Consider the following 50,488-nt stretch of genomic DNA (forward strand, 5'->3'; position numbering starts at 1 on the left):
CCCCACCTTCCCCCACCACCCGCCGTGGGTGTACTGACGTGCAGTTTTGTTGACCGCGGCGCGGTCGATAGCGCGACGCTCGATGCGTCGCGCGTCCCCTTAACCAGCCCGAAGTGGCAAATGACCCGCGAAACACTCCGACGACACGGCATTTATGGAGAGAAGTGGGGGATTGTGGGGTATGGTGGCTGAAGTGTTTGGGCGAGGAGACGGCCTCGACAGGAGGTGAGCTGGTGTTTCTCGGCACCTACACGCCCAAACTCGACGACAAGGGGCGACTGACGTTGCCCGCCAAGTTCCGCGACGCGCTGGCAGGGGGGTTGATGGTCACCAAGAGCCAAGACCACAGCCTCGCCGTCTACCCGCGGGCGGAGTTCGAGCAGCTGGCCCGCCGGGCGAGCAAAACGTCTCGAAGCAACCCGGAAGCCAGGGCGTTCCTGCGCAATCTGGCCGCCGGCACCGATGAGCAGCATCCCGATGCCCAGGGGCGTATCACCTTGTCGGCCGACCACCGCCGCTATGCGAACCTCTCCAAGGACTGCGTGGTGATCGGGGCCGTCGATTACCTCGAAATTTGGGATGCCCAAGCCTGGCAGGACTACCAGCAAACACACGAAGAGAACTTCTCCGCGGCCAGCGATGAAGCACTCGGCGACATCATCTGAGGCGCATGCCCGTGCATCGTGGCCTCTGCCCGAACCGACCCCGGCGTACTTCCCCAACGCCTGGTTCGTAGTTTCGGACAGGGACCCCGGTGCAGGGGCGCGTCCTTCTCCCGTGTGGCGGGCCGGGTCGCTTTCCGACGAGTTCCAGCACAGGCGGGAAGGTGTTGCGGTGGCCGACGAGCCAAATGCCCTGGGGCCGAGCCGGTTCGGGCATGTCCCCGTGTTGCTGCAACGCTGCGTCGAGCTACTCACCCCGGCGCTGACCCGCCGGCACCCCGACGGAACCGGTGCGGTGCTCGTCGACGCCACCCTCGGCGCGGGCGGGCACGCGGAGCGCTTCCTGACTGAACTGCCGGGCCTGCGCGTGATCGGACTAGACCGCGACCCCAGCGCGCTGCAGATCGCCCGCGACCGGCTGGCACCGTTCGTCGATCGCATCACGCTGGTGCACACGCGGTATGACCGTCTTGCCGAGGATCTGGCCGAATCAGGTTACGCCGCAACGGAATCTATCGATGGAGCACTGTTCGATCTGGGTGTGTCCTCGATGCAGCTGGACCGCGTCGAGCGGGGTTTCGCCTACGCCCAGGATGCTCCGTTGGACATGCGGATGGATCCGTCCTCCGCGTTGACCGCCGCAGACATCGTCAACACTTACGACGAGGCCGAACTGGCCAACATCTTGCACCGCTACGGCGAGGAGCGGTTCGCCCGCCGCATCGCAGCCCGGATCGTCCGCCGGCGGGCCGACACCCTGTTCACCTCCACCGCCGAGTTGGTGGCCTTGCTTTATGACGCCATCCCCGCCGCGGCCCGCCGCACCGGGGGGCATCCGGCCAAGCGCACGTTCCAGGCGCTGCGCATCGCGGTCAACGACGATCTGGACACGCTGCGCCGCGCGGTGCCGGCCGCGCTGGACGCGCTGATGGTCGGTGGGCGGATCGCGGTAATGGCCTACCAGTCGCTGGAAGACCGCATCGTCAAACACGCATTCGCTGACGCGACCGCCTCGCGCACGCCGGTGGATCTCCCGGTCGAGCTGCCCGGCTGTGGGCCGCGCTTCGCCGCGCTGACCCGCGGCGCCGAACGCGTCGATGCCGACGAAAGCGAACGGAACCCTCGCAGTGCGGCCGTGCGACTACGGGCCCTGCAGCGGCTGGAACACGAGGGACAACCACCGCAGCGGGCGACCGAGAAGGGCGACTCATGAGAGCGAAAGCCAAGCGCGAGGCGCCGAAACGCCGGGGCGGTAGCGACCGTCGCAGCGCACGCGACGGCGCGGTCCGCAAGGCCAGGCGCAGCGCGGCGGAGGCGACGGCACGTCGTACCCGCCCGGCGCAAGGATCGACGGTCGGGCGCGAGACTCGCTCGGCAAAATCCAGCCCGCACGCCCGGCCCGTCCAGCGGTCGGCCCGGCCGATCAGCACCCGGCAGGCCAAGGCGCGGGCCAAAGCCAGAAAATCCAAGGCGCCCAAGGTTATTCGTATCAGCCTGACGGAGCGGCTGGCTCTGCGGCTGGCCTCGATCGACCTGCGGCCGCGGGCACTGCTCGCCAAGGTCCCCTTTGTGGTGCTGGTCATCGGTACGCTCGGTCTCGGGTTGGCGTTGACGTTGTGGTTGTCCACCGACTCCACTGAGCGGTCCTATCAACTGAGTGCCGCCCGCGAGAAGACCCGGCTGCTGCAGCAGCAGAAGGAGGCGCTGGAGCGCGATGTCCGTGAGGCCGAGGCCGCACCGGCGCTAGCCGAGGCTGCGCGTAAGCAGGGCATGATCCCGACGCGCGACACCGCCCACCTGGTCCAGGACCCCGAGGGCAACTGGGTCGTGGTCGGCACGCCCAAACCGGCCGACGGCGTTCCGCCGGCGCCGCTGAACACGAAACTGCCCGAGGAAAGGCCGCCGTCGCCGAAACCGGCAGCGCCGCCGGAGGTTCCGGTGCGGGTGCAACCGGATCCGGGTGCGGACCTGGTACCCGGCCGCAGCAACGGGCCGGAGGCGTTGTTGCGTGCCCCGGACGGGTCGTCGACGGTGGGCGGGCAGCATCTGCCGCCGGCCGCGCCGCAAGTGCCCGGTGCGCCGGGTGGACCGCTCAACGGACAGTTTCCGGGCATGCTCGCGTCGCCTGGTCTTCCGGTGCCGGGTGTGCCGGCGCAGGGGCTTTCGGGACAAGCCGTTCCGGCGCAAGGGCTTCCGATGCAGGGATTGCCCACACCGGGCCTGCCGATGCCGACGATGCCCGCGCCCAGCACTGCGACGGTACCCGCTGAGGTGCCGATCCCGATCGCGGGAATGCCCCAGGCGCCCGCCCCCGTGCAATTGCCCGCCGAGATTCCCGTTCCGGTTCAACCGGGCCCCGGACCGCAGGTCGGCGTCCCTGCCTTACCCGGAGCGCAGGGGCCGGCACCGGCCGTCGCGACGCTGGCCGGACCGCCCGCCGTCGCGGCGCCAGGTGTGGCCCGGTGAGTCGCGGCGAGGACAGCCGCAGCCGCCGGCCCCCCAAGGCCGGCGGTGCGCGTCGAGCGGCGGGCGTACGCAAATCGAACCGCCCGGAGAAGCCGGGTACGGCACCGAAGGACCGGAAGATGGGGCGGCCCAAGGCTGCCCGCAAGGACAAGAAGTCTCCTGCGGTGGCCAAGCCGGAGGCCGCACTCGGCCATTCGGCGCGCGCGCGGCGCACCCGGCCGGCCGTCGAGGCCGCAACGCGCAGCACCTCGTTCCTGTTCCGGCATCGCATAGGCTACGCGGTCATCCTGGTGATGATGCTGGTGGCCGAGGCGCAGCTGTTCGTCCTGCAGGTCACCAACGCGCCGAAACTGCGCGCCCAGGACGCCGGGCAGCTCAAGGTCACCGACGTCTCAAAAGCCTTCCGCGGCAGCATCGTTGACCGCAACAACCAGCAGCTGGCGTTCACCATCGAGTCGCGGGCCCTGACGTTTCAACCCAAGCGAATCCGTCGGCAGCTTGAGGACGAGCGCAAGAAGGACCCGGACGCTGCAGATCCACAGGCCCGACTGCGCGACATCGCCAGAGAGGTTGCGATGCGGCTGAACAACAAGCCGGACTACGCGACCGTGCTGAAAAAGCTACAAAGCGACGACAACTTCGTCTACCTGGCGCGTGCCGTCGATCCGGCCGTTGCCAGCGCGATCTCGGACAAGTACCCCGAGGTCGGCTCTGAGCGGCAGGATCTGCGCCAGTATCCGGGCGGCTCGCTGGCGGCCAACATCGTCGGCGGCATCGACTGGGACGGCCACGGCTTGCTCGGCCTCGAGGACAGCATGGACTCGGTGCTGTCGGGCACCGACGGCTCGATTACCTACGATCGCGGGTCCGACGGCGTGGTCATCCCCGGCAGTTACCGTAACCGGCACAAGGCGGTCAACGGGTCGACCGTCCAGCTCACCATCGACAACGACATTCAGTTCTACGTGCAGCAGCAGGTCCAGCAGGCGAAGAATCTGTCTGGGGCACATGATGTTTCGTCCGTCGTCCTGGACGCCAAGACCGGTGAAGTACTGGCCATGGCCAACGACAACACCTTCGACCCGTCCCAGGACATCGGCCGCCAGGGCGACCGGCAACTGGGCAACCTGCCGGTGTCGTCGCCGTTCGAGCCCGGCTCGGTGAACAAGATCGTCACCGCGTCGTCGGTCATCGAATACGGCCTGTCCAATCCCGATGAGGTGCTGCAGGTTCCGGGCTCGATAAACATGGGTGGCGTCAACGTGCACGACGCGTGGGACCACGGCGTGATGCCCTACACCACCACCGGCGTGTTCGGGAAGTCCTCGAACGTCGGCACCCTGATGCTGGCGCAACGCGTTGGGCCGGAACGATTTTACGACATGCTCCGCAAATTCGGTTTGGGGCAGCGCACCAACGTCGGGCTGCCCGGTGAAAGCGCCGGACTGGTGCCGCCCATCGACCAGTGGTCGGGCAGCACCTTCTCGAACTTGCCTATCGGACAAGGTCTTTCTATTACCCTGCTGCAGATGACGGACATGTACCAGGCCATCGCCAACGACGGGGTGCGCATCCCGCCGCGCATCATCAAGGCCACCATCGCCGCCGACGGCAGCCGCACCGAAGAACCGCGCCCCGAAGGTGTGCGGGTGGTCTCGTCGCAGACCGCGCAGACCGTCCGGCAGATGCTGCGCGCCGTCGTGCAGCACGACCCGATGGGCTATCAGCAGGGCACCGGGCCCGCCGCGGCGGTGCCCGGCTACCAGATGGCCGGCAAGACCGGTACCGCCCAGCAGATCAACCCAGGCTGCGGCTGCTACTTCGACGACGTCTACTGGATCACCTTCGCCGGGATGGCCACCGTCGACAATCCGCGCTACGTGATCGGAATCATGATGGACAACCCGGAGCGCAACGCCGACGGCACACCCGGGCACTCGGCGGCGCCGCTGTTCCACAACATCGCCGGCTGGCTCATGCAGCGGGAGAACGTCCCGCTATCACCCGACCCGGGGCCGCCGCTGACACTGCAGGTGACCTGAGCCCTCGCGACGGTGCTAGCGTCGGGGTCGACAGCGTCTAGGGTTCCGGCGTGAACGCGTGACTGGTCCGAGCGACGCCACCGCGGCTTCGGGAGAGCCGCGGTCATCTGAACGGACAAAAGCCTGGAGGATCTCCGGCGGCGCGCCGCGCGTCGCCGAGAAGGTCCTCCATGCTCGCGACAGTTGTCCTGTTCCTCGTTGCGTTGGCCGCCGGGGCTTTGGGTGGTCTGGTCGGCACCGGCTCGTCGTTGGTGCTGTTGCCGATCCTGGTGAGCATGTACGCACCCCGGGTGGGGCCGTGTCGGTAATGGGCGGCCGCGGCGGTGTTGGCCAACGCGGGCCGGGTGGCGGTAGATTCCGTGGCGACCCGTGTTAGTGTACGCCGTACCCGGCACCCCGGCGGCGGTGCTCGGGGCACACACGTTGCTGAAGATCTCCCCGCCGTGGTCGATGCGGCGCTCGGCGTATTCTTCCTCGCTATGGTACCGGTGCGGCGGGATCGTCGAACGCGGTTACGACGACATGACGATCGACGCAGTCGCCGTGCGTGCGGGGACCTCTCGTGCGGTGCTCTACCGCCGCTGGCCCAACAAGCAGGAGCTGGTGCTCGCCGCCCTGTCGCACGAGGCGGCCAAGGATGTCGTGGTCATGCCCGACACGGGCAGTCTTCGCGGCGACGTCGTCGAGCTGCTTCGGCAGGCCAACAAGCTCCGAGTGGAATTGGCGACGGCGTTGATGACCCGGCTGGGCGACTTCTACCAGCGGACCGGCTGCAGCCTGGCCGACTTGCGGGCGTTCGTTCTGGGCGAGCGCGACGCCGTCCTCGAGCAGGTCATACAACGCGCCATCGACCGCGGCGAAGTCGAGCCGCAACAGGTCACCGACCGGATCGTGTGCCTGCCGGTGGAGCTGTTCCGCTATGAGATCCTCATGACGCTGCAGCCGCTGTCCGACGAGGCGATCGAGGAGATCGTCGACACCATCTTGCTGCCTTTGCTCGACGCGCGTAAGGACTCAAGTTTAGGATAGGTGACGCCCCGTGCGGGCGCGGGACGACCACCGCGGTGCCTGCTCGTCCTCGGTAGGGTTTCATGGCTGATCATGGCTGACGAGGTTGGTACGGAGGGTGGTGACGAGTACGGGTGTCTACTGAGCTGCGTCCCAGCCGGGCCGCGGGCGTACGCCTGCCCGTGCTGGCGGCTCAGGTTGGCGCGATGTCCGCCGGCCCCGATGTGTCGATAAGCGGCGTGACGCAGCGCGCCCAGGACGTGCTGCCCGGTGACCTGTTCGCGGCGCTGCCCGGCTCTGCCACGCACGGCGCCCGCTACGCCGGCGACGCGATCGGGCGGGGTGCCGTCGCGGTGCTCACCGACACGGCCGGGGCCGCCGAGCTGGCCGGCGTGCACCCCGCCGTGCCGATCCTGGTGCATCCGTCGCCGCGCGGCGTGCTGGGCGGGCTGGCTGCCACCGTGTACGGCAACCCCTCCGACCGGGTCACGGTCGGAGGGATCACCGGCACGTCCGGCAAGACCACCACGACCTATCTGGTAGAAGCGGGCCTGCGGGCCGGCGGCCGTACCGCCGGGCTAATCGGCACCATCGGCATCCGCATCGACGGCACCGACATCCCGAGCGCCCTGACCACTCCCGAGGCGCCCGCGCTGCAGGCGATGCTGGCTGCCATGGCCGAGCGCGGAGTGGACACCGTCGTGATGGAGGTCTCCAGCCATGCCCTGACCCTGGGCCGGGTCGACGGCACCGGTTTCGCGGTGGGCGCGTTCACCAACCTGTCCCGCGATCATCTCGATTTCCACCCGACCATGGCTGACTATTTCGACGCCAAAGCGCTGTTGTTCGATCCGGATTCGCTGCTGCACGCCCGTACGGCCATCGTCTGCGTCGACGACGACGCCGGCCGCGCGATGGCCGCGCTGGCCGCCGACGCGATCACGGTCAGCGCCGCCGGTCACCCCGCGCACTGGCGGGCGATCGACGCGGCGCCCACCGGCACGGCGGGGCAGGAGTTCACCGCCGTCGACCCGGCCGGCGGCTGGCACCGCATCAGCATCCGGCTGACCGGCACCTACAACGTCGCCAATTGCCTTGTGGCACTGGCGATTCTGGATGCCGTCGGGGTTTCCCCGGAGCAGGCGGCGGCGGGCCTGGCGGACACCCGTGTCCCCGGCCGACTCGAAGAGATCGACCGCGGCCAAAATTTCCTGGCCCTCGTCGACTACGCCCACAAGCCAGGTGCGCTGCGCGCGGTCTTGACCACGCTGTTGCGGCCGGGCCGACGGTTGGCGGTGGTGTTCGGCGCCGGTGGGGACCGCGACCCGGGCAAGCGGGCGCCGATGGGCGCCGTCGCCGCCGAGCTGGCCGACTTGGTCGTCGTCACCGACGACAATCCGCGCAGCGAGGACCCGGCGGCCATCCGGCGTGAAATCCTGCGCGGCGCAACCAAAGGCGCGGCCGGCGTCAAGGCCGGTGTGGTCGAGATCGGCGACCGGCGCGAAGCCATCCGGCACGCGGTCGGTTGGGCCGGCCCCGGTGATGTGGTGCTGATCGCGGGCAAGGGCCATGAAACCGGCCAGCGCGTCGGCGACGTGGTGCGCCCGTTCGACGACCGGGCGGAGTTGGTCGCCGCGCTGGACGAGCGCCGTGAGGCAGGCCGATGATTGACCTGACCGTCGCGCAGATCGCCCAGATCGTTGGCGGCACCCTGGCCGACGTCTCGCCGCAGGACGCCGCGCGGCTGCGTGTCACCGGGACCGTCGAATTCGACTCGCGCTCGGTGGGGCCCGGCGGGCTGTTCCTGGCGCTGCCCGGCGCCCGCACGGATGGGCACGATCACGCCGCCGCGGCGGTGGACGCCGGTGCGGTCGCGGTGCTGGCCGCCCGGCCGGTCGGGGTGCCGGCCATCGTGGTGCCCCCGCACGGGCCGTCCAGATCACGGGCCGGTGTGCTCGAGCACGACCCCGACGGCTCGGGCGCCGCGGTGCTGGGCGCGCTGGCCAGGATGGCCCAGGCGGTGGCCGCGGAGCTGGTGGCGGGCGGGCTGACGATCATCGGGATCACCGGATCGTCGGGCAAGACGTCGACGAAAGACCTGGTGGCCGCCGTGCTGGCGCCGCTCGGTAAAGTGGTGGCCCCGCCGGGATCGTTTAACAACGAACTCGGCCATCCCTGGACGGTGCTGCGCGCGACACGCGACACCGACTACCTCGTGCTGGAGCTGTCGGCGCGCCATCCGGGCAATATCGCCGCGCTGGCGCAGATCGCCCCGCCCGCGATCGGGGTGGTGCTCAACGTGGGCACCGCGCATCTCGGCGAGTTCGGCTCACGGGAGGCGATCGCGCAGACGAAATTCGAACTGGCCCAAGCTATTCCGTCGTCAGGTGCGGTGATCCTCAATGTCGACGACCCGGCCGTCGCCGCCATGGCCCAGCTCAGTTCGGCCGAGGTGGTGCGGATCAGTCGCGACAGCCATACCGACTCGGGCCGCAGCGACGTCTGGGCCGAAGGCGTGTTGTTGGACGAGTTGGCCAGGCCGCGCTTTACCCTGCACGCGATGGACGCGCGAGGCGCTGTGCACGCCGAGGTGCAACTCGGGGTGTCTGGCGAGCACCAGGTCACCAACGCGCTGTGTGCCGCCGCGGTGGCCCTGCGGTGCGGGGCCGGCGCCGGCGTCGAGCAGGTCGCGGCGTCGCTGGCCGCGGCTGGCCCGGTGTCGCGGCACCGGATGCACGTGACCACCCGTGCCGACGGGGTGACCGTCATCGACGACGCCTACAACGCCAACCCGGACTCGATGCGCGCGGGACTGCAGGCGCTGGCCTGGATCGCCTCCGGCGGGTCGGCGCCGGGCGGGGCGCGGCGGCGCAGCTGGGCGGTGCTCGGCGAGATGGCCGAGCTCGGCGCGGACGCGATAACCGAGCACGATCGCGTCGGCCGGCTGGCGGTGCGCTTAGATGTTTCTCGACTTGTTGTCGTCGGCACGGGGAGGTCGGTTACCGCGATGCACCATGCTGCGGTGCTCGAAGGAGCGTGGGGCTCGCGGGGCGCTTCCGGCGACAGGGGTGCCGTGAACGTGGCCGACGCCGGCGCCGCCCTGGACTTGTTGCGGGCCGAGCTGCAACCGGGTGACGTGGTTCTGGTGAAGGCCTCGAACGCCGCCCGACTCGGCGCCCTGGCCGAGGGGCTCGCCGATACCCCGGCCGATACTTCTGCTGGGGCCGACTCCGAGTACGGGGCTCGCCCGTGAGGCAGATTCTGGTCGCCGTCGCGATCGCCCTGACCGTGTCGATCCTGCTGACGCCGGAGCTGATCCGGTTGTTCACCAAACAGGGCTTCGGCCACCAGATCCGGGAGGACGGCCCGCCCAGCCATCACACCAAGCGCGGAACCCCTTCGATGGGCGGTGTCGCGATCCTGGCCGGCCTGTGGGCCGGCTACCTGGGCACCCACCTCGCCGGGATGGCCTTCGACGGTGAAGGCGTCACGGCGTCCGGGCTGTTGGTGCTCGGCCTGGCCACCATGCTGGGCGGCGTCGGATTTCTCGACGACCTGATCAAGATCCGCCGCTCGCGCAACCTGGGTCTGAACAAGACCGCCAAGACAGTCGGGCAGATCCTAGCCGCGGTGCTGTTCGGCGTGCTGGTCCTGCAGTTCCACAACCCCAACGGCCTGACACCGGCCAGCGCCGATCTGTCCTATGTGCGCGAAATCGCCACTGTCACACTGACTCCAGGTTTGTTCGTGTTGTTCTGTGCGATCGTCGTCAGCGCCTGGTCCAACGCGGTCAACTTCACCGACGGCCTGGACGGCCTGGCGGCGGGCTGCATGGCGATGGTGACTGGCGCCTACGTGCTGATCACGTTCTGGCAATATCGCAATGCGTGCGCCACGGCACCGGGGCTGGGCTGCTACAACGTCCGCGACCCGCTGGACCTGGCGATTGTGACCGCCGCCACCGCGGGCGCCTGCATCGGCTTCCTGTGGTGGAACGCCGCGCCCGCCAAGATCTTCATGGGCGACACCGGCTCCCTGGCCCTGGGCGGCATCATCGCCGGATTGTCGGTCACCAGCCGCACCGAGATCCTCGCCGTGGTGCTGGGGTCGTTGTTCGTCGCCGAGGTCACCTCGGTGGTGCTGCAGATCCTGACCTTCCGCACCACCGGGCGCCGGGTGTTCCGGATGGCGCCGTTCCATCATCATTTCGAGTTGAGCGGCTGGGCCGAGACTACGGTGATCATCCGCTTCTGGCTGCTCACCGCGATCGCCTGCGGTCTGGGCGTGGCCTTGTTCTACGGTGAGTGGCTCGCCACGATCGGCGCGTGACGTGCCCGGGCTCGAACCCTTGTCTCCGCTATCAGTGGGCGCGCCCGTCTTGATCGTCGGTGCCCGGGTGACCGGCCGGGCGATCCTGGGCGCGCTGACCCGGTTCGGCGCCGTCACGACGCTGTGCGACGACGACCCGGAGATGCTGCGCCCGTACGCCGAAAGCGGGGTCGCGACGGTGGATCCCGCGACGGCGATCGGGCGGCTCGCCGACTACGCGCTGGTCGCCACCAGTCCCGGATTTCAGCCGTCGGCGCCGGTGCTGGCGGCCGCGGCCGCCGCGGGCGTGCCGATCTGGGGCGACGTCGAGCTGGCCTGGCGGCTGGACGCCGCGGGATGTTACGGCACGCCGCGGCGCTGGCTGGTGGTCACCGGCACCAACGGCAAGACCACGACGACGTCGATGCTGCACGACATGCTGCTCGCCGGGGGCCGGCGCAGCCTGCTGTGCGGCAACATCGGCGACCCGGTTCTCGACGTGCTGGAGCAGCCGGCCGACCTGCTGGCCGTCGAACTGTCCAGCTTTCAGCTGTTCTGGGCGCCGTCGCTGCGGCCCGAGGCTGGCGTGGTGCTCAACATCGCCGAGGACCACCTGTATTGGCACTCGTCGATGGCGGACTACACCGCCGCGAAGGCCCGGGTGCTGGGCGGCCGGGTGGCGGTCGTCGGGCTCGACGATCCCCGGTCCGCCGCCCTGCTGGAGACCGCTGGGGCGCCGGTGCGGGCCGGTTTCCGGTTGGGCGAGCCGGCGGCGGGGGAGCTGGGCGTGCGGGATGGACAGCTGGTCGACCGGGCGTTCGCCGACGACCTGCCCCTGTTGCCGGCGGCCTCGATCGCGTTGCCCGGCACGGTCGGGGTGCTTGACACGCTGGCGGCGGCGGCGTTGGCCCGCAGCGTCGAGGTGCCCGCGGCGGCCATCGCGACCGCCGTCTCGACGTTCCGGCCGGGCAGGCACCGCAGCGAGGTAGTGGCGGTGGCGGACGGGATCACCTACGTCGACGACTCGAAGGCCACCAACCCGCACGCCGCCGAGGCGTCGGTGCTGGCCTACCCCCGGGTGGTGTGGGTGGCCGGCGGCCTGCTCAAGGGCGCCTCGCTGGACGCGGAGGTGGCCCGTATCGCATCTCGCCTGGTCGGGGCGGTGCTGATCGGCCGCGATCGCCAAGAGGTTGCCGAGGCGTTATCGCGACACGCGCCCGATGTCCCCGTCGTGCAGGTTGTGACAGGCGAGGATGCTGGTATGCATGCGACTGGTGATACTAGTGTGACAAAAGTTGATAGTGCGGGGGATGTTCTCGGCGTTCGCGTGATGACTGCGGCGGTGGCTGCAGCTCGGGAGTGGGCACGGCCGGGCGACACGGTGTTGCTGGCACCGGCCGGGGCATCGTTTGACCAGTTCAGCAGCTATGCCGACCGGGGTGATGCGTTCGCGGCTGCCGTTCGCGCGGCGCTGCGGTAGGTGGCGTGCATAACGGGCTGACCCGGCGCCTACGCTGGGGGAAGAAGAAAACCGAGGCCGCGCCGGCCGTCCGGGGTGTCGACTCCGTCAAAGATTCCGTCAACGACAAGGCTGACACCGGGGCCAACGGCGCGGCCGGCACCGCCGATGACCCGGGTGCCACCGATAACACCGTCGCCGAAGCCGCCGAAAACGGCAAGGATGCCGAAGCTGCGACGGATGCGATGGCCGTCGCCGGTGGCGGTGCCGGCAAGCCAGCGGGTAACCCAGCCGCCCCAGCACCGTCGGCCGCGGTCAAGACGCAGGTCAAAGACCCGCAGCGTAGCCCGCGCGCCCGGTTCGGCGCCTGGCTGGGCCGGCCGATGACCTCGTTTCATCTATTGATCGCGATCACCGGGTTGCTGACCACGCTGGGCCTGACCATGGTGCTGTCGGCCTCCGGCGTGCGGTCCTACGGCGCCGACGGATCGGCGTGGGTCATCTTCGCCAAGCAGGTGCTGTGGACGATCATCGGCGTTATCGGCGCGTACATCGCGATGCGGCTGCCGGTGCTCTTGATCCGCCGGGTGGCCTTTTCGGGATACGTGATCACCATCATCCTGCTGGTGCTAGTGCTCGTCCCGGGCATCGGGAACCTCGCGAACGGCTCCCGGAAGTGGTTCTTGGTCGCCGGGTTCTCGATGCAGCCCTCGGAGCTGGCCAAGATCGCGTTCGCGGTCTGGGGTGCCCATCTGCTGGCGTGCCGTCGCATGGAGCGGGCCTCGCTGCGGGAGATGCTGATTCCGCTGGTCCCGGCGGCGGTCATCGCGCTGGGCTTGATCGTCGCCCAGCCTGACCTCGGTCAGACCGTGTCGATGGGCATCATTCTGCTGGCTCTGCTCTGGTACGCGGGGCTGCCGCTGCGCGTCTTCGGCACGTCACTGCTCGCGGTGTTCATGGCCGGGGCGGTGCTGGCCATGTCCGCCGGTTACCGCTCCGACCGGGTGCGGTCGTGGATCAACCCCGAGAACGACCCCCAGGACACCGGCTATCAGGCCCGGCAGGCGAAATTCGCGCTGGCCCACGGCGGCATCTTCGGCGACGGTCTGGGGCAGGGCACCGCCAAGTGGAACTACCTGCCCAACGCGCACAACGACTTCATTTTCGCGATCATTGGCGAGGAGCTCGGCTTCATCGGCGCGTTCGGGCTGCTGGCGCTGTTCGCGCTGTTCGCCTACACTGGGATGCGCATTGCGCGCCGCTCCGCCGACCCGTTCCTGCGCCTGGTGACGGCCACCACGACGATGTGGATCCTCGGGCAGGCCTTTATCAACATCGGCTACGTCATCGGCGTGCTGCCGATCACCGGCCTGCAGTTGCCATTGATATCTGCCGGTGGAACATCAACGGCTGCAACACTTTTCATGATCGGCATCATGTGCAATGCGGCCCGGCACGAGCCCGAGGCGGTGGCCGCGCTGCGTGCCGGGCGGGACGACAAGATGAATCGGCTGTTGCGGCTGCCGCTGCCCGAGCCGTACGTGGCCGGCCGCATCGAAACCTTCCGCAGCCGCTGGCGGTCGCGGCCACCCGCGTCGCGACCGTCCGCCGCGGGACGCGCCCGCAAGGCGCCCGCCCGGGGCAGCGACCCGGCCGCCCGTAGGGGCAAGCGCACGGCGGAGCCGACCGGATGCCCGGCGTTCGGGCGGACACCTGCCCGCGGGGAGCCCCGGACAAGGCATCATGTATCTGGCCAGCGCCATGCCGGTCAGCCAGTCAGCCCACCAGCCGGTCAGCGTCAAGCACGGCGTGCTCGCGCATTGGGAGGTCAGTTACGGTGAACCACCAGATCAAGGAGTCGGCCGGCGGGCAGGGGGGCAGTCCCTCGCCCGCCGGTGCCGCATCACCGGCCCCGGCACCGGGTGACGGCGCCGTGTCTGTTGTGCTGGCCGGCGGCGGCACCGCCGGTCATGTGGAGCCCGCGATGGCCGTCGCCGACGCGCTCAAAGCACTGGATCCGCACGTCCGGATCACCGCGCTGGGCACGGCGCGCGGACTCGAGACGCGGCTGGTGCCCGAACGCGGCTACCACCTGGAACTGATCACACCGGTGCCCCTGCCGCGCAAACTCAGCGGTGACCTGGCCCGGCTGCCACCACGGGTGTGGCGTGCGGTGCGGGAGACCCGCGCGGTGCTCGACAGCGTCGGCGCCGACGTGGTGATCGGGTTCGGCGGCTACGTGGCCCTGCCCGCGTATCTGGCGGCTCGCTGGCTGCCGGCCGGCCGCCGGCGGCGTATCCGGGTGGTGATTCACGAGGCCAACGCCCGCGCCGGGCTGGCGAACCGGGTCGGCGCCCGCTCGGCGGATCGGGTGCTGTCCGCGGTGCCCGATTCCGGGCTGCGGGGAGCCGAGGTGGTCGGCGTGCCGGTCCGGGCGGCCATCACGACCCTGGACCGGGCGGCGCTGCGTGCCGAGGCGCGCCGGCACTTCGGGTTCGCCGACGATGCGCGGGTGCTGCTGGTGTTCGGCGGCTCGCAGGGCGCGGTCTCGCTCAACCGCGCGGTGTCGGCCGCCGCCGCGCAGCTGGCCGCCGCGGGTGTTTCGGTGCTGCACGCGCACGGCCCCAAGAACACCCTGGATCTGCCCGACCCGCAGGACGGCGACCTGCCCTACCGCGCGGTGCCCTACCTTGACCGGATGGACCTCGCCTACGCGGCCGCCGACCTGGTCATCTGCCGCTCCGGGGCGATGACGGTCGCCGAGGTGTCGGCCGTCGGACTGCCCGCGATCTATGTCCCGCTGCCGATCGGCAACGGCGAGCAGCGGCTCAACGCGCTGCCGGTGGTGCACGCCGGGGGCGGCATGGTCATCCCCGACCGCGTGCTGACGCCGGACCTGGTGGCCCGCGAGGTCACCGGGCTACTCGGCGATCCGCCCCGGCTGGCGGCGATGGCCGCGGCCACCGCGCGGCTGGGACATCGCGACGCGGCACGGCAGGTCGCCGAGGCGGCGCTGGACCTGGCCCGCCACGCACGCGATGGGGGGCCTGCCGCCAGGGGGCCGCGGTGACGATCGGCGACCCGTTGCCGCCCGAGCTGCAGCGGGTCCACATGGTCGGCATCGGGGGCTCCGGGATGTCCGGCGTCGCCCGCATCCTGCTGGACCGGGGCGTTAAGGTATCGGGGTCGGATGCCAAGGAGTCCCGCGGGGTGCACGCGCTGCGGGCCCGGGGCGCGCTGATTCGCATTGGCCACGACGCGTCCGCGCTGGACCTGCTGCCCGGCGGCGCGACCGCCGTCGTCACCACACATGCCGCCATCCCGAAGACCAACCCCGAACTGGTCGAGGCCCGGCGGCGCAGCATTCCCGTGTTGCTGCGCCCGGCCGTGCTGGCCATCCTGATGGCCGGCCGCACCACGCTGATGGTCACCGGCACGCACGGCAAGACGACGACGACGTCGATGCTGATCGTCGCGCTGCAGCACTGTGGTCGCGACCCGTCGTTCGCGGTGGGTGGCGATCTCGGCGAGGCCGGCACCAACGCGCATCACGGCAGCGGCGACTGCTTCGTCGCCGAGGCCGACGAAAGCGACGGATCGCTGCTGGAGTACACCCCCAACGTCGCGGTGGTCACCAACATCGAGGCCGATCACCTTGACTTCTACGGCAGCAACGACGCGTACGTCGCGGTGTTCGACTCCTTCGTCGAGCGGCTGGCGCCGGGCGGGGCGCTGGTGGTGTGCACCGACGATCCCGGCGCGGCCGCGCTGGCGCGGCGCAGCAGCGAATTGGGCATCCGGGTGTTGCGTTATGGCTCCGCGCCGCACGAGGACCCGGAGCTGGCGGCCACCCTGCTGTCCTGGGAGCAGCAGGGCACCGGGGCCGTCGCGACCATCCGGGTGGGTCCCGACCCGGCGCCGGCGCGTTCGATGCGGCTGTCGGTGCCGGGGCGGCACATGGCACTCAACGCACTCGGCGCCCTGCTGGCCGCGCTGGAGGCCGGCGCCCCGGTGGATCAGGTGCTCGACGGCCTGGCCGGTTTCGAGGGCGTGCGGCGCCGCTTCGAACTCGTCGGCGCGGTGGGCTCGGTGCGGGTGTTCGATGACTACGCCCATCACCCGACGGAGATCGCCGCGACGCTGTCGGCGGTCCGCGCGGTGCTCGAACAGGCCAGCGACGGCCGGGCGCTGGTCGTCTTCCAGCCCCACTTGTATTCGCGGACAAAGGCATTTGCGGCGGAATTCGGTCAAGCCCTGGATCACGCCGACGAGGTGTTCGTGCTCGACGTATACGGTGCGCGCGAACAGCCGCTGGCCGGCATGCGCGGGGCGATCGTCGCCGAGCACGTCAGCGCGCCGGTCAGCTACCTGCCGAACTTCTCCACCGTCGCCGAGCAGGTGGCCGCGGCCGCCGGACCGGGCGACGTCATCGTGACCATGGGCGCCGGCGACGTGACCATGCTGGGGCCCGAGATCGTTAGCGCGCTGCGAGCGCGAGCCACCCGCAGCACGCCCGGGCAGTCCGGGGTGTTGCGATGACCGAACCCAACGACACCAGGCCCACCGACGTGGTCGCCGACTCCGACTCCAGCGCCGACAGCGCGGTGACCGAACCGAACTTCGTCGAGCACAACCCCCCGGGGGCCGCCGCACCGGTCGACTTCGAGGGTCCACGCCGGCGCGCCCGTCGGGAACGCGCCGAGCGGCGCGCCGCCCAGGCCCGGGCCACCGCCATCGAGGAGGCGCGCCGCGAGGCTAAGCGCCAGGTCAGCGGTCGCATCGGCGCACCCTACCAGCCCAAAAAGCCTGCACGCGGCGTGGTTCGCGGCCTGAAGATGTTGCGCGCGACGGTGCTCCTGGTGGTGGTCGGGATCGGGTTGGCGCTGATCTTCTACTTCACGCCGGTGATGTCGGCACGCGAGATCGTCGTCGTCGGTACCGGCGCGGTGTCGCGTGAAGAGGTGCTAGACGCCGCCCAGGTGCGGATCGGTACGCCGCTGCTGCAGATCAACACCAACCAGGTCGCCGACCGGATCGCCGCGATCCGCCGGGTCGCCAGCGCGCGCGTGCAACGCCAATACCCGTCGGCGCTGCGGATCACGATCGTCGAGCGAGTTCCCGTGGTGGTCAAGGACTTTGCCGACGGTCCGCATCTGTTCGACCGCGACGGCGTCGACTTCGCGACCGGCCCGCCACCGCCGGCGCTGCCCTACCTCGACGTCGCCAACCCCGGGCCGGCCGACTCCACGACCAGGGCCGCGCTGCAGGTGCTGCTGGCGCTTCGTCCCGAGGTTGCCCGACAGGTGGGCCGGATCGCGGCGCCGTCGCTGGCCTCGATCACCCTCACCCTGGGCGACGGGCGAGTGGTGATCTGGGGGACGACCGACCGCACGGACGAGAAGGCCGAAAAGCTAGCCGCGCTGCTCACCCAGCCGGGCAAGACCTACGATGTGTCGAGCCCCGATCTGCCCACGGTGAAGTAGTCCCGCGCACTGCGACTGTGGTCACAGCTATGAAATTGGCGGAAAATTTGCGCACCGCTCGTCGGCGCGCCTGCAGGGATAGCGCGCGTCGTACCCATACCGTTCTGGTTGCACGGAACTACTTGACATAACTCTAACTCTATGGTTGAGGTTGAGAGTTTGCCAGGGGGACCGCATAGCCCGGAAAACCGAATCCCCACCAGGGAGGAAGACGAGATGATGACCCCCCCGCACAACTACCTGGCCGTCATCAAGGTTGTGGGTATCGGCGGTGGCGGCGTCAACGCCGTCAACCGAATGATCGAGCAGGGCCTCAAGGGCGTGGAGTTCATCGCGATCAACACCGATGCGCAGGCATTGTTGATGAGCGATGCCGACGTCAAGCTGGACGTCGGCCGCGACTCCACCCGAGGGTTGGGCGCCGGTGCCGACCCCGAGGTCGGCCGCAAGGCCGCCGAGGACGCCAAGGACGAGATCGAAGAGTTGCTGCGCGGCGCGGACATGGTGTTCGTCACGGCCGGTGAGGGCGGCGGCACGGGCACCGGCGGGGCACCCGTGGTGGCGACCATCGCCCGCAAGCTCGGCGCGCTGACCGTCGGCGTGGTCACCCGGCCGTTCTCGTTCGAGGGCAAACGGCGCAGCAATCAGGCCGAGAACGGTATCAACGCGCTGCGGGAGAGCTGCGACACGTTGATAGTCATCCCGAACGACCGCCTGCTGCAGATAGGTGACGCCGCGGTGTCGCTGATGGATGCGTTCCGCAGCGCCGACGAGGTGCTGCTCAACGGTGTCCAGGGTATCACCGACTTGATCACCACGCCGGGCCTGATCAACGTGGACTTCGCCGACGTCAAGGGTATCATGTCCGGCGCCGGCACCGCCCTGATGGGCATCGGCTCGGCGCGCGGCGAGGGCCGGTCGCTCAAGGCCGCCGAGATCGCCATCAACTCCCCGCTGCTGGAGGCGTCGATGGAGGGTGCCCAGGGCGTGCTTATGTCCATCGCCGGGGGCAGCGACCTGGGCCTGTTCGAGATCAATGAGGCGGCCTCGCTGGTGCAGGACGCCGCCCACCAGGACGCCAACATCATCTTCGGCACTGTGATCGACGACTCGCTGGGCGACGAGGTGCGGGTCACGGTGATCGCGGCGGGCTTCGACGCGGCCGGGCCCGGGCGCAAACCCGTCATCGGCAATGCCGACGCGGCAGAGAAGACCGGCGGTGCGCACCGCATCGAATCGGCGAAGGCGGGCAAGCTCACCTCGACGCTGTTCGAGCCGGTCGACGCCGTCAGCGTGCCGGCGCATACCAACGGCGCGACGCTGAGCATCGGCGGCGATGACGACGACGTCGAAGTGCCACCCTTCATGCGCCGCTGAGAACGGACATGCTCGCGACAACCGTCCCCGTCCGCACGGCGGGGACGGTTGTTCGGCAACGGAATCCGGATACTGGTCCTGTGACTGTTCGCATCCGGCGAGTGACGACCACCCGGGCGGGCGGCGTCTCCAAACCACCGTTCGACTCCTTCAATCTGGGCGACCACGTCGGTGACGACCCAGCGGCGGTGGCGGCCAACCGGGCGCGACTGGCCCGCGCCATCGGCCTGAGTGACGAGGGGGGCACCGACCGAGTGGTGTGGATGAACCAGGTGCACGGCGACCGGGTGGAGCTCGTCGAGGGGCCGCGCCGCGCGCCCTTCGACGACACCGATGCACTGGTGACCCGTACGCCCCGGCTGGCCCTGGCCGTGGTGACGGCCGATTGCGTGCCGGTGTTGCTGGCCGACGCACGGGCCGAGGTGGTCGCGGCCGTGCATGCCGGCCGCGTCGGCGCGCAGCGGGGCGTGGTGGCACGCACCGTCGAGGCGCTGCAGAAGCTGGGCGCGCAGGCCGGCGACATCTCGGTGCTGCTCGGCCCGGCGGTCAGCGGAGGAAATTACGAGGTGCCCGCGCCGATGGCCGAGGAGGTCGAAGCCGCGCTGCCGGGCAGTCGCACCAGCACCTCTCGCGGCACTCCCGGCCTCGATCTTCGGGCCGGAATTGCTTACCAGTTAAGAGAATTTGGCATCCAATCGATCGACATAGATCCACGCTGCACGGTGGCCGACCCGGCATTGTTCAGTCACCGCCGGGACGCCCCGACCGGGCGGCTGGCGTCGGTGATCTGGATGGAGTGAGTGCCATGGCTGTCGGCCCGGCGGACTCCAAGACGGGCAACCGCGAAACTGAATTGACGCATGCGTTGGCGGCGGTGCGTTCGCGATTGGCGATGGCCGCGGAAGCCGCGGACCGCAATGTCGGTGGAATTGAACTTCTGCCAGTTACCAAATTCTTTCCCTCCAGCGATGTCGCGATTTTGTCTCGATTAGGTTGTCGTTCGGTTGGTGAATCGCGCGAACAAGAAGCGTCGGCAAAGGTGGCGGAAGTCACTCGGTTGACACAGGCTTCCGGTTCTTCGCGAGAGTTGCACTGGCACATGGTCGGCCGGATTCAGCGCAAGAAGGCGCGGTCGCTGGCGCGCTGGGCACACACCGCACATTCGGTCGACAGCGCGCAGCTCGTGACGGCGCTGGACCGGGCGGTCACCGCCACGCTGGCCGAGGGGGGACGGCAGCATCCGCTTCGTGTTTACGTTCAGGTCAGCCTGGACGGTGACGCCTCGCGGGGCGGGGTGGATCCCGCAGCCCCGGGCGCCCTGGACGAGGTGTGCGCCCAGGTCGAGGATTCGCGGGGCCTGGAGTTGATCGGGCTGATGGGCATTCCGCCGCTGGACTGGGAGCCCGAAGTGGCCTTTGAGCGGCTGCAATCGGAGCACCGTCGGGTGCTCGAGGCGCACCCGAACGCGGTCGGACTGTCCGCCGGCATGTCGAACGATTTCGAAATTGCGGTTAAATACGGTTCGACGTGTGTGCGTGTCGGTACCGCGTTAATGGGCCCGCGGCAGCTACCGTCACCGTGAGTAGTCACTGTAGTCACATCTTCATCACAGACAACAGAAATCCCAGGGCTAGAAGGGGTCAACGCGATGAGCACGCTGCATAAGGTCAAGGCCTATTTCGGTATGGCCCCGATGGACGACTACGAGGATGAGTACTACGACGACCGCGCACCTTCGCGCGGATTTCCCCGTCCTCGCTTCGACGACGGGTACGGCCGCTACGAAGGCCGTTTTGAAGGTGACTACGACGACCCGCGCGCCGACACCGGCGAGTACGCACCGGCCGGTTACCGCGGCGGCTATCCCAAGGAGCCGCGCTACGGCGCGATGCGCTCCCGCGAGTGCGACCGCGACCCGGAGATGAGCCGCCCGCGGCTGGGTTCGTGGCTGCGCGGTTCGACTCGTGGCGCCCTGGCCATGGACCCGCGCCGGATGGCGATGATGTTCGAAGAGGGCCATCCGCTGTCAAAGATCACCACGCTGCGGCCCAAGGACTACAGCGAGGCCCGCACCATCGGCGAGCGCTTCCGCGACGGCACCCCGGTGATCATGGACCTGGTGTCGATGGACAACGCTGATGCGAAGCGGCTGGTCGACTTTGCGGCCGGGTTGGCGTTCGCCCTGCGTGGTTCGTTCGACAAGGTCGCGACGAAGGTGTTCCTGCTGTCCCCGGCCGACGTCGATGTCACGCCGGAAGAGCGTCGGCGGATCGCCGAAACCGGCTTCTACGCCTACCAATAGACGTACCTGACCCCCCGGCGGGGTCGGTCGTATCGGGTGCCCGGCGGTTGTCCATTGCGCTACAGGTGCGGCGCAGGTGAGATGTCCGCCCGGACCTGAGTCGGTACGCTTGCTATTGCTGCGCTATAGCGCGGCGGTTGACATCTCATCGTTAAGGTCGGGCTCTCGTTGGTGCTGTTCTTTCAGATCCTTGGGTTTGCGCTGTTCATCTTCTGGCTGCTGCTCATCGCTAGGATCGTTGTCGAGTTCATCCGCTCGTTCAGCCGGGACTGGCATCCCACCGGCGTCACCGTGGTGATCCTGGAGATCATCATGTCGATCACCGACCCGCCGGTGAAGTTGTTGCGTCGGCTCATCCCTCAGCTCACCATCGGAGCGGTTCGCTTCGACCTGTCGATCATGGTGCTGTTGCTGGTCGCGTTCATCGGCATGCAGCTCGCTTTCGGCGCCGCGGCCTGAGCCCTCCCAAGGGCGTCGCGGGGTTGTCCGAGGACCCGGGCGACGGTTCGGCCACGATTAGGCTTCGGTTTGATGGGCGCGATTTGCAAATTCTAAGGATTGAGATTTTATGTCTATCAGTGTTTGAAATTGGCTCTTATTTATTGGCCTAATCGGCGACCGCCGGGTCTGGTGTGACAGGATGGGCGGCAGTGCACAACCGCTGCCACTCCGTTCTACACTTCCGAGAACGCTTGACAGGAACTTGAGGGGACGAACAAATGCCGCTTACACCAGCCGACGTCCACAATGTGGCGTTCAGTAAGCCGCCTATTGGCAAGCGCGGTTACAACGAGGACGAGGTCGACGCATTCCTGGACCTGGTGGAAAACGAGCTGACGCGGCTGATCGAAGAAAACTCTGATCTGCGCCAACGGGTCGAGGAGCTCGACTGCGAACTGGCCGTTGCCGGCGGCGGCGCTCCCGTCGCTCACCCCGCCCCCGCAGGCCCTGTTTACGAGCTCGAGCCCGAGCCGGAACCCGTCAAGGCGGCAGCGGCGGCCACCCTGAGCGGGACGAACGAGGAGCAGGCCCTCAAGGCCGCGCGGGTGCTGAGCCTGGCCCAGGACACCGCCGACCGGCTGACCCGCACCGCCCAGGCCGAGTCCGAAAAGCTATTGGCAGACGCCCGCGCCAATGCCGATCAGATCCTCACCGAGGCCCGGCAGACGGCCGAGGCCACCGTCATCGAGGCCCGGCAGCGCGCCGACGCCATGCTCGCCGACGCCCAGACCCGTTCCGAGACGCAGCTGCGTCAGGCCCAGGAGAAGGCCGACGCGCTGCAGGCCGACGCCGAACGCAAGCACTCAGAGATCATGGGCACCATCAACCAGCAGCGCACCGTGCTGGAGGGACGCCTCGAGCAGCTCCGCACCTTTGAACGCGAATACCGCACCCGCCTCAAGACCTACCTGGAGTCCCAGCTCGAGGAGCTCGGGCAGCGCGGATCGGCAGCACCCGTCGACTCCAGCGCGGACGCCGGGGGGTTTGACCAATTCAATCGGGGTAACAATTAGTCGGAACCCGATTTGAGTTCGTGCCGGACGCCGTGTCCGGCATATCGTGTGCACTGTACCTGGCAGCCCCGCCCTTCGGCTAGAGGATGACCAATGCTGATCATTGCGCTGGTACTCGCCCTAATCGGGCTCGTAGCGCTCGTCTTTGCGGTCGTCACCAGCAACGAGCTGGTGGCCTGGGTGTGCATCGGCGTCAGCGTCCTTGGTGTGGTGCTGCTGATCGTCGACGCGCTGCGGGAACACCAACACCGTGACACGGCCGCTGCCGAGGATGACACGGATGACGCGCACGATGATCAGCCCGAGGACGACGCGACGCTCGACTACCCGGACGAAGACTCCAACCCCGATTCCGACACGGCCGATGGCTACGCCGACGACCAGGCCGTCTCGGCCGAAACCCGCGGCGACGACACGGCCAAGTAGGGTCAGCGCGTCGGCGAGCTGAGCAGCTCGCGCACTTCACGGTCGCTGACCTGATGAAAATCGTCGTAAACCTGCCCGACGGCCTCGAATGCTGGCGGTGTGACAGCGCACACGACACCGTCGGCCACCGCCGCGAGTTCACGGCAGACCGATTGCGGCCCGACGGGCACGGCGACAACGATCGATTCCGGTTCACCGGCCCGAATGGCCCACACCGCGGCCAGCATGCTGGCGCCGGTGGCGATGCCGTCATCGACCACGATCACTATCTTGCCCCGGGGGTCGGCGACGGGGCGGCCACCGCGATAGGCCTGTTCTCGGCGGGCCAGCTGGGCCGCCGCGCTGTCGACGACCTCGCGTACCTGCTCGTCGGTGATGTGCAGGCTGGACACCACGTGTTCGTTCATCACTACACCGCCGCCGCTGGCCAGCGCGCCCATCGCGAGCTCCGACCACCTCGGCACCCCGAGCTTGCGGACCAGAAACACGTCGAGCTCGGCGTGCAGCGCCTTGGCGACCTCCCAGGCCACGGGCAGCCCGCCGCGCGCCAGCCCCAGCACCAGGACATTGTCCTTGTACTGGTAAGAAGTGAGTTGTTCGGCTAACGCGCGACCGGCTTCGCGGCGGTCTGCAAACCGTCGCGCGGTTCGCGAGACCGTGCGGCGCAGGAAGCCATTCCGTGAGTTCATCGGTGCGATCCAGCTTACCCGCCCGTTGCTCGGCAATCGAATAGCTTGTGCACCAAGTGAATTTGACAATATTCGGTGGTTGCCGGGCCCGATCGGTCGGCGGCCGTCGTGGCGGGACATCGACCCGTGGCGGGCAAACTCGCGACGAAATCACCATTCATGTCGCGTTTCGTGGGAAACACTGCATCATTTCCCGTGGGTGAGCAAATCCGCGCCACCGCAGACTGTATACAGTTTCCTCACAAGGGGATAACAGTTTGGCGACGGATCGGAGAAGGCGTGACCACACCATTAAACTGCAGCATTATATCGGGGGCTTAGAGGGCCTACCGGAGCCATTACATCTCGAGAAGCAAGTCTTCGTCGGAATGGGAGAAACGCATCTTCGGGATCCATGTCGCGATGATGGCACTCTCGAAGCATCTCGGCTCGGCGCTGCCACGCTATCCAATTGCCGAGGTGCCGACGACATTCGACGATAAATGGACGTGGGCCGATCTGCGTACCAGCGCGGAGGCGATGGACCCGTTCGACTACTTCAAGTTTCGCTACTACGAGAAGTGGCTTGGCGGTGTCACCCAGTTTCTCGTGGACAAGGGTTGCCTGACTACCGACGAATTGGCCACGCGCACAGAGAATTTTCCGTCCCGACAAGAACCCGGGGCCGCCGAGGCCATCGACGCCCAGGTGTTGGCGTACCTACGGATGGGAACAGCCTTCGACGCGACGTCGCCCACCCGAAGTTCGCCGTCGGCGACACCGTGCGGATTGCCTACGTGCCGGCCGGCGCGCACCCGGTTGCCGGGATTCCTGCGGGGCCGCGTCGGCACGGTGAAACGCGTCTTCGAGAGCGACTACGCGTATTTCAATCACACCGCGGATGGGATCTGCGACCCGATGCCCAACTACCTCGTCTAGTTCACCGCCACCGAACTCTGGGATCCGGCGCCGAGGACGGTCACCAGGCCGTCTGCGCAGAACTGTTCGAGGCTACTTGGAAAGACTGGCATGACAGGGCAATGCGCCTTTCCGGGCGACCGTGAGGAAAGCAGCGCCGCGAAAGTGCACGCGCTGGAATTGCTGCTGATCGAGAAGGGCGTGATCACCAGCCAGACCGTCGACAAGGTGCTGGCCTACTTCGAATCCGGGATGACGCCGCTCAACGGCAAGAAGATCGTCGTCAAGGCATGGACGGATCCCGAATTCGCCTCTCGGCTGGTGGCGAACACACCGTCCGCGATTGCCGAGCTCGACCTGCCCGACGGCATGGCGGGCGCCGAGGCTGAGCACCTGCGTGCCGTAGCCAATACCACCCGAGGCCCAGGAAGAACTGGCGAGCCGCATTGTCGCCGAGGGGCTGTCGGTGCGCGCCACCGAGGAGGCCGTGACGCTGGCCAACCGAGGTGACGAGACGACTCCGGCGCCGCCGCTCCGCAAGCCGATACGGGTGTCCACAATCTGGTGATCTACACGCTGTGCTCGTGATTTCCCGTGGCCGGTGCTCGGGTTGCCGCCGTACTGGTACAAGGACCCGGTATTCCGGACTGCGTGCCGCACGCGAGCTGCGCAAAGGTACTCGCCGAGATCGGCCTGGAACTCGCGGCGTATGTCGAGATCAGGGTGTTGGACAGCAGCAGCCACTCACGATGGTTCGTGCTACCCGAACAACCCTCGGGCACAGAGGATTTCACCGATGACATGCTGATGGATCTGGTGACCACCGAGTCCATGATGGGCGTTTGCTTTGGCAGATCGGCCACATGAAACTGCATGAGACCTGCACCACCGATCAGGCGGACCCGCAATTCGATCACCCGTGGCAGCGCCGGGCTTTCAAGCTGGCAGTGGCGTTGGCGGACGACTGCGACCACGCCCCAACCACCAACCACCGAAATGGAGACGACCATGACGATGCGGCCCGTTGAACCCGTCAGCCGCTCGATCCCCGCTTCCCTGGCCGGGGCGGCGTGGCTGAGTCTGACGACGCTTCTGGCATTGCTGGCGTTGTACCTCGTCGGCATCGAGCAAGGCGCGGTGTCGCTGTTCGGCTCGAACCACTCATGTCCACGAATTCATGCACGATGCAAGGCATCTGCTGAGTTACCCGTGCCACTGAGCAACAGTCGACACCCGGGGGCCAGCAGGCGCCGTGACCACTATCCGTCGAATTGTGTCCGAGGGGGGACTTGAACCCCCACGCCCATTAGTAGGGCACTAGCACCTCAAGCTAGCGCGTCTGCCATTCCGCCACTCGGACTCGAGCAACCAAAGTCGGCAGCTAAGGCTAGCGGATAGGGCCGGAAGGACCCAATTTAGGCTACCGGTGGGTTGGCTCGAAGGCTTGCTCCCGAGCCGGTCAGTCCGGGCAGTGGTAGGAAGGGTTCTTGTGACAGTTGAGAACGAAGTTTCCAACAATTCCAGTGATGAGGTGGTCGAAGTCGTCAGCAGGCTGATCCGGTTCGACACCACCAATACGGGCGACCCCGAAACCACGCGAGGCGAGGCCGAGTGCGCGCAGTGGGTGGCCGCGCAGCTCGCGGAAGTGGGCTACGAGCCGCAGTATCTGGAATCTGGGGCGCCGGGGCGGGCCAACGTGTTCGCCCGGCTGGAGGGCGCGGATCGGTCGCGCGGCGCGCTGCTGATCCACGGGCATCTCGACGTGGTGCCGGCCGAACTGGCCGACTGGAGCGTGCACCCGTTTTCCGGGGCCGTCGAGGACGGTTACGTGTGGGGCCGCGGCGCGGTCGACATGAAGGACATGGTCGGCATGATGATCGTCGTCGCCCGTCAGTTGAAGCGGGCGGGCATCGTGCCGCCGCGCGACCTGGTGTTTGCGTTCGTGGCCGACGAGGAACACGGCGGCCGCTACGGGGCGCACTGGCTGGTGGACAACCGACCTGACCTGTTCGACGGCACTACCGAGGCGATCGGCGAGGTCGGCGGGTTCTCGCTGACCGTGCCGCGCCGCGACGGCGGCGAACGCCGGCTGTACTTGATCGAGACGGCCGAGAAGGGCATGCAGTGGATGCGGTTGACCGCCCGCGGCCAGACGGGGCACGGCTCGATGGCCAATGACCGCAACGCGGTCACCATCCTGTCCGAGGCGGTCGCGCGGATCGGCCGGCACGAATTCCCGGTGGTGGTGACCGAAACGGTGACGCAGTTCCTGGCCGTCATCAGCGAGGAGACCGGCCTGACCTTCGACACCGGCTCTGCCGATTTGCAAAGCGTGATCCAAAAGCTCGGCACGATGGCCCGGATGCTCACGGCGGTGCTGCGCGACACCGCCAACCCGACGATGCTCAGGGCCGGCTACAAGGCCAATGTCATTCCCGGTACCGCCGAGGCGGTGATCGACTGCCGGGTGCTGCCGGGCCGGTTGGCCGCGCTCGAGGCCGAGATGGACGAGCTGATCGGCCCGGACGTGACACGGGAGTGGATCAGGGATCTGCCGTCCTACGAGACCACATTCGACGGTGACCTGGTCGACGCGATGAACGCCGCGGTGCTCGCGGTCGACCCGGACGGACGCACCGTCCCGTACATGTTGTCCGGCGGCACCGACGCGAAAGCCTTTGCGCGGTTAGGGATTCGCTGCTTCGGCTTCGCCCCGCTGCGGCTGCCGCCGGAATTGGACTTCTCCTCGCTGTTCCACGGCGTCGACGAGCGGGTACCCGTCGAATCGCTGCGGTTTGGCACCGCGGTGTTGACCCACTTCCTGACCCATTGCTAGTGCTACAAACGAACGGAAACAAGAGGATCGCCCATGAGCTCGTCTGACCCGTATGACGCGCTGCCCAAACTGCCCGACGTTCACCTGACCTCCGAGTCGGTCACCGACGGCCAGCCGCTGGCCAAGGCCCAGGTGAGCGGCATCATGGGCGCCGGGGGAGAAGACGTCAGTCCGCAGCTGAGCTGGTCGGGGTTCCCGCCGCAGACCCGCAGCTTCGCGGTCACCGTGTACGACCCGGACGCCCCGACGCTGTCGGGTTTCTGGCACTGGGCCGTCGCCAACCTGCCGGCCGACGTCACCGAGCTGCCCGCCGACGCCGGCGACGGGCGTGAGCTGCCCGGCGGGGCGCTGCAGCTGCTCAACGACGCCGGCATGCGCCGTTACATCGGCGCCGCGCCGCCGCCCGGGCACGGGGTGCACCGCTACTACATCGCCGTGCACGCCGTCGACGTCGACAAGCTCGACCTCAGCGAGGACGCCAGCCCCGCTTTCCTGGGTTTCAACTTGTTCCAACACGCGATCGCACGGGCCTACATCCACGGAACCTACGAACAGACCTAACCGCAGGTGAACCCTCGCGCGCGTGTGTGCTCGTGCTGCCGGGCGGAACGGGTGCGCAGCGACGAGACCTCCCGATGGTGGCAGCCGGCCAACCTCCGGATGATGCTGAGTCGCGGTGGCGCTGAGGGTGCGGCTGGGCCGCGGCGTTGCGGTGCGGCGGGTGCAGTACCGGTTGCGCGGCTGCAACAGCCCGCGGCTGGACGCGGTGGCCGACGCGGCGGCGCTGGACCAGGTACGGCGCCGTTACGAACCGAAAACCATTGTGGTGGTGGCCCATTCGATGGGACGCCCGGGTCGCGGCGCGGCTGGCCGCCGACGGGCAGATCGGCGCAGTGGTCGCGCTGGCGCCGTACTGGCCGCGCGATGACGCCGACCTGATTCCGCCGTCGACCCGGCTGCTGGTCATCCACGGCACCGCCGACACCCGCACCGATCCGGACAGTTCGCGGATCCAGACGCTACGGGCCGGTGACCGCGGGCTCGACGCACAGTGGATGGGCATCGACGGCGCGCACGGCGTGGCCGGTCGCCCACGTCGCCGTGATCCGGCAGTTCTTCCATCGCTTGCCGGCCGAGGTGGACATCGAGACCCGGGACTGCGCTGAACGGCATCTGGCGACGCTCGCCACGCAGTTCCGACCCGACCAGGTCGCCAAATTGGCTGACCGGCTTGCTGATTGCTTCAACCCCGGACGGCAACTAACGCGAGGAAGACCGGGCGCGGCGGCGCGGGTTGACGTTGGGCAGGCAGGACGTCGACGGGATGTCGCGGCTGACCGGGTGGCTGACCCCGGAGACCCACGCGACGGTCGAGGCGGTGCTGGGTAAGCTGGCGACATCCGGGACGTGCAACCCCGAGGACGACGCGCCGGTTGTCTACGGCCCGGCCGGTGACGCCAAGGCGCGTCGCGACGGCCGCACCGCCGCGCAGCGCAATCACGACGCGCTCGATGCCACGTTGCGCGCCGTGCTGGCATCGGGAAAGCTGGGGCAGCACAATGGATTACCCGCTACTATCATCGTGACCACCACGCTGCGGGACCTGGAAGCCGCCGACGGTACCGCATGCACCGCCGGCGGAACCCGGCTGCCGCTGTCCGACGTGATCCGCCTGGCCCGCCACGCCCATCACTATCTGGCGATCTTCGAAAGACAACGCCGTGGGGCTCTATCACGCCGACCGGTTGGCTTCGCCAGGGCAGCGAATTGTGCTGTACGCCACGGATCGTGGGTGTATCCATCCCGGCTGCGACGTGCCGGGCTACTGGTGCGAGGTGCACCACGTCGACGACTGGGCCAGGACGCACCGACCGACGGGCTTACCTTCGCCTGCGGAACCACCACAAACTCCTCGACGCCGGCTGGGTCACGCGGAAGCGTGGGGACGGTGTCACCGAATGATTCCGCCGCCGCACCTCGACCGCGGGCAGCCGCGGGTGAACACCTTACCATCACCTGGACAAGCTGCTGGCCGGCGACGAAGACGGGGCGGCGTGAGCTAGTCGGCAACGTTCGCCGCGGACCCGACGGCGTCGCGTAGCGACGCGAACCCGCCGTCGCGGAGCCGTTGGGCGAGGCCGTCGTGAATGTGCTTGGGCCACATGCCGCCCGAATAGACGAAGCCTGTGTAGCCCTGCAGCAGCGAGGCGCCGGCGGTGATTCGCTCCCACGCGTCGTCGGCGGTTTCGATGCCCCCGACGCTGATCAGCACCAGCCGATCGCCGACCCGCCGGTAGAGCCGGCGCAGCATGTCGATGGCGCGGCGGGTGACCGGCGGTCCGGAGATGCCGCCGGGGCCGAGCTCATCGACGCCCGGGGTGCGCAGGAAGTCGCGGGACACGGTGGTGTTGGTCGCGACGATCCCGGCCAGTCCCAGCTCGACGGCCAGGTCCGCGATCTCGTCGACGTCGGCGTTGGAGAGGTCCGGGGCGATCTTCACCAGCACCGGCACGGACGTTTCGGCCAGCACGCCGGACAGGATGGGCCGCAACGTCTCGACCGCCTGCAGGTCGCGCAGCTCCGGGGTGTTCGGCGAGCTGACGTTGACCACCAGGTACGACGCCAGCGGGCCGACCAACCGGGCACTGGCCCGATAGTCCTCGACCGCCTCGTCGGCGGGGGTCACCTTGGTCTTGCCGATGTTGACCCCGATCGGCACGTTGGGGCGGTGTCGCGCCAGCCGGACGGCGAGCTCCCCGGCGCCGTGATTGTTGAATCCCATCCGGTTGAGCAGCGCCCGATCGTCGGGCAGCCGGAACAGCCGCGGCGCCGGATTGCCGTGCTGCGGGTGCGCGGTGACGGTTCCCACCTCGGCGTAGCCGAATCCCAAAGCCCCCCAGGTGCGCAGACCCTTGCCGTCCTTGTCGAAGCCGGCGGCCAGGCCCAGCGGGGCGGGGAAGCGCACCCCGAAGACCGTGCTGGCCAGCGCCGGGTCGTGCGCGCCCAGCAGCCGGTACAGCAACCGTCGGGTCACGCCCAGGGCGGTCGCGCCGCGCAGGGCGGTAAACACCAGCGTGTGAATGCGTTCGGGCGGGAGCAGGAAAAACAGCCGGCGCAACAGGCTGTACAGGCTAACCGCCTGCCGCTGGCGCGCCGTCACAGTTTCGGCTGGTCAAGATGCTCGTCGTTGATACGAGACTTCTTGCGGCGTAACAGCACTCGTCGGCTTCCGTCGGCGTAGAGACGCACCCTGGTCAGTTCCCACCCGCGATACTCCGCTTCGATGGACAGCCGGGTGGAGGCGCTGAGCCGCGTCACGTCCGGCGGCAGGCGCAACGGCGCCCATTCATAGTCGTCGGATATCTCCGTGTCCCAGCCTGCCGGGAGCCGACCCCACCACTGCGCGCTCAACGGTTGCCCGCCGCGTGCTCGATGACCTGGATCCCTGCCCTGGAGCCTGACACCACGTACAGGGTGTCCGCTGCTTCGTCATAGGCCAACGAGTTGGGTTGCTGCACTGTTGGGTAACGCACCTTTTCGACGGGAATTCCGGTTGCCAAATCGTAACCAATAACCATATTCGATGCGGTTTGTGACACCCAGGCCAATGTGCGCGAACCCGCCACTCCGTACGGGTCCTGTCGCACCGGGTAGGCCTGCCGCAGGATCAGCGGGTCGACGCCGTACACCAGCAATTCGCCGCCGCGGGTGTCGGCCACCAGGACGCGGCCCGCCGCGTCGGCGGCCATTGTGGTGGCGCCCTCGCCGGCCCGCAGCGACTGGGCGGCCCGGCCGTCGGGATCGATCGTCGTCACCGAGGTCTGTCCCCGGTCCAGCACCACCGTCGTATTGCCTTGTGTGACAAGCCAATCCACCCTGGCGAAGATCTTGTTCCGCTTCTCGACCGTCGCGGTGCCCGCATCGGCGGGGTGCGCCGCCAGCGTGTACACGGCACCGTTGGCGCTGCCCAGCACCAGCTTGCCGTCGGCGCGGCGCACGATCGCGGTGAAGTCCACACTCGCGGAATCGGCGACGTCCACCCGGCTGGTGTGGCCGGTCGACACCTCGACCCGGAAGTAGCCGCCGCGGGTCGCGAGGTAGGCTGCGCCGCGGCCGTCGCCGGCCAGCGCCGTCGCCGGGCCGGGCAGCGCGATGACCCGCGGGGCGACTTGCGCCGGGCCGAGCACCGCGACGGTGGCCGGGACGGCCGGGTCGGGGCCGGGAGCCAGGATCACCAGCTGATGGGCGCTGTTGTCGAAGATTGCCACGGCGGCGCGGCCGGGCAGCGGGTGCACCGTGCCGGCGGGCTGGACCGTTGCGGGCGGTGACTGCGCCGGGCGGGCCGCCTCGATGGTGGGCGGGGTGGTGTCGAGTGGATTCGACGAACAACCAGTCACCAACGTCAGCAAACTCAACGGTCCGATGACGGCGCGCTGAACTCGCCGTTTACCGATCCTATGGCGTGTTAGCAATAACCGACCTCGACGTGGCAGATGGGAAACTCACATTGTAAGGAACGGTTTCGCATCCAACTGGGCCATGTTGCGCACGCCAGCCCGTTCTGGAGAGGTACCGTCGGAGTATGACCGTCATGGCCGACTGGCGTGCCGCGTACAACAAGTTTGCTGTCGAGGACATCTCGACAGGAATTTTTGCAAGCGGCTACGGACAAGTTGGTGTTGGACGCACTTTTCGTTCCACCATATCGAGCACCGTTCGCTTGTCGTGGAAGTTTACCGGCCGCGCCTTTCCGGACCCGTTCCGCAGGCCGAAGACATGGTGGCCAGGGAGGTGCGCGGCCTGGTTGGTCTCGGACCTCATCGACGTGCGCAGGTTGACCGCTGCAGTGCGTGATTCCGTCGCCGCAGCGGTGCCCGTCGCTCGTTAGTCGCTGCGGATCGCGGCGGCCGGCCCCGGGTACGGTCGTCGTGACTGCGGTGTTGGCGATGTCTTGGTGGCAGGTGGTCGTCCTGTCCGTCGTGCAGGGGCTGACCGAATTCCTGCCGGTTTCCTCCTCCGGGCACCCGGCGAGCGTGTCGCGGGTATTCTTCGCCGACGACGCCGGCGCGTCGTTCACCGCGGTGACGCAGCTCGGTACCGAGGCTGCGGTGCTGGTGTACTTCGCGCGGGATATCTGGCGCATCCTCAGGGCCTGGTCCGCGGCCTGACCGCCGAGTCGCGGCGCGACCTCGACTACTGGATGGGCTGGTACGTCATCATCGGGAGCATCCCGATCTGTGTGCTGGGCCTGTATCTTCAAGGACGATATCCGTTCGGGGGTACTCAATCTCTGGGTTGTCGCCACGGCGATGGTGGCGTTCTCGGCGGTGATTGCGCTGGCCGAGTATCTGGGTCGGAAGACCCGGCACGGCGAGCAGCTGAATTGGCGGGACGCTGGTTGTGGGGACGGCGCAATGCCTGGCGCTGATTCCCGGTGTTTCGCGGTCCGGGTCGACGATCAGCGCCGGCCTGTTTTTGGGGCTCGACCGTGAGTTGTCGGCGCGCTTCGGCTTCCTGCTGACTATTCCCACGGTGTTCACCTCGGTGTTGCTCTCGATCCCGGACGCGTTTCACCCGGTGACGCGGGCATGAGCGCCACCGGCCCTCAGTGGGCGTGGCTATGCTGATCGCGTTCGTCATCGGCTTGTCCGCAGTGCCGTGGTTCCTGCGGTTCTTGGTTCAGCACAGCATGTATTGGTTCGTGGGTTACCGGGTGATCGTGGGAGGCGCCGTGTTGATCCTGCTGGCGACCGGGACGGTCGCGGCGACATGACCGTCATCCTGTTGCGGCACGGCCGTTCGACCTCCAACACCGCCGGCACGCTGGCCGGCCGCTCGGAGGGGGTGCACCTCGACATCAAGGGCCGCGAGCAGGCCGCCGGGTTGATCAATCGCCTCGGCGACCTACCGATCCGCGCCGTGGTCACCTCACCCCTGCTGCGCTGCCGCCGCACGATCGAACCGCTGGCCGAGCTGCTGTGCCTGGAGCCGCTGGTGGAGGAGCGTCTCGCCGAGGTGGACTACGGCAACTGGACGGGCCGCAAGATTAACGAGCTGGCCGAGGAGGAGCTGTGGTGGGTGGTGCAGGCGCATCCCAGCGCCGCGGTGTTTCCCGGCGGTGAAGGGTTGGCGCAGGTGCAGGCCCGCGCGGTGGCCGCGGTGCGAGAACACGACCAGCGGCTCGGTGCAGAGCACGACGGTGACGCGCTGTGGGTGGCTTGCACGCATGGTGACGTGATCAAGTCGCTGATCGCCGACGCGTATGGCATGCACCTGGACGGCTTCCAGCGCATCACGGCCGACCCGGCCTCGGTGAGTGTCATCCGGTACACCCCGCTGCGCCCGTTCGTGCTGCATGTCAACCACACCGGTGGCAGGCTGGCCGCCGGGCTGCGGGCCGGGCCCCCGCCCAAGAGCGACTCCGACGGCGACAAAGCCGAAGAGCCGCAACAACAGCCGACCGGCGCGGTGCCGTCCAGCGACGCTGTGGTCGGTGGGCCGACGGATTGATACGGGTTTTCTGATGCCGCAATTGGATCGAATCGCACTGCGACGGCAACAGCCGGTATTTTGGGAGATGTTATGCCTCGCGCAATTCACGTATTCCGCACTCCCGACCGCTTCGTGGCCGGGACCGTCGGCCAGCCCGGAAATCGCACCTTCTATATCCAGGCGGTCGGCGACTCCCGGGTCGTCTCGGTGGTGCTGGAAAAGCAACAGGTCGCGGTGCTGGCCGAACGTATCGGCGCGCTGTTGCTAGAGGTGAATCGGCGGTTCGGCACACCGGTCCCGCCGGAACCCTCCGAGATTGACGACCTCAACCCGCTCATCACCCCGGTCGACGCGGAATTCCGGGTCGGCACCATGGGCCTGGGCTGGGATTCGGAGGCGCAAACCGTGGTGGTCGAGCTGCTGGCGGTCACCGACGCCGAATTCGACGCCTCGGTGGTGCTCGATGATACCGACGAAGGTCCCGACGCGGTGCGCGTGTTCTTGACCCCGGAGTCGGCGCGCCAGTTCGCCACTCGGTCCACGCGCGTGATCTCGGCAGGGCGTCCGCCCTGCCCGCTGTGCGATGAGCCGCTGGATCCGGAGGGGCATATCTGCGCGCGCGCGAACGGATACAAGCGCGGCGCGCTGCTCGGGCCAGACGATGAACCCGAGGAATGACGAACGCGAGATCTTGCGGAACGGCGAGCTGACGGTTCTCGGGCGGATCCGCTCGGCTAGCAACGCCACCTTCCTGTGTGAGTCGACGCTCGGCGAGACCAGCGTGCACTGCGTGTACAAGCCGGTGGCCGGCGAGGCGCCTCTGTGGGGTTTCCGGACAGGACGCTGGCCGGACGCGAACTGTCAGCCTATCTGGTGTCCGCGCACCTGGGCTGGAACCTGGTTCCTTACACCATCATTCGGCACTGGCATGCCGGTCCGGGCATGCTGCAGCAGTGGATCCAGCATCCCGGCGAGGCGGTGGACGCCGATCCGCGGTCGGGGTCGGATCCGGTCGACTTGTTTCCCGCCGGCCAGCCGCGGCCGGGGTATCTGCCGGTGTTGCTGACGTAGGACTATGCCGGCGACGAGGTCATCCTGATGCGTGCCGATGACATCCGGCTGTGGCGGATGGCGATGTTCGACGTGCTAGTCAACAGCGCCGACCGCAAGGGCGGGCAGATTCTGCGCGATCTGGACGGCCACATCTACCCGGGACCACAATTTGGCATAGCTGATGAATCTCGAATCGTGGCAAGGAAGTTCAGCGTGGAGCGGCCGGTGACGGGATCGGTGACCACCTCGCGGACACGCTGCCCCAACGCCGGCTGATCGGCATAGCCCGCCGCCCACGTCGATGTCTTCAACGGCGATGCGGCGCTGACCGGTCTGGATGATGCTGAGATACCGCATGAGTTCCTCGACCGCAGTCGCGATCACCTTCGGATCCTCGGTGTCGCAGAGCAATTGCCGCTGGTCGGGGTACTCGAGTAACGCCGCGATGCTCAGGCTGATCATGTTCGCGGTCGTCTCGTGACCGGCGATCAGCACACCGAGGGCGAGTTGGGCCGCCTCGCGCACGCTGAGTTCGTCGGCGTTGACGCGCTCCGCCAGGTCGGAAACCAGATCCTTGGAAGGGTTCTCCATCCGCGTGCGGATCAGCTTGGCTATGTACTTCGCCAGTGAGGCGGCGCCTCTTCGGTCGCGTAGCGCCCGGCGCCCCGCTGCGCCTGCTCCTGAAAGAAATCCGCATCTTCATACGGAACGCCAACGGCTCGCTGATCACCAGTGACGGCACCGGCAGCGCTAGGGTACTGACGACGTCGCCCGGCGTGGGGCCGGCCAGTAGCGCGTCGATTCGCTCGTCGACGATCTTCTGCACGGGCGGGACGCAACCCTTCAACACGCCTGAAGGTGAACGGTTTTGACAATATCCGGCGGTAGCGGGTGTGCTCCTCGGCGTTGGAGGTGAACACCGAACGGTGCCGCTTGTGCACGGTTGCCCATTCCCTCGTTCCAGTGCGGGTGTCTGGGCAGCCGGTCGTCGACGCTGGTGCGCGCATCGGTGAACAGTGTCCGGATGGCCTCGTAACCGTGAATCAGCCATGGCGTGCTGCCATCCCAGATCCGCACCCGGATGAGCTGCCTAGTCTTGTTGAGCGCCAACGATTCCGGGGGGGCGAGAGGACAACGCGGGTCCCGTGTCATGGGAAGTCGGGGACTTCGGTGGCGGCAGCGGTCGAGATGTCGGTCATCGTGCTCCTCGCTGGTTTCGGGGTCAGTCACCCGCCGCGTTCACGTGCACCGGCGCTCGCCATAGTCCGATTGCGTCGATCAACCCCTCGCCGGCCACGGGCCAGCTGGACCGTGCGCGCGGCGCGTGCTCTGCCAGGCGCCTTCGTGCTCGGCGCAGGTGTGCATCAACAGGTTTCGGACCATTACGATCCACTCGGAGCGCACCCGTTTGGGCAGATTCGGCAGGTACCGGTTGATGCCCTCGATGCTGCGCACCAGCTTCGGGTACGCCAGCGCGTCCTTGGTGACGACGTGGCGATAGGTCGGGTCGGCCATCGCCTGGGTGGTGAACCGCGCACACCAGCTGGGGGTGCCCAACGCGGCCAGATGGTCGGTGAGTGGCCGCACCAAAATGCTGACCCAGTCCCGCAACTCGGTCGAATCGCCGATCTCGTGTAACATCTGCGCCCGCAGCTCTTCGATCGGTTCATGGTGTTTGCTTTCGATCGCTCGCAGCAGTTCGATCCTGGTGCCGAAGTGGTAACACACCGCGGCGCCGGCCGCCTCGCTGATCTGCCGGTTGGACACGGCATACATGCCGCGCTCGGCGAATAGCCACTCGGCGGCCGACAGAATCGCTTCACGGGTACCCGTCGACCGCTGCGGTCGCATCGTCGGTTCGGCTTTCACCGCCTTAACAAACACCGCCCCCAGGATTAAATCAAGAAGTTTATTTAACGGCGTGCCGCGCAGCGCGGGAAGCGGCGCAGGTTCAGCCGCCGAGCCCCTTCTTGACCGCGTCGTCTTGCTTCTGGCCGACGTCGCTGACGAAGTCGGGCGGCGGAAGCGTGTCGGCGGGGCCGTCGAACTCCATCATCACCAAGACCTTGCCCTCGGTGAACAGCAGTGCCGCAATGCCTTTCGAATTGTCGGTGGAATTCCCGGAAACCAGCGTTCCGTCGGTGCCGACCTTGACCGGATCGGTGGCCGGGTGCTTGATGATGCCCCCTTGTCCCGATTTCGCGACGTTTAATGCGGCGGTCGCGGCGCCCGGATCGTCGTAGACCTGGATCGTGTCCGTGATGACGTGGCTGTTGTCCTGGGTGCTGAACACGACGGACGCGCCGGGCTGGCCGTTCGGGTTGCTGGTCGGCGGCGCCGCCGTGAAGGGGACCGGGGCGTCGATGTCGCTGGCCTGAATCAGCCACGCCGTGTAGTCGTTGGGTTGTACCGGCACTGGGGCGGCCGAGGATGTCGGCGCCGGAGCGGCCGCAGAGGTCGATGAGGTGGCCAATCCCGACTTGGTCGGCGCACTGGTTTTGTTGCCGCCACAGCCGGTGACCGTCAGCGCCAGCGCCGTCACGCCGATGACTCCCGCGACCACTGATTGTGAAAGCCTCATCGCATAGTGCTCCTTTGGGCTAGGTCAGGCGACGGGGTCGGTGACACCCCAAGGGCACAGTACAGTGCAGGCGCCGTCGGGCCGCCCAGGCACGATTTTTGCAGGCTATTCCAGCTGGTCACGCAGGGATGTGAGGGTGTTGGCCAAGATTCGCGAAACCTGCATTTGTGACACTCCGATAAGTTCCGCGATCTGACTCTGGGGCATCGATTCGAAGAACCACATATGCAGAACTTCGCGTTCGCGCGCCGGGAGCGCGGTGATTAGGGCACGCACCGCTTCCCGGTTGGTGATGTGGTCGATTTGCGGGTCCGCTCCTCCGACCGAGTCGGCCAACAGGCGCGTCTTGCCCGAGCTGTCGGCGCCCACCGGCGCGTCCAGGGATTCCAGCTGGTAGGCGTCGCCGGCGACGAGAGATTCGACGATTTCCTCGTGTGCGACGCCGAGTTCCTCCGACAGCTCACGAGCCGTCGGAGCGCGGCCTAACCGCTGCACTAAATCTGCTGTGGCCCTGCCGATTTGGACGTGAAGTTCACGCAGCCGGCGGGGGACCCGCATGCCCCAGCTGTAGTCGCGGAAATGGCGGCGAACCTCGCCCATCATGGTGGGAATCGCGAACCCGATGAAGCTCGGTCCTTTGTCCGGATCGAACCGGTTGATCGCGTTCATCAACCCCAGGCGGGCGACTTGGGTCAGGTCATCAAGACCCTCGCCGCGCCGCGCGAAATGTCGAGCCACATGGTCGGCCAGCGGCAGGCATCGATTCACGATGCGCTCGCGCTGCCGGCGATATTCGTGTGATTCGGCCGGCATGGAGCGCAGCACCATGAACATTTCGACCACGTCGTCGTAGGAATCGTCATTGCGCGTAGATGCCGGGCGGGCCAGCCTGGTGGGTGTGAGTGCTTCGGTCATTGTGCGTGGCGCCCTTTCGCCGTTAAGAATTTCGCGAAAGGAACTGCGTACCAACGGTTTTGCATTGCGGCACTTCCTTCGAAGTCGCGTGCAGGGGTATCGCAGGCGTACGCACGGCACTCCACTGCACCAGAGATCCGTCGACACGGATTGGTGGCGCAGCGCACGCATCGCGGGGATGGGGCAACCGGATTAACTGAAGTTCGCCGGAGCCATAACCCAACAGCCGTGCGGCTGACTGACCGCTTTTAGCTAAACGGCGACGTGTCCAGAACGAACCCTATTATTAATGCTACGCTATGCGGGCAGATTGCATGATCGGATCTCGGACGCCCGGCTCCTGAGCAACCTCGCTCAAGGGCGGAACCACGCCGTCGGGAGCGTGTTGCGGATCGCCAGCAAACATAAATTGACATCAGAGTCAACCGCTGCGATGCTGACGCCCTCGGTTCTCACCTCGCGGCCCGCTGGGTACGCTTCGGCGAATGTGCGTGACCGGCGCCGGGCGCCCACCCCGATGAGCGGCCCAGGCGAGCTGTTGGCCGGCCGGGGTGCAGTCGTTTCCGGGGACAGCCGCGGGGCCGCCGGCGTGACTGGAGCGGCCGATGACGAACGCATTGCGCAGCTTCTCGTCGACACCTGTTGAGGCACGTTCGGACGCCTCGACGTCATCAACTGCGCCGGCATCGCCGAACCTCCCAGCTCGTCGATCCTCGACATCTCCGCCGACGACGTCAATCGGCTGATCAACGCGCACGTCGGCACGGTGTTTCACACCTGCCGGGTCGCGGCAGGTGTGCTGGTCACGCAGGGGTACGGGGTGATCATCAACACCAGCTCCGTCGTCTTCCTCGGCGATTACGGCGGCACCGGCTACGCGGCCGGCAAGGGAGCCGTCAACGGTCTGACCGTGGCGATCGCCGCGGAGCTCAAAGGAAAAGGCGCCCGGGCCAACGTCGTCTGCCCGGGCGCACGGACGCGACTGTCCAGTGGCGCCGAGTACGAGAACCACAACGAGGATCTGCACCGTCGCGGCCTGCTGGACGACTGACCAGGCAAGCCTCGCTGGACAGCGCGTCACCTGGTTTTGTGACCTCGCTCTACGCGTACCTCGCCAACAACCTGGCGTGTGACATAACCGGTCAGATCCTGGTCGCTGCAAGCGGATTCGTCGGCCGCTTCGACCGGCCCACGCCAGCACTGCTCGGTTATCGCGACCGTCACGGCGCGTAGCCGTGGTCGATCCAGGAGCTGCACCAGATGATCGCCGCAGTAGGCTGATACTTCGCTGTCGTCCACCAGGCATACAGCAAGCGGAGTGTGGCGAAGGTAACTTCCGTTGGCCAACCGAACGGCCCGCAACCTTGAACCGATTTGCGTGCGGCAACGTATCGAGGAAAGTGACGAGCCGAAGCAAGGTAGCCGATAAGCAACGGCCGAGCCGGCCCGGACCCGGGGGGCGGATGTTGCAGCGTGATCGGGTAGGCGTCGGCAGTCAGGTCAGCTGTCTGCCACCCGGGCAGGCCGGATCGGAGCAACCGTTGCGGGTCCTGGTGGTGGGCGCGGTATCTCGGTGGCCCGCGGCCTGTTGTGAGACGGGCACGACGTCACCGTGTTCGATCAGCGCGCCGACATCCAGGCTGGTGGCGGGGCGGTGACCAGTTGGTCCAACGGCGAGACGGTGTTGCGGCAGCTCGGTGTCGACATGGGTGGGGGCCGGTCAGCTGTTGTCCAGCGTGCGTGTGCGCACCTCGACGGGACGCCGGATCGCCACCATCGACTTGGGCGCTCTGGCGCAGCGGCTGGGCGCGCCGGTGCGGATGGTTCCTTGCCAGGTCCTGCTGGAACGGCTGATGAATGACTTCCCGCGCGAAGTCATTCGGCGCCGCGCCCGCGCGACCCGGGTCATCACGCTGCCCGACGGCGTGGCCGTCGGTTTCGACGACGGCAGCGTGGTCGAGGGCGACCTGCTGATCGGGGCCGACGGCCTGCATTCTGTTATCCGCGATGGGGTCGGCGCCCCGGCCGCAGAAGCGACCGGATGGTGCAGCTGGCAGGGACCGGTGAGCGTTCCGGAAATCGTCGACCGGGAGAGCGCCTACATCGTGGTCGGCGAGCGGGGCAACTGCGGTGGCTGGGCGCTGACCAGTTTCGTGCGATTGACCAGCCACCCCGGCATCGCCGCACAGGTCGGTCGCGATCTCGCGGTGTCCGGCCCGGTCGGTTCCTGACGCGATGACCACCAGCCCGGTCACCGATTCGTCCACGCGGACCGACACCGTGCGCGTTCGATGCGATTTCGACGCGCCCTCACGCTGGCTCTGGCTGGTCAAATGGTGCATGCTGGCTGTGCCGCACTATCCCATCCTGATACTTCATCTACCTGGTCTATCCGCCGATGGCGCTGATTGCGTGCATCGCAATCCTGATCACGGGCCGCTACCCGCGCCCGATCGTCGCGTTCAATGTCGGCGTGCTGCGCTGGTCGTGGCGCGTGATGAACTACCGCTTCCCGATGAACAGCACCGACCGGTACCCGCCCTTCACCCTGGCGGCCCGGCCCGACTACCCGGGCGATCTCGAGATCGAGTATCCCGAGCAGCTGTCGCGATGGGCAGTACCGGTGAAGTGGTGGCTGCTGGGGCTGCCACAGAGACCGCTGTGCTGGCGATGGAACCGTTGTTGCAGGTGCTCACCGTGATTGCCGCCGCGGCATTGTTGGGCACCGGTTCCATCCCGCAGGGCGGGTTCGATCTGCTGGTGGGCATTTGTCGATGGCGCTACCGAGTCGCGGCGTATGTATCGTTGATGTGTGACGAATATACGACATTCCGGATGGATCTAGGTGGCCATTAAACGCGCTAATCCCTTATTTACCTACGTGTATCGCGCATCGGAACCTCCAAGTCCCGCCAGCTCGGCGCGCCCATCGTAGACGTAATTCGGTGCCGGCACGGCGTGGCGGATATCGCTGAGCAGTCGGTGCCGGGCGCGGCGGCGATCTGCAGACTGGTCGCCACCGGGCGATCGAACCAGGACCGCAACCGATCCAGGCTCATGCCGACCGTGCCGCTGACCGTGGAGAAGTAGGGACTAGGGCCAGCATCCTGGCCTGTTGCACGCCGTGCGGGGTTTGCATCCGCAGCGGATCGCCGACCCGGACGTGCAGCGTCTTGCCGAGGTTCTGGGTGAGCACGACGCCGTGCCCGGCGAGCACCTGGTCACGCGTCTGTTGGTCCAGCGCCCGGTACAAGGGATCGGCGGTGCCGGAGGCGAATCCGTCGAGCATCACCCGGGTGCCGCCGACTTCGGCGAACCCGAAGGCGCCCTCGGCCACGTGGGCGACACCGGGCAGCACGGCCAGCTTCTCGGAAAGTCCTTGCGGCAGCGCATCAGTGGGGTAGGTGTCGGGGGCGCGCGCCACCGCGACCCGCTGCATCTGCCCACCGGACAATTCCGCCGGCCGGTGGTCGGTCCGGTTCCCCAACCAGATCCGCTCCAACAGCCGAATCGCATCCGGCTTGGCCTTGCCCAGACGGACTCCGTCCAGCAGCTTGGGCACGGCGACGTTCTCCCGCTCCGACAGGGTCGGCAGCAGGTTGAAGAACTGGAAGATGAGACTGAGCGCTGCTCAGTTACCTCATGGGCGCCCATCGGACTCAAACACCTCCCCACCGTCCAGCCTCCCAGCCCACCGGCCGATACACCGAACCGAAGCGCCGGCATGTGGTCTTCTTCAATAATTCCGGCAAACGCGTGCCCGGCGAGCCGACGCGCTTGCTCCGCTTCAGCGCGGGGTATCCGTCGTGAAATGCGGCGACGCGGCCAAATCAGCGAAGTTTCCGGCAGGGAGCGTGAGACTGTATAAGCCTATGCAGAACCACGACTACCTGACCTACGAAGAGTTCGGACGCAGATTCTTCGAGGTCGCCGTCACCCCTGAACGGGTCGCCGCGGCGCTCGCAAAAATCGCCGGCAACGAGTTCGCGATGGAACCGATCGCTCAGGGTCCCGGCGGCATCGCCAAGGTGAGCGCCAACGTCAAGATCCACGACCCGCGCGTGACACGACGGTTGGGTGACAATATCACCTTCGTCATCCACATTCCGCTGTCCATCGACCTGCTGCTGGACCTGCGGCTGGACAAGCAGCGATTCCAGGTTTCCGGCGACATCGCCCTGCGCGCGACGGTGCGGGCCGCCGAACCCCTGGTGCTGATCGTCGACGTCGCCAAGCCGCGGCCGTCGGACATCACGGTCAATGTGTCGTCGAAGTCCTTTCGCGGCGAGATCCTGCGGATCCTGGCCGGTGTCGACGGGGAGATCGGCCGATCCATCGCGCAATACGTCGCCGACGAAATCGATGCGCCGGAATCACAAACCGCACAGGTCATCGATGTGGCCGAAAAGCTGAACGAGGCCTGGCCCTAACGAGCCGCCGGGGCGTTTACCGGTTCCACCCGCGTGGGTATGCGCCGCCGAACGGCTGCGAACCGGCCCCCGTACCACGAGGAGCGACAACCTTGGCGCAAGTAGATGTTTCGACCAAGTCCGAGCTGAACCTGGCCGCCGCCTGGAAACTAGCCTCCGACCTGGGCCGCTTCGACGAATGGATGACGATCTTCGGTGGCTAGCGCGGCGAGATACCGACCACGATCGAGCGGGAACGAAGGTCTCGTCGTGCATCAAGGTCAAGGATTTCCGCAATGTCGTGCACTGGACGGTCACCCCCGCTACGACGGACCCGAATCGATTGAGCTGCAAGGCCGCGGCCAGGGCGAAATCAGGCTCGTCGTGGCCATGGAGGTCACGGACACCCATCCGGGGCTCGATTTTTACCTCAACACCGACATCAGCGGCGGCGTCCTGAGCGGACCGATCGGCAAGGTGGTGGCCCGCGTCCTGCGCTCCGATGTGCGTAAGTCGGTGGAAACCTGGCCGCAATGCACTGATTCGGCATTCACTCACCGGGTGGGATGGCCGGCGAACCGGTCGCGTTCGGCCTGGCGGATCCGCCGACGGTCCATACCGAGCCAGTCCAGGCCGGCTCCCAACGCCATCAGCCCGACGATCGCCGCGGCGACACCGCCGTCGACCTGACCAAGAGCGAAGTTGGCGATACACACGCCGAGCGCGAGGACGGCCGCCCCGAACACGAGGAGCGCCGGGGTCCGCACCGAGTCCGGCGGCGGGTCTTCGGCCCGGCCACCGAAGCGATCACCGACCGAGTCGCGTCCGTTGTGCTTCATCAGCACCTTCCATAGCTCCCGTGCGTACAGCCCTTCCCGACAGCTACCCGAAAGACGGCCTGTCCAAACGGTTTCGGTGGCTGCTCAGCCCGGATCGGGCGGCAAAACCCGGCGTACCGGTCGCGTTTCGATGGAGTGGACCGTCAACGCGCGCCGGCGGATCCGCCATCCGCTGGCAGTCGCCTGATACTCGTCGACGTAGCGCAGATGCCAGACCACGTCGAACACGTCATCGGCGCGCTGCGTCCAGCGCTAGGCAACACAGGCGATACGCCCGCGCGCCGTGCCCTGCCGCGGCCCCAGGTCGTACACCTCACCGACAATCGCGTACTCGGTGCGCGTCACCGCGGCGACCGCCGCCAGCACTGTCGCGATGGCTGACCGGCCGCGATGCACGTGAACAGGGGTCAGCGTAGGGAGGCTCCGGCGCGTCCAGCTCCCCATCGTTAGTTAAAAGTGCTGCCACAGAATCGAATTGGCGGTCGTCGATACCCGCGGCGTAACGGTGCACCAAATCGGTGAGGGCGGCCCGGTCGTCCGCGGAGACGGTCATGGGCTAGATGGCCGGTGGCGTCAGCGTCGTTCGCACGGCCTCGGCCAGGGCGGCGGCCCGCCGATCGGTTAACACATCCTCGAGCTTGACCGGGCAACCGTCGGGACCGGTCAGCGGAACCCGCCAGTTTTGGGTATTCGTCGGTGGTTACCATCTTGCTGCCAAACCCTAGCCGGAACGATGCGGGGGAGGGCAGGGATATTTTGCTGGCCACCGAGCGCTTTTCCCGATCGCACCGCGCCGCCGAGGCATCCGCTCGACAGGACGGGTTGGCCCTACGCCGCTACGATCCGTGTGAGCATACGATTTATTCGGGCTGGGGGGATTCCGTGGGGACGGGCTAAACTACCAGCTCAGCGGTGCTTGCCGGCAAGGCGGCAGTCGCGGTCACCGACGGGCGGGCGACCGGATCGATGGACACAACGAGGCTTGGGAGTGAACGCCACATTGCGCAACATGGCGAGGGCATTGCGCGTGACTTACCGTTATCGATGTGATTCGCGCTCTGGACGGTGTCTAGGCGTTCTAGAAGACCGGATGGTGGCTTAGTGGCGGAAGACAGTCGCGGGCAGCGCGGCTCGGGGTACGGCCTCGGGTTATCGACGCGCACGCAGGTGACCGGCTATCAGTTCCTCGCTCGCCGGACGTCCATGGCGCTGACCCGGTGGCGGGTCCGCATGGAGGTCGAGCCCGGACGGCGCCAGACGCTCGCCATCGTGGCGTCGGTGTCCGCGGCGGTGGTGATCTGCCTGGGCGCGTTGCTGTATTCGTTCATCAGCCCGGCCGGGCAGGTGGGCGATTCGCCGATCATCGCCGACCGCGACTCGGGGGCGCTGTATGTCCGCGTCGGCGACAAGCTGTACCCGGCGCTGAACCTGGCATCGGCCCGATTGATCACCGGGTGGCCGGACAACCCGCATTTGGTGCGGTCCAGCCAGATCGCGAACGTTCCGCGCGGTCCGATGGTGGGCATCCCCGGCGCACCGTCGACTTTCGGTGCGAAGACCCCGACGTCGTCGTCGTGGCTGATCTGCGACACAGTCTCCGACTCGACCGGCGTCGGCTCACCCTCGGGCGTCACGGTGACGGTGATCGACGGCACGCCGGATCTCAACAATCGCCACCGGGTCTTGAACGGCTCCGACGCGGTGGTGTTGAGCTACAGCGGCGACACCTGGGTCATTAGGGAGGGACGCCGGTCACGGATCGACGCGGCCAACCGCTCGGTGCTGTTGCCGCTCGGGTTGACGCCGGAACAGATCAGCATGGCCAAGCCGATGAGCCGCGCGTTGTTTGACGCGCTGCCGGTCGGCCCCGAACTGGCCGTGCCCGAGGTACAGAACGCGGGCGCCCCGGCGACCTTCCCCGGCGCGCCGGGACCGATCGGGACGATCCTAGTCACACCTCAGATCAGTGGGCCGCAACAGTATTCGCTGGTGCTCGCTGATGGTGTGCAGACCTTGCCCCCGCTGGTCGCCCAAATCATGCAGAACGCCGGCGGTGCGAACAACACCAAGCCGGTGACCGTGGAACCGGTCCTGTTGGCGAAGATGCCGGTCGTCAACAAGCTGGATCTGTCGTCCTACCCCGATAACCCGCTGAATGTCACGGACCTGCGGGAGAACCCGTCGACCTGCTGGTGGTGGCAGAAGAACAGCGGCGAAAACCGCGCTCGCATCCAGGTGGTGTCCGGACCGACCATTCTGGTCGCCCAGTCGGAGACGAAAAAGATTGTCTCACTGGTGAAGTCAGACACCACCGGCCGCACCGCCGACCAGGTCTACTTCGGGCCCAACTTCGCCAACTTCGTGGCGGTCACCGGTAACGACCCCGGCGCCAAAACCACCGAATCAATATGGTGGGTGACCGACGCCGGTGCCCGATTCGGCGTCGACGACACCCGCGACGTTCGGGAGGCTCTGGGTTTGCAAACCACCCCGAGCCTGGCGCCCTGGGTGGCGCTCCGACTCCTTCCGCAGGGCCCGACGTTGTCGAGGGCTGATGCGTTGGTGCAGCACGACACCCTCCCGATGGACACATCCCCTGCAGAGTTGGTGGTACCGAAGTGAAGCGTGGATTTGCCCGGCCGCAACCGGAGAAGCCTCCGGGCATCAAGCCGGAAAACATCGTCCTCCCCACCCCGCTGAGCATTCCGCCGCCTGAGGGTAAGCCCTGGTGGATGGTCGTGGTTGGCGTTCTGGTGGTCGGTCTGCTGATCGGCATGATCGCCATGACGTTCGCCAGCGGCTCGCGCGTTTTCGGCGGCGCCGGTGCGATCTTCCCGATCTTCATGATCGGCGGCGTCGCGATGATGATGTTCGGCGGCCGGTTCGGCGGTCAGCAGCAGATGAGCCGGCCGAAGCTTGACTCGATGCGCGCCCAGTTCATGCTGATGCTGGACATGCTGCGCGAGACCGCGCACGAGTCGGCCGACAGCATGGACGCCAACTACCGCTGGTTCCACCCGGCTCCGGACACCCTGAGCGCCGCCGTCGGATCGCCGCGGATGTGGGAACGCCAACCCGACGGCAAGGACCTCAACTTCGGTGTCGTCCGCGTGGGTGTGGGGATGACGCGGCCCGAGGTGACCTGGGGTGAGCCCCAGAACATGCCGACCGACATCGAGCTCGAACCCGTGACCGGTAAGGCGCTGCAGGAATTCGGCCGCTACCAAAGCGTCGTCTACAACCTGCCCAAGATGGTCTCGCTGCTCGTCGAGCCGTGGTACGCGCTGGTCGGGGACCGCCCGCAGGTTCTGGGGCTGATGCGGGCTGTTATCTGCCAGCTAGCCTTCTCGCACGGCCCCGACCACGTGCAGATGGTGGTCGTCAGTTCGGATCTGGACGAATGGGACTGGGTCAAATGGCTGCCGCACTTCGGTGACTCCCGGCGCCAGGACGCGGCCGGCAACGCACGGATGGTCTACAGCTCGGTGCGCGAGTTCGCTGCTGAGCAGGCCGAATTGTTCGCCGGGCGTGGATCTTTCACGCCTCGCCACGCCAGCTCGTCGGCGCAGACGCCGACACCGCACACGGTGATCATCGCCGACGTCGTCGATCCCCAGTGGGAGTATGTCATCAGCGCCGAGGGTGTCGACGGTGTGACGTTCTTCGACCTGACCGGGGCCCCGATGTGGATGTCGGTGCCGGAGCGGACGCTGCGGTTCTGCGACAAGGGCGTGATCGAGGCGCTGCCCCGCGACCGCGATACCTGGATGGTGATCGACGACAAGCCGTGGTTCTTCGCGCTCACTGACCAGCTTAGCGCCATCGAGGCCGAGGAGTTCGCGCAGAAGCTGGCGCACTGGCGCCTCGCGGAGGCCTACGAGGAGATCGGCCAGCGGGTCGCCCATATCGGCGCTCGGGACATCTTGTCCTACTACGGAATCGACGATCCGGGAAACATCGACTTCAATTCGCTGTGGGGTTCCCGGACCGACACGATGGGCCGGTCACGGTTGCGGGTGCCGTTCGGCAACCGCTCCGACAACGGCGAATTGCTGTTCCTGGACATGAAATCACTGGACGAGGGCGGCGACGGCCCGCACGGCGTCATGTCCGGAACAACCGGTTCCGGTAAGTCGACGCTGGTGCGCACCGTGATCGAGTCGCTGATGCTCGCCCACCCGCCGGAGGAGTTGCAGTTCGTCCTGGCTGACCTCAAGGGTGGGTCGGCGGTGAAGCCCTTCGCGGGCGTGCCGCACGTCTCCCGGATTATCACCGACCTCGAAGAAGACCAGGCGTTGATGGAACGGTTCCTGGACGCGCTGTGGGGTGAGATCGCCCGTCGTAAGGCGGTGTGCGACAACGCCGGTGTCGACGACGCCAAGGAATACAACTCGGTGCGGGCCCGGATGCGCGCTCGCGGTCATGACATGCCGCCGTTGCCGATGCTCGTGGTAGTCATCGACGAGTTCTACGAGTGGTTCCGCATCATGCCGACCGCGGTCGACGTCCTCGACTCCATCGGCCGGCAGGGTCGCGCGTACTGGATCCACCTGATGATGGCCTCGCAGACCATCGAAAGCCGCGCCGAGAAACTCATGGAAAACATGGGTTACCGCCTGGTGCTCAAGGCGCGTACCGCGGGTGCGGCGCAGGCGGCCGGTGTGCCCAACGCCGTGAACCTGCCCGCACAGGCCGGTCTGGGGTATTTTCGCCGGAGTCTGGAGGACATCGTCCGGTTCCAGGCCGAGTTCCTGTGGCGCGACTACTACGCCCGGGGCGTCGACGCCGACGGTGAAGAAACGCCGGTGCTGGTGCACAGCATCGATTACATTCGCCCGCAGCTGTTCACCACGGCGTTCACCCCGCTCGAGGTCAGCATCGGCGGCCCGGAGCTCGAGCCGCAGGCCATCATCGGCAACGGCGAGCTGCTTAACGTGGACCCGGTCGGGGTCGAGGAAGAAGACGAAGAGGGCATCCGGACGCCCAAGGTCGGCACCGAGATCATAAACCAGCTCCGCAACATCGACTTCGAGCCGTACCGGTTGTGGCAGCCGCCGCTGACCCAGCCCGTCGCGATCGACGACCTGGTCAACCGGTTCCTGGGCCGGCCGTGGCACCAGGACTACGGCATCGCCCGGGATCTGGTGTTCCCGATCGGCATCATCGACCGGCCGTTCAAGCACGATCAGCCGCCGTGGACGGTCGACACCTCCGGGCCGGGCGCCAACGTCCTGATCCTGGGTGCCGGCGGTGCCGGCAAGACGACGGCGCTGCAGACACTGATCTGCGCGGCGGCGCTGACCCACACACCCGAGCAGGTCCAGTTCTACTGCCTGGCCTACAGCAGCACCGCATTGACGACGATCGCGCGTCTTCCGCACGTGGGTGAGGTCGCTGGTCCGACCGACCCGTACGGCGTCCGCCGGACGGTGGCCGAGCTGCTGGCGCTGGTGCGTGACCGCAAGTGCAGTTTCCTCGAATACGGGATTGCGTCGATGGACGTCTTCCGGCGCCGCAAGTTCGGCGGCGACGCCGGTCCGGTGCCCAACGACGGTTTCGGCGATGTGTATCTGGTGATCGACAACTACCGGGCCCTCGCCGAGGAGAACGAGGTGCTGATTGAGCAGGTCAATCAGATCATCAACCAGGGCCCCTCGTTCGGGGTGCACGTGGTGGTGACGGCCGACCGCGAATCGGAGCTGCGGCCGCCGGTGCGTAGCGGTTTCGGTTCCCGCATCGAATTGCGCCTGGCTGCAGTCGAAGACGCCAAGTTGGTGCGCTCCCGTTTCGCCAAGGATGTTCCGGTCAAGCCGGGACGCGGCATGGTCGCGGTCAACTACGTGCGGCTGGACAGCGATCCTCAAGCGGGCCTGCACACCTTGGTGGCCCGGCCGGCGATGGCCAGCACTCCGGACAACATCTTCGAATCCGACAGTGTCATCGCGGCCGTCAGCCGGCTGGCCAGTGGCCAGGCGCCTCCGGTGCGCCGGCTGCCAGCCCGGCTCGGGGTGGAGCAGGTCCGCGAGCTGGCTGCCCGCGACCACCGCCAGGGCGTCGGTGTGGGCGGAATCGCCTGGGCCATCTCCGAATTGGATTTGGCGCCGGTGTACCTAAACTTCAACGAGAACGCGCACCTGATGGTGACCGGCCGGCGCGAGTGCGGCCGCACCACGACGCTGGCCACGATCATGTCCGAGATCGGGCGGCTGTATGCGCCCGGATCCAGCACCGCGCCGCCACCGCCGGAGGGCAAGCCGTCGGCGCAGGTGTGGCTGATAGACCCGCGCCGTCAGCTGCTGACCACGCTGGGCACAGAGTACGTGGAGAAGTTCGCCTACAACTTGGACGGCGTGCACGCCATGGTGGGCGAGCTGGCGGCCATGCTGGCCACCCGCCAGCCCCCGCCCGGTCTATCCGCCGAGGAACTGCTGTCGCGGTCGTGGTGGAGCGGTCCGGAGATCTTCCTGATCGTCGACGACATCCAGCAGCTGCCGCCCGGCTTCGACTCACCGCTGCAACAGATCGCTCCGTGGGTGACGCGGGCCGCCGACGTCGGTCTGCACGTCCTGGTCACCCGCACGTTCGGTGGTTGGTCGTCGGCGGGCAGCGACCCGATCCTGCGGGCCCTGCTCCAGGCGAACACGCCGTTGCTGGTGATGGACGCCGACCCGGACGGGGGCTTCATCCGCGGGCAGGTGGAGGGCGGCCCGCTGGCCGGGGCTCTTCTACG

The 50,488-nt window shown here is 67.5% G+C and carries 37 protein-coding genes, 1 tRNA gene and 20 pseudogenes; 44 read left to right on the top strand and 14 right to left on the bottom strand.

Translation table 11 applies throughout. The features are described 5' to 3' along the window. The first annotated feature begins 233 nt into the window (after positions 1-233). From mraZ to FQ389_RS10325, 21 genes are all read left to right on the top strand, one after another. Positions 234-665, top strand: a complete 432-nt coding sequence (gene mraZ / locus FQ389_RS10225; RefSeq protein ID WP_044506536.1) for a division/cell wall cluster transcriptional repressor MraZ — start codon at positions 234-236, stop codon at positions 663-665. Next, on the top strand, positions 640-1,875 hold the full coding sequence (rsmH, locus tag FQ389_RS10230) for a 16S rRNA (cytosine(1402)-N(4))-methyltransferase RsmH (RefSeq protein WP_144207311.1): 1,236 nt from the start codon (positions 640-642) through the stop codon (positions 1,873-1,875). Before mraZ ends, rsmH begins: the two co-directional genes overlap by 26 nt. Then, entirely contained in the window at positions 1,872-3,128 is a 1,257-nt protein-coding gene (locus FQ389_RS10235) for a hypothetical protein (RefSeq protein WP_144207314.1), read from the top strand. The genes rsmH and FQ389_RS10235 overlap by 4 nt, the downstream gene beginning before the upstream one ends. A gap of 119 nt (positions 3,129-3,247) precedes the next feature. Continuing rightward, positions 3,248-5,170 (top strand): peptidoglycan D,D-transpeptidase FtsI family protein, encoded by a 1,923-nt coding sequence (locus FQ389_RS10240; RefSeq protein WP_260860662.1) that lies wholly within the window; start codon positions 3,248-3,250, stop codon positions 5,168-5,170. 170 nt (positions 5,171-5,340) lie between these two features. Then, on the top strand, positions 5,341-5,478 hold the full coding sequence (locus FQ389_RS19815) for a hypothetical protein (protein ID WP_260860663.1): 138 nt from the start codon (positions 5,341-5,343) through the stop codon (positions 5,476-5,478). 67 nt (positions 5,479-5,545) lie between these two features. Further along, on the top strand, positions 5,546-6,199 hold the full coding sequence (locus FQ389_RS10250) for a TetR/AcrR family transcriptional regulator (RefSeq protein WP_260860664.1): 654 nt from the start codon (positions 5,546-5,548) through the stop codon (positions 6,197-6,199). Positions 6,200-6,312: 113 nt separating this feature from the next. Continuing rightward, complete coding sequence (locus tag FQ389_RS10255; RefSeq protein ID WP_144207322.1) at positions 6,313-7,845, top strand: UDP-N-acetylmuramoyl-L-alanyl-D-glutamate--2,6-diaminopimelate ligase; 1,533 nt, start codon at positions 6,313-6,315, stop codon at positions 7,843-7,845. Beyond that, positions 7,842-9,431, top strand: coding sequence for a UDP-N-acetylmuramoyl-tripeptide--D-alanyl-D-alanine ligase (locus FQ389_RS10260; protein ID WP_144207325.1), 1,590 nt, complete (start codon positions 7,842-7,844; stop codon positions 9,429-9,431). Before FQ389_RS10255 ends, FQ389_RS10260 begins: the two co-directional genes overlap by 4 nt. Beyond that, on the top strand, positions 9,428-10,507 hold the full coding sequence (mraY, locus tag FQ389_RS10265; protein WP_144207328.1) for a phospho-N-acetylmuramoyl-pentapeptide-transferase: 1,080 nt from the start codon (positions 9,428-9,430) through the stop codon (positions 10,505-10,507). The genes FQ389_RS10260 and mraY overlap by 4 nt, the downstream gene beginning before the upstream one ends. A gap of 19 nt (positions 10,508-10,526) precedes the next feature. Further along, the gene (gene murD, locus FQ389_RS10270) at positions 10,527-11,966 is read left to right on the top strand and encodes a UDP-N-acetylmuramoyl-L-alanine--D-glutamate ligase (RefSeq protein ID WP_407662842.1); all 1,440 of its coding nucleotides are present in this window, start codon (positions 10,527-10,529) and stop codon (positions 11,964-11,966) included. A 224-nt stretch (positions 11,967-12,190) separates the two neighbouring features. Continuing rightward, positions 12,191-13,786 (top strand): putative lipid II flippase FtsW, encoded by a 1,596-nt coding sequence (gene ftsW, locus FQ389_RS10275; protein WP_144207398.1) that lies wholly within the window; start codon positions 12,191-12,193, stop codon positions 13,784-13,786. Next, complete coding sequence (gene murG, locus FQ389_RS10280; RefSeq protein WP_144207334.1) at positions 13,783-15,015, top strand: undecaprenyldiphospho-muramoylpentapeptide beta-N-acetylglucosaminyltransferase; 1,233 nt, start codon at positions 13,783-13,785, stop codon at positions 15,013-15,015. Before ftsW ends, murG begins: the two co-directional genes overlap by 4 nt. A gap of 41 nt (positions 15,016-15,056) precedes the next feature. After that, the gene (gene murC, locus FQ389_RS10285; protein WP_144207401.1) at positions 15,057-16,484 is read left to right on the top strand and encodes a UDP-N-acetylmuramate--L-alanine ligase; all 1,428 of its coding nucleotides are present in this window, start codon (positions 15,057-15,059) and stop codon (positions 16,482-16,484) included. Continuing rightward, entirely contained in the window at positions 16,481-17,428 is a 948-nt protein-coding gene (locus FQ389_RS10290) for a cell division protein FtsQ/DivIB (protein ID WP_144207337.1), read from the top strand. Before murC ends, FQ389_RS10290 begins: the two co-directional genes overlap by 4 nt. Before the next feature lie 219 nt (positions 17,429-17,647). Further along, positions 17,648-18,805 (top strand): cell division protein FtsZ, encoded by a 1,158-nt coding sequence (gene ftsZ / locus FQ389_RS10295; RefSeq protein ID WP_144207404.1) that lies wholly within the window; start codon positions 17,648-17,650, stop codon positions 18,803-18,805. A gap of 80 nt (positions 18,806-18,885) precedes the next feature. Further along, complete coding sequence (pgeF, locus tag FQ389_RS10300; RefSeq protein WP_186296354.1) at positions 18,886-19,605, top strand: peptidoglycan editing factor PgeF; 720 nt, start codon at positions 18,886-18,888, stop codon at positions 19,603-19,605. A 5-nt stretch (positions 19,606-19,610) separates the two neighbouring features. Beyond that, positions 19,611-20,387, top strand: coding sequence for a YggS family pyridoxal phosphate-dependent enzyme (locus FQ389_RS10305; RefSeq protein ID WP_144207343.1), 777 nt, complete (start codon positions 19,611-19,613; stop codon positions 20,385-20,387). A 66-nt stretch (positions 20,388-20,453) separates the two neighbouring features. Next, positions 20,454-21,107, top strand: a complete 654-nt coding sequence (locus FQ389_RS10310; protein ID WP_144207346.1) for a cell division protein SepF — start codon at positions 20,454-20,456, stop codon at positions 21,105-21,107. 168 nt (positions 21,108-21,275) lie between these two features. After that, entirely contained in the window at positions 21,276-21,566 is a 291-nt protein-coding gene (locus FQ389_RS10315; RefSeq protein WP_144207349.1) for a YggT family protein, read from the top strand. Between the two features lie 260 nt (positions 21,567-21,826). Continuing rightward, positions 21,827-22,621 (top strand): DivIVA-like cell division protein Wag31, encoded by a 795-nt coding sequence (gene wag31, locus FQ389_RS10320; RefSeq protein WP_144207352.1) that lies wholly within the window; start codon positions 21,827-21,829, stop codon positions 22,619-22,621. Between the two features lie 93 nt (positions 22,622-22,714). Next, a complete protein-coding gene (locus tag FQ389_RS10325) occupies positions 22,715-23,047 on the top strand; it encodes a cytochrome d ubiquinol oxidase subunit II (protein WP_144207355.1) in 333 nt (110 codons plus the stop codon). A gap of 2 nt (positions 23,048-23,049) precedes the next feature. Here FQ389_RS10325 and FQ389_RS10330 read toward each other — a convergent pair. Further along, a pseudogene (locus FQ389_RS10330) lies at positions 23,050-23,742 on the bottom strand (phosphoribosyltransferase); the annotation flags it as partial. Between the two features lie 284 nt (positions 23,743-24,026). Between FQ389_RS10330 and nthB the strand changes: the two are divergent. The 6 pseudogenes from nthB (at position 24,027) to FQ389_RS10360 (ending at position 25,852) form a co-directional block, all read left to right on the top strand. Then, positions 24,027-24,779: pseudogene (nthB, locus tag FQ389_RS10335) on the top strand (nitrile hydratase subunit beta). Continuing rightward, positions 24,745-25,047, top strand: a pseudogene (locus FQ389_RS10340) (nitrile hydratase subunit alpha); the annotation flags it as partial. The pseudogenes nthB and FQ389_RS10340, both read left to right, overlap by 35 nt. 1 nt (position 25,048) lies before the next feature. Then, a pseudogene (locus FQ389_RS10345) lies at positions 25,049-25,186 on the top strand (ParB/RepB/Spo0J family partition protein); the annotation flags it as partial. After that, a pseudogene (locus tag FQ389_RS10350) lies at positions 25,180-25,500 on the top strand (nitrile hydratase subunit alpha); the annotation flags it as partial. The pseudogenes FQ389_RS10345 and FQ389_RS10350, both read left to right, overlap by 7 nt. Continuing rightward, positions 25,497-25,595: pseudogene (locus FQ389_RS19820) on the top strand (nitrile hydratase accessory protein); the annotation flags it as partial. The pseudogenes FQ389_RS10350 and FQ389_RS19820, both read left to right, overlap by 4 nt. A 52-nt stretch (positions 25,596-25,647) precedes the next feature. Further along, positions 25,648-25,852 (top strand): annotated as a pseudogene (locus FQ389_RS10360) (CbtB domain-containing protein). Positions 25,853-25,907: 55 nt separating this feature from the next. Here FQ389_RS10360 and FQ389_RS10365 read toward each other — a convergent pair. After that, positions 25,908-25,993 (bottom strand) — tRNA-Leu (locus FQ389_RS10365). A gap of 129 nt (positions 25,994-26,122) precedes the next feature. On the opposite strand from FQ389_RS10365, the gene FQ389_RS10370 reads away from it, so the two are divergent. The 5 genes and pseudogenes from FQ389_RS10370 to FQ389_RS10385 all read left to right on the top strand — a co-directional run. Beyond that, positions 26,123-27,469 (top strand): M20/M25/M40 family metallo-hydrolase, encoded by a 1,347-nt coding sequence (locus FQ389_RS10370; protein WP_144207366.1) that lies wholly within the window; start codon positions 26,123-26,125, stop codon positions 27,467-27,469. A 33-nt stretch (positions 27,470-27,502) separates the two neighbouring features. Then, positions 27,503-28,030: a YbhB/YbcL family Raf kinase inhibitor-like protein gene (locus FQ389_RS10375; protein WP_144207369.1), complete on the top strand. Its 528-nt coding sequence runs from the start codon at positions 27,503-27,505 to the stop codon at positions 28,028-28,030. A gap of 115 nt (positions 28,031-28,145) precedes the next feature. Continuing rightward, positions 28,146-28,397, top strand: a complete 252-nt coding sequence (locus tag FQ389_RS21605; protein ID WP_144207372.1) for a hypothetical protein — start codon at positions 28,146-28,148, stop codon at positions 28,395-28,397. Beyond that, entirely contained in the window at positions 28,291-28,635 is a 345-nt protein-coding gene (locus tag FQ389_RS19825; RefSeq protein WP_260860665.1) for a hypothetical protein, read from the top strand. The genes FQ389_RS21605 and FQ389_RS19825 overlap by 107 nt, the downstream gene beginning before the upstream one ends. Next, positions 28,562-29,527: pseudogene (locus FQ389_RS10385) on the top strand (HNH endonuclease signature motif containing protein); the annotation flags it as partial. The gene FQ389_RS19825 and the pseudogene FQ389_RS10385, both read left to right, overlap by 74 nt. 1 nt (position 29,528) lies before the next feature. Here the strand turns inward: FQ389_RS10385 and FQ389_RS10390 are convergent. From FQ389_RS10390 to FQ389_RS10400, 3 genes are read right to left on the bottom strand one after another with little or no spacing between them, the layout of a single operon-like run. Then, a complete protein-coding gene (locus tag FQ389_RS10390) occupies positions 29,529-30,599 on the bottom strand; it encodes a quinone-dependent dihydroorotate dehydrogenase (protein WP_186296357.1) in 1,071 nt (356 codons plus the stop codon). Positions 30,600-30,625: 26 nt separating this feature from the next. Next, positions 30,626-30,880, bottom strand: a complete 255-nt coding sequence (locus tag FQ389_RS10395) for a DUF5703 family protein (RefSeq protein WP_144207375.1) — start codon at positions 30,878-30,880, stop codon at positions 30,626-30,628. Further along, positions 30,877-31,923, bottom strand: a complete 1,047-nt coding sequence (locus FQ389_RS10400; protein ID WP_144207410.1) for a YncE family protein — start codon at positions 31,921-31,923, stop codon at positions 30,877-30,879. The genes FQ389_RS10395 and FQ389_RS10400 overlap by 4 nt, the downstream gene beginning before the upstream one ends. A 128-nt stretch (positions 31,924-32,051) precedes the next feature. On the opposite strand from FQ389_RS10400, the pseudogene FQ389_RS10405 reads away from it, so the two are divergent. The 5 genes and pseudogenes from FQ389_RS10405 to FQ389_RS10425 all read left to right on the top strand — a co-directional run. Next, positions 32,052-32,357: pseudogene (locus FQ389_RS10405) on the top strand (hypothetical protein). Positions 32,358-32,415: 58 nt separating this feature from the next. Continuing rightward, positions 32,416-33,242: pseudogene (locus FQ389_RS10410) on the top strand (undecaprenyl-diphosphate phosphatase). Then, positions 33,239-33,979, top strand: coding sequence for a histidine phosphatase family protein (locus FQ389_RS10415; protein WP_144207378.1), 741 nt, complete (start codon positions 33,239-33,241; stop codon positions 33,977-33,979). The pseudogene FQ389_RS10410 and the gene FQ389_RS10415 overlap by 4 nt, the downstream one beginning before the upstream one ends. Positions 33,980-34,051: 72 nt before the next feature. Then, positions 34,052-34,639, top strand: a complete 588-nt coding sequence (locus tag FQ389_RS10420) for a DUF3090 domain-containing protein (protein ID WP_069400416.1) — start codon at positions 34,052-34,054, stop codon at positions 34,637-34,639. Then, positions 34,623-35,170, top strand: a pseudogene (locus FQ389_RS10425) (SCO1664 family protein); the annotation flags it as partial. The gene FQ389_RS10420 and the pseudogene FQ389_RS10425, both read left to right, overlap by 17 nt. A 117-nt stretch (positions 35,171-35,287) precedes the next feature. Here FQ389_RS10425 and FQ389_RS10430 read toward each other — a convergent pair. The 4 genes and pseudogenes from FQ389_RS10430 to FQ389_RS10445 form a co-directional block, all read right to left on the bottom strand. Further along, positions 35,288-36,213: pseudogene (locus FQ389_RS10430) on the bottom strand (cytochrome P450); the annotation flags it as partial. 23 nt (positions 36,214-36,236) lie between these two features. After that, positions 36,237-36,865 (bottom strand): annotated as a pseudogene (locus FQ389_RS10435) (TetR/AcrR family transcriptional regulator). A 100-nt stretch (positions 36,866-36,965) separates the two neighbouring features. After that, complete coding sequence (locus FQ389_RS10440; protein WP_144207381.1) at positions 36,966-37,595, bottom strand: hypothetical protein; 630 nt, start codon at positions 37,593-37,595, stop codon at positions 36,966-36,968. A gap of 105 nt (positions 37,596-37,700) precedes the next feature. Continuing rightward, positions 37,701-38,510 (bottom strand): SigB/SigF/SigG family RNA polymerase sigma factor, encoded by an 810-nt coding sequence (locus tag FQ389_RS10445; RefSeq protein WP_144207384.1) that lies wholly within the window; start codon positions 38,508-38,510, stop codon positions 37,701-37,703. Positions 38,511-39,027: 517 nt separating this feature from the next. Here FQ389_RS10445 and FQ389_RS10450 point away from each other — a divergent pair. From FQ389_RS10450 to FQ389_RS10460, 3 genes and pseudogenes are all read left to right on the top strand, one after another. Next, a pseudogene (locus FQ389_RS10450) lies at positions 39,028-39,743 on the top strand (SDR family NAD(P)-dependent oxidoreductase). 464 nt (positions 39,744-40,207) lie between these two features. Beyond that, positions 40,208-40,741 carry a Rossmann-fold NAD(P)-binding domain-containing protein gene (locus FQ389_RS10455; protein ID WP_144207387.1) on the top strand — a complete coding sequence of 178 codons (534 nt, stop codon included), beginning with the start codon at positions 40,208-40,210 and terminating at the stop codon, positions 40,739-40,741. A gap of 4 nt (positions 40,742-40,745) precedes the next feature. Next, a pseudogene (locus FQ389_RS10460) lies at positions 40,746-41,366 on the top strand (DUF4389 domain-containing protein). A gap of 48 nt (positions 41,367-41,414) precedes the next feature. Here the strand turns inward: FQ389_RS10460 and FQ389_RS10465 are convergent. After that, positions 41,415-41,931, bottom strand: a pseudogene (locus tag FQ389_RS10465) (ABC transporter permease); the annotation flags it as partial. Then, a pseudogene (locus FQ389_RS10470) lies at positions 41,916-42,135 on the bottom strand (ATP-binding cassette domain-containing protein); the annotation flags it as partial. The pseudogenes FQ389_RS10470 and FQ389_RS10465, both read right to left, overlap by 16 nt. A gap of 247 nt (positions 42,136-42,382) precedes the next feature. Here FQ389_RS10470 and FQ389_RS10475 point away from each other — a divergent pair. Together FQ389_RS10475 and FQ389_RS10480 are read left to right on the top strand one after the other, a co-directional pair. After that, positions 42,383-42,940: a hypothetical protein gene (locus tag FQ389_RS10475; RefSeq protein ID WP_144207390.1), complete on the top strand. Its 558-nt coding sequence runs from the start codon at positions 42,383-42,385 to the stop codon at positions 42,938-42,940. Positions 42,941-43,032: 92 nt separating this feature from the next. Continuing rightward, positions 43,033-43,438: pseudogene (locus FQ389_RS10480) on the top strand (type II toxin-antitoxin system Rv0910 family toxin); the annotation flags it as partial. Between the two features lie 35 nt (positions 43,439-43,473). Here FQ389_RS10480 and FQ389_RS10485 read toward each other — a convergent pair. From FQ389_RS10485 to FQ389_RS19830, 3 genes and pseudogenes are all read right to left on the bottom strand, one after another. Further along, positions 43,474-43,758 carry a LapA family protein gene (locus FQ389_RS10485; RefSeq protein ID WP_186296356.1) on the bottom strand — a complete coding sequence of 95 codons (285 nt, stop codon included), beginning with the start codon at positions 43,756-43,758 and terminating at the stop codon, positions 43,474-43,476. Positions 43,759-43,842: 84 nt separating this feature from the next. Then, a pseudogene (locus FQ389_RS10490) lies at positions 43,843-44,311 on the bottom strand (nuclear transport factor 2 family protein). 3 nt (positions 44,312-44,314) lie between these two features. Next, positions 44,315-44,459: pseudogene (locus tag FQ389_RS19830) on the bottom strand (hypothetical protein); the annotation flags it as partial. 400 nt (positions 44,460-44,859) lie between these two features. Between FQ389_RS19830 and eccB the strand changes: the two are divergent. Both eccB and eccCa read left to right on the top strand, forming a co-directional pair. Beyond that, positions 44,860-46,380, top strand: a complete 1,521-nt coding sequence (gene eccB / locus FQ389_RS10495; protein WP_144207393.1) for a type VII secretion protein EccB — start codon at positions 44,860-44,862, stop codon at positions 46,378-46,380. After that, positions 46,377-50,488: type VII secretion protein EccCa (gene eccCa, locus FQ389_RS10500; RefSeq protein WP_144207395.1), on the top strand; the 4,112-nt coding region annotated here is incomplete at its 3' end. The genes eccB and eccCa, both read left to right, overlap by 4 nt.

This window comes from Mycobacterium tilburgii, from assembly GCF_902168065.1.
Lineage (GTDB): Bacteria > Actinomycetota > Actinomycetes > Mycobacteriales > Mycobacteriaceae > Mycobacterium > Mycobacterium tilburgii.

Bases quoted from the DNA above. Each gene is read 5' to 3' on its own strand.
- rsmH (WP_144207311.1), top strand. From the start codon at position 640: ATGAAGCACTCGGCGACATCATCTGAGGCGCATGCCCGTGCATCGTGG.
- FQ389_RS10235 (WP_144207314.1), top strand. From the start codon at position 1,872: ATGAGAGCGAAAGCCAAGCGCGAGGCGCCGAAACGCCGGGGCGGTAGC.
- FQ389_RS10240 (WP_260860662.1), top strand. From the start codon at position 3,248: ATGGGGCGGCCCAAGGCTGCCCGCAAGGACAAGAAGTCTCCTGCGGTG.
- FQ389_RS19815 (WP_260860663.1), top strand. From the start codon at position 5,341: ATGCTCGCGACAGTTGTCCTGTTCCTCGTTGCGTTGGCCGCCGGGGCT.
- FQ389_RS10260 (WP_144207325.1), top strand. From the start codon at position 7,842: ATGATTGACCTGACCGTCGCGCAGATCGCCCAGATCGTTGGCGGCACC.
- ftsW (WP_144207398.1), top strand. From the start codon at position 12,191: ATGGCCGTCGCCGGTGGCGGTGCCGGCAAGCCAGCGGGTAACCCAGCC.
- murC (WP_144207401.1), top strand. From the start codon at position 15,057: ATGGTCGGCATCGGGGGCTCCGGGATGTCCGGCGTCGCCCGCATCCTG.
- FQ389_RS10290 (WP_144207337.1), top strand. From the start codon at position 16,481: ATGACCGAACCCAACGACACCAGGCCCACCGACGTGGTCGCCGACTCC.
- ftsZ (WP_144207404.1), top strand. From the start codon at position 17,648: ATGACCCCCCCGCACAACTACCTGGCCGTCATCAAGGTTGTGGGTATC.
- FQ389_RS10305 (WP_144207343.1), top strand. From the start codon at position 19,611: ATGGCTGTCGGCCCGGCGGACTCCAAGACGGGCAACCGCGAAACTGAA.
- FQ389_RS10310 (WP_144207346.1), top strand. From the start codon at position 20,454: ATGAGCACGCTGCATAAGGTCAAGGCCTATTTCGGTATGGCCCCGATG.
- wag31 (WP_144207352.1), top strand. From the start codon at position 21,827: ATGCCGCTTACACCAGCCGACGTCCACAATGTGGCGTTCAGTAAGCCG.
- FQ389_RS10325 (WP_144207355.1), top strand. From the start codon at position 22,715: ATGCTGATCATTGCGCTGGTACTCGCCCTAATCGGGCTCGTAGCGCTC.
- FQ389_RS10375 (WP_144207369.1), top strand. From the start codon at position 27,503: ATGAGCTCGTCTGACCCGTATGACGCGCTGCCCAAACTGCCCGACGTT.
- FQ389_RS10415 (WP_144207378.1), top strand. From the start codon at position 33,239: ATGACCGTCATCCTGTTGCGGCACGGCCGTTCGACCTCCAACACCGCC.
- FQ389_RS10420 (WP_069400416.1), top strand. From the start codon at position 34,052: ATGCCTCGCGCAATTCACGTATTCCGCACTCCCGACCGCTTCGTGGCC.
- FQ389_RS10440 (WP_144207381.1), bottom strand. From the start codon at position 37,595: ATGAGGCTTTCACAATCAGTGGTCGCGGGAGTCATCGGCGTGACGGCG.
- FQ389_RS10445 (WP_144207384.1), bottom strand. From the start codon at position 38,510: ATGACCGAAGCACTCACACCCACCAGGCTGGCCCGCCCGGCATCTACG.
- FQ389_RS10475 (WP_144207390.1), top strand. From the start codon at position 42,383: ATGCAGAACCACGACTACCTGACCTACGAAGAGTTCGGACGCAGATTC.
- FQ389_RS10485 (WP_186296356.1), bottom strand. From the start codon at position 43,758: ATGAAGCACAACGGACGCGACTCGGTCGGTGATCGCTTCGGTGGCCGG.